We start from the raw sequence: 57,469 nt of genomic DNA on the forward strand, positions 1-57,469 counted from the left end.
GCGCTCCGGGCCGGGCTGCGCGCGCGGTAGGGCACGATACGACTGTGCCCAACCGCGCCGGGCCACCGCCGCCACGATACCCCTGTGGCGGCGGCGTCCCGGCCCTGTCGGGCGCGCATCCCTCACGCGAACGGCAGGAAAACAGGGAACAGCCGGCGAATCCGAGGGACAGGGCGCCTCAGGCGCCAGGGAGAAGGCCAAGCAAGACCCGCCCCCGCGCATGGTGCCGCGGGGGCGGGTCCTCTCCTATGCTCGTCTGTGCTCGCCGGCTCCTGGTCCGCCGCTCAGTCGTCGCGCGGGGTGCGGGGGGCCAGCGTGTTGCGGATGCGCTGGAGCTCGGCCTTCAACTCGGCGATGCTGTCCTGCTGCGCCGCGATCCTCTGGCGCAGGCGGGCCGCCTCCGCAGCCGTGATGCCGGCCGCCGGTTGGGGGGTGGTGGCGGTGGCCGGCTCGCTCGGCCGCGTCTCCACGCGCGTCACCGTCTGGCACCCCAGGGGAGGGTTGCGCTGCTCGCAGGGAGTCAGCATCAGCCGCGTGAGCTGGAGCAGGCTCTCGGCCTCGCGGTGGTGGTAGCCGTAGAGCCGGTACTGGGGATCCTCGGAGATGTACGTCCGCAGGTGCTCGTCGGCCGCGCGCAGGTCCACTCCGCCGCGCGGCTCCAGGTTCAGCACGCCCAGGTAGAAGTGCGCCTCGTGCCCCTCGTGCGTGCGCGGGTGCTCCCGCGCCAGCCGTTGGAAGAACGCCTCCGCCACCCGGAACGAGTCGCGCGCCATGGCCTCGTGCGCCCACTCCCACAGCTCCCTCCGGCCGCCACTCCCCCCGGTCCCCATGGTGGCGCAGGCGGCGAACAGCAGAACGGCAGCGACTCCGGCCAGAACTTTCATCTGCAATCCGGTCAGGTGGTTCGCCCCGGCTGCACCGCCGCGTGCGCGGGCGGCCGCTCGGGAAGCACGACGCGGAACGTTGTCCCTTTGCCCACTTCGCTCGCAGCACCGATCGTGCCGCCATGGGCCTCCACGATCTCGCGCGCGATGGCCAGCCCCAGCCCCGAGCCCACCGAGCGCGGCTGCGCGTCGTTGTCCACCTGGTAGAACTTCTCGAAGATCTTCGGCAGCTTGCTCGGCGGGATCCCCACCCCCGTGTCGGCCACCTCCACCACCACCCCCGTCCCGTCGCGGGTGGCGTCCAGGCACACGCGCCCGCCGCTGGGGGTGAACTTGAACGCGTTGGAGAGCAGGTTGCCGAGCACCTCGTTCAGCCGGTCGGCGTCGCCCTCCAGGTTCACCGGGACGTCGTCGGCCACGTTCACCGTGAAGTCTACCTTGTTCTGGAACGCCAGGACGCGAAACCCGCCGGTCAGCTCCTCCAGGAAGTCGCGCACGTTGATGCGGCGCACCTCCAGCCGGCCGCCCCCCGCCTCGAAGCGGCTGATGTCGAGCAGGCGGTGCACCAGGCGGGTGAGGCGGTCCACCTGGTCGGAGATGGCCGCCAGGGTGCGGCGCTGCGTGTCGCTCACCGCGCCGTAGATCCCGTCGGCCAGGAGCGAGACGTACCCCTTGATCACGCTGAGCGGCGTCTTGATCTCGTGCGAGGCCACCGAAACGAACTCGGCCTTCAGCCGGTCCAGCTCGGCCAGCTGCGTGGTCATGGTGCGGAACGAGCGCGCCAGGTCGCCGATCTCGTCGGAGCGCTCGGTGGGGATGTGCACCTCGGGCTCGAAGTCGCCCTCCGCCACCAGCGCCATCCCCCGCCGGAGCTCCTCGATCGGCCGGAGCATCGCCCGCGTCATCAGGAACCCCACCAGCAGCGTGAGCGCCAGCGCCACGGCCAGCGCGACCAGCGCGAGCGAGGCGATCTGGCTCGCCACCTCCTGCGCCTGCTGCACCCGCGCCTCCCCCTCGCGCTGGAGGGCGTCGGAGATCGGCTCGATCGCGTCGTCCATCGTCGCGAAGGCGTTCCGCACCACGTTCTGGCGGAAGGTCCCGGCCGCATCCGTCTCGCCCCGCCCGATCAGCTCCTGCTCTTGGCGGACGGCTCCCGCCAGCCCCCGCCACTGCCGGCGCGCGGACGCCACGGCGCGGCGGTACTCGGGAGAGGGCTCCGTGCGCGCCGCCAGGCTGTCCAGCTCCACCCCGATCCGGCGCGCCGCGGCGTCGGCCTGGCCGCGCCAGAATACCGCGGTGTCGCCGGTCGCGATCACCACGAAGTTGTCCTGCGCCGAGCGCAGCTCCTCGAGGTCGGTGCGGAGCTCGCCGAGGGTGGAGGCGGCCCGGGTGTCGCGCAGGCGCAGCTCCTGCGCGATCCTCTGCAGCCGGAACAGCCCCGACAGGCCGATCGCCGCCGGGATCACCAGGATCGCCGTGATCAGCAGCAGCGTGAGGACGATGCGCTTGCGCAGGCTCACGCGCGCCCCCCGGCCGCGGCCCGCTTCCGACCTGACAGGCGAAGAAAGACCTTCATCCGTTTCGAGAACCTTCGATGTCCGGGGTTGCCCGCGGCAGCCGCCGCGGAAGGGGACGAAGGACGCCTTGCGGGGCGTTCTCGTCACTCCGCTCGGGCACGCAAGACGCGTGTCACCCCCCGCCCTCCGGCGGGGGGCCCGGCGCGCCCCCGCGCTCGACCCGCTTGACCTCGTCCCACAGCCGGTCCAGCTCCTGCAGCGTCGCCTCTCCCAGCACCACGCCGCGCTCGGCCGCCAGGCGCTCCAGGGCGCCGAAGCGGCGCGAGAACTTCTGGTTCGCGCGCGACAGCGCCGACGTGGGGTGCGCGCCCGCCAGCCGGGCCAGGTTCACCACCGCGAAGAGGAGGTCGCCCAGCTCCTCCTCCAGCTCCTCGTGGCGCCCCTCCTCCAGCTCGCGCCCCACTTCCTCCGTCTCCTCGCGCACCTTCTCCCACGCCCCGCGCGCCTCCGCCCAGTCGAACCCCACCCCCGCCACCCGCTCCTGGATGCGGTAGGCGCGCAGCAGCGGGTCCATCCCCGCCGCCAGGCCGTCCAGCACGCCCCCGCGGGGGCGCCGTGCGCGCTCGCGCGCCTTGACCTCCTCCCACGACTCGGGCTCGCCGTCGCCCCACAGGTGAGGGTGGCGTCGGCGCATCTTTTGCTCCAGCACCGCGACCACGTCGCCCCGCCCGAACCGGCCGGCCTCCTCCGCGATCACCACCTGGAACGCCAGGTTCAGCAGCAGGTCGCCCAGCTCGTCGCAGAGCGTCTCGGGGTCGCCGGAGGCGATCGCCTCGGCCACCTCGTGGGCCTCCTCGAGCAGGTGCGGCTGGAGCGAGAGGGAGGTCTGCGCCCGGTCCCAGGGGCAGCGCGCGCGGAGGAACTCGACCAGCGCCAGGGCGCGGTCCAGCACCCCGCCGGAGGGGGAAACAGATGACGGGAAGTCGGGTTGCGGGCCAGTCACAAGGCGGCTATACTACCGAGTTTGTGTCCGATCCGCAAACCGACCCGTCGCGCGCCTGGGTGGAGGTGGACCTCGCCGCCCTGCAGCGCAACCTGCTCCGCGTGCGGGCCGCCGCCCCCGGGGCGGGGCTCGTCCCCATGCTCAAGGCGAACGCCTACGGGCTGGGGACCGCCGCCGTGCTCGGCGCCGTCCGCGAGGCGCTGGCGCCCGACGGGCCGTGGGCGGTCGGCGTGGCGGCCGTGGCCGAGGGAGAGGCGCTCCGCGCGCTGGGGTGGGCGGGGCGCGTCGTCGTCTTCGCCCCCGCCCCCCCGGCCGAGTACCCCCGCGCCGCCCGCGCCGGCCTCGCCCTGGCCGTCTCCGAACTGGACGCGGCGGAGCGCTGGGCGGCGTGCGCGCGGGAGGCGGGGAAGCGGCTCGCCTTCCATGCCGAGATCGACACCGGGATGGGGCGCGCCGGCTTCCCCGCCGGGGCGGCCGCCGAGTGGGGGCCGCGCCTGGCCGCGCTCACCGGGGATCTTTTGGCCTGGGAAGGGTGTTTCACGCACTTCCATTCGGCCGACGAGCCCGACCTGGGGCCCACGGACGAGCAGGTGCGCCGCTTCCGGGCGGCGCTCGCGCTCCTGCCGCCCGAGCCGGAGGGAGCCCCGCGGCGGCTCCTCCACTGCGCCAACAGCGCGGCGGCGCTCAGGCGCGGGGGGTACGGGATGGACCTGGTGCGCCCGGGGATCTTCCTCTACGGCGGCGCCGCGGGGCCGGGCGTCGTTCCCGAGCCCGTGGCCGCGCTCCGCGCCCGGGTGGGGCTGGTGCGCCGGGTGCCGCCGGGGCACACGGTGGGGTACGGCGCCACCTACGCCGCCCGCCGGGCGGAAGTCTGGGCCACCCTGGCCGTCGGCTACGGCGACGGCCTCCCGCGCGCCCTCGCGCCGGCCGGGGGGGAAGCCCTCCTGAACGGCAGGAGGGCGCCGCTGGTGGGTCGCATCTCCATGGACATGACCGTGGCGGACGTGACCGACGTCCCCGGCGTCCGCGCGGGCGACATCGCCACCCTCTTCGGCCGCGACGGGGCCGGGGAGATCGGCGTGGACGAGGTGGCGGCCCGCGTGGGTACCATCTCGTACGAGATCCTGACGGGCCTGACCGGCCGCCTGCCGCGCGTGTACGCGGGCGGCTCCAACCCATGAACCGATCACCGATGCTGCGCAGCCTCGCCCGCCCCCGGGCCTTCTTCCCCCTCGCGTTCCTGGCGGCGGCCCTGGCGGCCGCGGCGTGCCAGGACGAGTCGCCCACGCTCTCCGACCCCGGGGAGTTCCCCGGCGGCGTGCCGGTCACCCTGGAGGTGATCGTCCCCGCCGCCGAGTTCCTGGACGTGCTGGGCGTGCACACCGGCTTCGCCTCGCGCAACGACTTCGCCTTCCAGCTCGCGGCCAACCAGTACGGCGGCAGCCTGAACGCGCGCACCCTCCTGCGCTTCGCCCTCCCCGACAGCATCACCTTCTCGCAGGACGGCACCACCCGCGTCCGCCCGTTCGCGATCCGCTCGGCGCGGCTGGTGATCCTGGCCGACTCGGCGGCCTCGGCGCCGGCGTCGGGGAGCACGCTGCAGCTCTACGAGCTGGCCCAGTCGTTCCACCTGCCCACGGTGAGCTGGACGCTGGCCGCCGACACCGCGCCCGCGCCGGTCCCCTGGACCGAGCCCGGCGGCACGCGGGGGCCGCTTCTGGACCAGTTCGCGTACGTCCCCGGCGCCCTGGGCGACTCGGTGACCTTCCAGATCGACTCGGTGGAGGCGGCCCGCGTGCGCGCCGACGGGCACCCCGGCGTCCTGGTGGCCGCGGGCACCCCGGGCACGCGCGTGCAGTTCACCACCGCCGCGCTCGTCGTGCGCGCGCGCCCCGACAGCGCGGCGCGAGACACCACGATCGAGCTGACGGTCGACCAGCTGCAGGTGCAGCGCACCTTCGTCTTCACCCCCGACCCGCCGCAGCCGGCGGGGACGCTGCAGGCGGGCGGCATCTTCGCGGCGCGCAGCGTGTTCACGGTGGACCTGGACCGCACGGTGCCGGGGTGCCCGCCGCCCCAGACGTGCGCGGCGCTCCCCCTGCGCGACGTGCTGCTCAACCGCGTGTCGCTCCTCTTCCGGCCGCTCCCCACCCCCGGCGGGTTCGAGCCGCTGGAGGCGGTGCCGCTCACCCTGTGGACGGTGCCCGACCCCGAGCTGGGGCGGCGGGCGCCGCTGGGCTTCCTGGCGCTGGACCCCGTGGAGGGGCTGGGGCAGCTGCGCGCCTTCGCGCCCGGCGACACCCTGGTGGAGCTGCCGATCACCACCTACAGCGCGGCGGCCGTGCGCAACGACAGCCTCACCACCACCTTCGCGCTCCTGGGCGAGGCGGTCCCGTCGTCCAGCTCGCCGGCCCCGCCGCGCACCTTCGGGCCGGCGCTCTTCGAGGCCGCGCCGCGGCTGCGCATCGTGTACACGCTGCCGACCCGTCCGAGGCTGCCATGAGCCGCGTCTCCTTCCGCGCCGCCGGCCCCGCGCTGGCGGCGGCGCTCGTGCTCTCCGCCCTTCCCGCCGCCGCGCAGTCGGTGCTCTCCAGCCGCGGGCTGGGCTACCCGGTGGAGGCGCTGGACGCCCGCGCCCGCGGGATGGGCGGCGTCACGGTGGGGCTCGCCGAGCCGCACTTCTCGCTGATCAACCCCGCGGCCCCCGTGGGGCTGCCGGCGCCGGGGGTGTCGGTCACCTTCCAGCCCGACCGCTACGAGGCCAGCGGGCCGGGGGCCGAGACCAGCGGCACCACGGTGCGCTTCCCCCACCTGCAGGTGGCCTTCCCCGTGGGCGCCCGGCTGACCGGCTCGGTGGGGTACGGCGCCTTCCTGGACCAGCACTGGCGGGTGGAGGTGGCCGACTCGCTCGACCTGCCCAGCGGGCGGGTGGGGGTGAACGACCTCTTCATCTCGGCGGGCGCGCTGGCCCGCTTCCGCGCGAGCGTCGGGTGGCGCGCCAGCGACCGGCTGGCCCTGGGGCTGGCCGCCGACGTGGTCACCGGCGCGGTGCGCGACAGCGCGGTGCGCCGGGTGGGCGAGGGGCTCCTCGAGGCCCGGAGCGGCGTCACCTACCGCTACGGCGGGATCGGGGCCTCGGCCGGGGTGCGCTGGCGGCCGCTGGAGGCGCTCACCCTGGCCGGCTCCGTCACCGGCGGCGGCGAGATCACCGCCGAGAGCCAGGACACCACCGGCGAGGCGCTGGAGAAGAGCTACCCGCGCCCGCTGGAGGTGGATGCCGGCGCCAGCGCCCGCGTGTCGCAGAACACCGTGGTGGCCCTCTCGGGGCGCTGGGTGGGGTGGTCGGCGGCCGAGGACGAGCTGGCCGGCTCGGGCGGCGCCCAGGACGCGATGTCGGCCTCGCTGGGGGTGGAGTACGAGGGCTTCTCGCTGCTGGGGCGCACGGCGCCGCTGCGGCTGGGGGCGCGCTACGCCCGACTCCCCTTCCGCTGGGGGAGCGCGGCCGAGGGGAACGAGTTCCCGGTGGAGCGGGCGGTCTCGGCGGGGGCCGGGTTCCGGCTGGCTGGCGGGCTGGCGCGCCTCGACGCGGCCGCGGAGCGCGGCTCGCGCGGGGGCGGCTCGGCGGGGTTCGAGGAGCCGTTCTGGCGCTTCTCGTTCTCGCTCTCGGTCCTGGGGCGGTGACCGCGCAGGGCGACGCTCCGCTCCTGCTCGTCGTCGACGACGACGCCGTCAACGTCGAGCTGCTCTGCGACCTCCTGGAGGCGCTGGGCTACCGCGTCCTGGGGGCGCACGGCGGCGAGGCCGCCCTGCACGCCGTCCGCGAGCGCCGGCCCGACCTGGTGCTGCTGGACGTGATGATGCCGGGGATGAACGGCTACGAGGTGTGCCGGCGGCTCAAGGCGGACCCCGCCACGGCCGCCGTCCCCGTCGTCTTCGTCACCGCCCTCTCCGACACCGACGACAAGGTCAAGGCCATCGAGGCCGGCGGCGACGACTTCCTCACCAAGCCGTTCAACCGCCCGGTGCTGGTGGCGCGCATCCGCTCGCTCCTGAAGCTCAAGACCGCCAGCGACGCCCTGGAGCGCTCGTACCGCAAGCTGCAGGAGCTGGAGCGGCTCAAGGACGACCTCACCCGCATGGTGGTGCACGACCTGAAGAGCCCGCTGGCCTCGGTGCTGGGGACGCTGGAGCTGGCGGTGGACGGCGACCTGGGCCCGCTCTCGGCCGAGCAGCGCCGCTTCCTCTGCGACGCCCGCGACCGCGGGGAAGACGCGCTCCGCATCATCGACAACCTGCTGGACCTCACCCGGCTGGAGGAGAGCCGCGTGCAGCTGGAGCCGCGCGACCTGGACGTCTCGCGGCTCCTGGCCGAGGTGGCCGGCGCCTGGACGGTGCGCGCCGAGCAGCTCGGCTCGCGCGTGGTGGCCGAGGGGCCGGCGGGGGTGGCGGCGCGCGCCGACGAGGGGCTCCTGCGCCGCGTGCTGGCCAACTTGGTGGGCAACGCGCTGCGCCACGCGGGGCGCGGGGTGACGGTGCGGCTCTCGGCGGTCCCCTCGGAGGGCGCCTCGGTGCAGTTCACCGTGGCCGACGACGGGGTGGGGATCGCGCCGGAGCACCACGAGGCGATCTTCCGCAAGTGGGAGAGCCTGAAGGTCCCCGGCGTGGGCGAGGACTCGTCGGGGCTGGGGCTCACCTTCTGCAAGCTGGCCGTGGAGGCGCACGGCGGCCGCATCTGGGTGCAGAGCCGCCCCGGCGAGGGGTCGGCGTTCCACTTCCTGGTTCCCGCGCGGGTGCCGGAGCCGGCGGGGGTGTGACGGCGAGTGCGAAGTGCGAAGTGTGAAAGTACGGAAGTACGGAAGTACGACGGACTTGGGACTCGGGGACTCAGGATCGCGCGCGGGCCCGTAAAGTACCCTCTCCCGGGGTTGGGAGAGGGTGGCGACGCGGTAGCGGCGCCGGGTGAGGGCCTACCCCCCGCGCGCGCTCGTGCGTATCATCTACGCAGCAACCGGTATCCGCTGATCCGGCGCGGCGCACCGGCCCGTTCCTTGCCGGTCGCGAGAAGTGCCCGGAGGGATCAGAAACTTTTGCGGGAAGCGGGTTTATCAAGCGGCCGCGCTCCGCACCGTGGTCTGTGCGCGGAGCCCCAGCTGATGAGAAATTCGGAGGCCGAATGAGACTGAAGCGTACCGTGGTGGCGCCCGCGCTGGTGGCCGGCGTCGCCCTGGTGTCGGGCGGCTGGCTCCTGCAGCGGGGCGTCGGCGGCCAGGAGAGCGTCTTCCAGCGCGCGCGGATCTTCGACGAGGTGCTGCACTTCGTCGAGAGCCGCTACGTCGACGAGCACTCCGAGAGCGACCTGTACCAGAAGGCGATCGAGGGGATGCTGCAGGAGCTGGGCGACCCGCACACCGTCTTCATGACGGCCGACGAGTACGCGCAGCTGCACCTGCAGACCTCGGGCGAGTACGGCGGGCTGGGGATCCAGATCTCCAGCCACGAGGGGTACATCACCGCGGTGGGCGTCCTCCCCGGCACCCCGGCCGAGAAGGCGGGGATCCGCGTGGGCGACCAGCTGCTGGAGATCGACGGCAAGGACGCCAAGGGGTGGACCGACGACTTCGCGGTGAAGGTGCTGCGCGGGCCGAAGGGGACGCCGGTGCAGCTCAAGGTGCGCCGCGTGGGCGTCGACCAGCCGATGCAGTTCACCATCGTGCGCGACGAGATCCACGTGCAGTCCGTCCCCTACGCCTACATGGTGGCGCCGGGGATCGGCTACCTGAGCCTGAGCGTCTTCGCCGAGAGCTCCACCGACGAGATGCGCGCGGCGATCGAGCGGCTGAAGGGGCAGGGGGCGCGCAAGCTGATCCTGGACCTGCGCACCAACCCGGGCGGGCTGCTGGACCAGGGCGTGTCGGTGTCGGACCTGTTCCTGCGCCCCGGGCAGTCGATCGTGGAGACGCGCTCGCGCAACCCGGGCGAGAGCGAGACGTACCGCGCCACCACGCAGGAGACCTACGGCGACCTGCCGCTGGTGGTGCTGGTGGACGCCTACAGCGCCAGCGCCGCCGAGATCGTGGCGGGGGCGCTGCAGGACCACGACCGCGCGCTGGTGGTGGGCGCCACCACCTTCGGCAAGGGGTCGGTGCAGTCGCTCTTCCGGCTCTCGGGGGGCAACTTCCTGAAGATGACCACGGGGAAGTGGTACACGCCCGTGGGCCGCTCCATCCAGAAGCCGTTCCGCGAGAACGGCGCCGCGGCGGACGACGGCGGGGAGGGGACCATCACCCCGCAGGGGCAGGCGGTGCCCGAGGACAGCACGCGCCGGCAGCCGTACCGCACCGACGGCGGGCGCACGGTGTTCGGCGGCGGCGGGATCGTCCCCGACGTGACCGTGAAGCCCGACACGGCCAGCGCGGCGGAGAAGGCGTTCTACGCGGCGGTCTCGAAGCAGGCCAGCAAGTTCAACGACGTGATGCTGCGCTACGCGGTGGAGTACGAGCGCAGGACGCCGAACCTGAGCCGCGACTTCCAGGTCACGCCCGAGATGCGGCGCGAGCTGTTCAACCGGCTGCGCGCGGCGGGGCTGGAGATCACCTTCGAGCAGATGGAGGGCGCCCGGCGCCTGATCGACGCCCGGCTGGTGGACGAGATCGCCCGGTCGAAGTTCGGGCCGTCGGTGGCGGCCATGCGCAACGACGTGAACGACCGCGCGCTGCAGGAGGCCGTGCGCCTGCTCCAGCGCTCCACCGACCAGGCGTCGCTCTTCCGCGCCGCCCAGCAGCAGGTGGCGACGCAGCCGCGCTGATGCCGGCGGCCGGGTCGTGACGGCGGACGGAGGAGGGGTGCCGGGAGGCGCCCTTCCTCCGTTTTGCGTTTTCAGTACGAGAGTACGAAAGTACGGAACTGCGGAGGTCTGGCGCGGCGGCTGACGTACTCCCGTACTCGTGTATTTTCCGTACTTCCGTACTCTCGTACTTCCGTACTTGAGCGATAGATGACCGAAGCGGACTGCGTGGTGGAGGTGGCGCGCGGGGGCGTGCCGGAGTCGCGGCACCGCGTGCACGTGGCGGTGGTGGACGCCGAGGGGCGGCTGCGCGCCTGCGCGGGCGACCCCGACCTGGTGAGCTTCTTCCGCTCCTCCGCCAAGCCGATCCAGGCGCTGCCGCTGGTGGAGGACGGCGCCTTCGAGCGCTACGGGCTCTCGCTGGGCGAGCTGGCGCTCTGCTGCGGCTCGCACTCGGGGAGCGCGGAGCACACGCGCACGGCCGAGGCGATCCTGGCCAAGGCGGGGGTCGCGGCCGACGCGCTGGCGTGCGGGCCGCACCCGCCCTTCGACGACGAGGCGCGGCGCGCGCTGCAGGAGGCGGGGCTCGAGCCCGGGCGGCTGCACAACAACTGCTCGGGGAAGCACGCGGGGATGATCATGCTGGCCCGCGCCCACGGCTGGGACCCGGCCGAGTACCAGCGCCCCGAGCACCCGGTGCAGGGCCGCATCCTGGCCGAGGTCTCGCGCTGGACGCGGGTGCCGCTGGAGGCGATCGCGCTGGGGAACGACGGGTGCGGGGTGGTGTGCTTCGCGCTCCCGCTCCGGCACATGGCGCTGGCTTTCGCCGGCCTCGCCGCGGCGGTGCGGCAGGGCGAGCGCGCGCCGGCCACCGTGGTGGAGGCGATGACGTCGTTCCCCGAGATGGTGGCGGGGACGGGCCGCGTCTGCACCGACCTGATGCGGCAGGCGGGGGGGCGGCTCTTCGCCAAGGTGGGGGCCGAGGGGATGTACTGCGTGGGCGTCCCCGGCGCGGAGCTGGGGATCGCGCTCAAGGTGGAGGACGGGGCGGCGCGAGCGGTGGCGCCGGCGATCCTGGCGGTGCTGCGCGAGCTGGACCTGATCTCGGAGGACGACTTCGGGGCGCTGCACCACCACGTCTTCCCCGACGTGCTCAACACGCGCGGCGAGGTGGTGGGGCAGATCCGCCCGCGGGTGCGCCTGCGGGTGCCCGATGCCTGAGGCGCGCCGCGCGCTCCTGCGTCTCGCCGCCGCACTGGGCACGCGCGACGAGCCGTCGATTCGCGCGGCGATGGAGGAGGCGGCTCGGGCGGTGGAGCCCGGCGCGGTGGACGAGGTGATCCTCCAGTCGCACCTGTTCGTCGGCTTTCCCGACGCGCTGAACGCGCTGGGGCTCTGGCGGGAGGTGAGCGGGACGCCGGCCCCCGCCTCGCCCGGGGAGGACCCGGCGGGGTGGGAGGCGCGCGGCGAGCGGGTGTGCGCGGCGGTCTACGGGGCGAACTACGCCCGGTTGCGCGAGAACGTGCGCGCGCTGCACCCCGACGTGGACGGGTGGATGGTGGCGGGCGGCTACGGCCGGGTGATCGGCCGCCCGGGGCTGGACCTGGCCACGCGCGAGCTGTGCATCGCTGCATTGCTGGCGGTCTGGAACGTGCCTCGCCAGCTGCACTCGCACCTGCGCGGGGCGCTGAACGCGGGCGCGTCGGCGGCCGAGGTGGACGAGGCGGTGGAGGCCGCCTGCGGCTACATGGGCGAGGCGGCGGCGGGGCGGGTGCGGGCGCTCTGGGGCGAGATCCGCGCGAAGGCGGGCCCTCACCCGCCGCCTTAGAGCGGCAACCCTCTCCCAACTTCGGGAGAGGGTGGACCTTACGAGGCAGTGTGGGAGTGAGGGTCGGTTGCTGGCTGTCCCCTGTAACCTGTCCCCTGTTCCCTGAAGTTTGCATGAGGGATGCGCGCCCGGAGGGCCGGGACGCGGGCGCCACGGGGGTTGGTGGCGACCGCGGCCCGGCGCGGTTGGGCACAGTCGTATCGTGCCCTACCGCGCGCGCAGCCCGGCCCCGCGCCAGCGGGGACATGCCCAAGCCCTGCTGTTGCCGTTGTTTCGATAAACGAAGACCGGGAGCGGACGTGTTCCTCGACCAGGCGACCATCCAGGTGAAGGCGGGCGACGGGGGGCCCGGGGCGTCGAGCTTCCGGCGTGAGAAGTTCGTGCCCCGCGGCGGGCCCGACGGGGGCGACGGGGGGAACGGGGCCGACGTGGTGCTGGTCGGCGACCCGCAGCTCTCCACGCTGATGGACTTCCGCTACCAGCAGCACTACCGCGCCGAGAACGGGGGGAAGGGCTCCGGCTCCACCTCCACCGGCCGGAGCGGCGAGCCCCTCGTCCTTCGCGTCCCCCTCGGCACCGTGGTGCGCGACGAGGAGTCGGGCGAGGTGATCGGCGAGGTGCTGGAGCGGGGCCAGGAGCTCGTCGTCGCGCGCGGCGGGCGCGGCGGGTGGGGGAACGCGCGCTTCGCCACCGCCACCAACCAGGCGCCCCGCCGCGCCGACCCCGGCCAGCCGGGCGAGGAGCGCCGCATCGCGCTGGAGCTCAAGCTGATCGCCGACGTGGGACTGGTGGGCGAGCCGAACGCGGGGAAGAGCACCTTCCTGGCGGCGGTCTCGGCGGCGACGCCCAAGGTGGCCGACTACCCGTTCACCACGCTGGCGCCCAACCTGGGCGTGGTGGGGCTCTCGGACAGCCGCTCGTTCGTGGTGGCCGACATCCCCGGGATCATCGAGGGGGCGCACGAGGGGAAGGGGCTGGGGCTGCAGTTCCTCCGCCACATCGAGCGCACCCGCACGCTGGCGGTGATGATCCCGGCGGACGCGCTGGAGGTGCAGGCGGAGTACGCGAAGCTGCGCGCGGAGCTGGAGGCGTACTCGGCGGAGCTGGCGGCCAAGCCGCACTGCGTGGTGTTCACCAAGGCCGACCTGCTCCCGCCGGACTGGCCGGAGCCGCGCGTGGACGCGCCGGAGGCCTGGGGGCAGTTCACCATCTCGTCGGTCTCGCGGCGGGGGCTGGACCCGCTGCTGGAAGGGCTTTGGGCGCACGCGACGCGCGAGGCGGAGCGCGAGCAGCCCGAGGAAGCGCCGCAGCCTTGGACGCCCTGACGATGCCGCTCGCCGCTTCCGCGCTGGAGCCGCTCCTGCGCCTGGCCGTGGTCCCCGGGATCGGCCCGGCGCGCCTCTCGGCCCTCCTCGCCCGCTTCGGCTCGGCGGAGCGCGTGCTCTCGGCCTCGCCGGACGAGGTGGCGGCGCTCCCCGGCTTCGGGCCGGAGTTCGTGCGTCGCGTGCTCTCCGCCGGCTCGGACGAGGGGCGGGAGCGCGCCCGGGTGGCGCTGGAGTCGCTCGGCCGCGTCGGCGCCGGCGCCGTCACGCCGGACGACCTGGCGTATCCCGAGGCGTTCCGCTCGCTCCCCGATCCTCCCTACCTGCTCTTCGCCGCCGGCGACCTGGACCTGCTGGGCGCGCCGGGGATCGGCGTGGTCGGCACGCGCGACCCGACGGACTACGGGGCGCGCGCGGCGGCCGCGCTGGCGGGCGACCTGGCGCGCGCGGGCTACGCGATCGTCAGCGGGATGGCGAAGGGGATCGACGCGGCGGCGCACGCGGCGGCGCTGGACGCGGGCGGCGCCACTCTGGGCGTGCTCGGCCACGGGATCGACCGCGTGTACCCGCCCGAGAACCGGCGCCTGTTCGAGCGGGTGCGCGAGCGCGGGCTGCTGGTGACGGAGCTGGCGCCGGGCGAGGACCCTGCCGCGGGGAACTTCCCCCGCCGCAACCGGCTGATCGCGGCGCTCAGCCTGGGCGTGCTGGTCGTCGAGATGGGCGAGAAGAGCGGCGCGCAGCACACGGTGACCTACGCGCTGGAGCAGGGGAAGGAGGTCTTCGCCGTCCCCGGCCCGATCGGCTCGCCGCAGAGCGCGGGGACCAACCAGCTGCTGAAGGAGGGCGCGCGCCTGGTCACCTCCGCGCACGACATCCTGGAGGAGCTGCAGGGGGTCGGCCTCCCGCGCCCGCTGGCGCCGGTCCAGCACGCTGGCCTCCCCGAGTCTCCCGACGTGCCTCCGCCCCCGCCGCCGGAGCTGGCGCCCGAGGAGGCGGCGGTCTTCGCCGCGCTCGGCCGCGACCCCCGCCACGTGGACGATCTCGCGGCCGAGACGAACCTGGCCCCCAGCAACGTGCTCGCGGCGCTCCTCGGCCTGGAGCTGAAGGAGCTGGCGGAGTCGCTGCCGGGGAAGCAGTTCCGCAGGAGGTAGTCGGCCGGTTCACCGCGAGTTAAGGACAGCGATGGAGAAGAATCGCGAATTGAGGCGCCTGCTCCAGGCGGTATTCCGAGACGAAGCCGCCGCACGGACCTGGCTTCATTCGAGCGTGCCGATGCTGGGCGGGCAAACCCCCGCTTCGCTCGTGAAAGCGGGTCAGGCTGACGAGGTGATTGCGGTTCTCGCCGGTCTCGCGTCGGGAGCCCATATCTGAGCCATCCCGAAGCCGATCACCAGCGCCTTCTCATCGCCAGGTTAGGTGGTTGTGCGCTTGCCCTTCTGAACATCTCCCTCCGAAACCGACGCCCCTGGGACCTCGTAAACTCTTCCGCCCGTTGAGGAAGCGCTTCGAATCCCGGGTCCGGGGCACTCCCGGGCCGGCACCCGTCACCCTCTTCGGCGGACCTCCTCCATGCGCATCCCGATCCGCATCCCCCGTCTTCCGCTGCTCCTCACCGCGCTGGCCGTCGGCCTGGCGGGGTGCCAGGACTTCGTGGACCTGACGAGCCTCTCGGCGGCGCTCAACAAGGAGTTCGACAGCACCCAGCTGGAGGTGCACCTCAACGACCGCACGCACATGGCGGTCGTGGTGGAGGACTCGCCGCTCGGCAGGCAGGCGGACTCGAAGCGCAGGGCCACCGCGCGCAAGCTCGCCGGGTTCGTGCGCGACCACTACGCGAAGTACGACGTGCTGGAGGACGTGAGCGTCGTCTTCGCCACCAGCGACGCGAGCCTGGCGACGGGCTACCGGGAAGACGCCGTCTACACCTTCACGCCCGCCGAGCTGGGGCCGGGCCCGAAGCGGTAACTCTCGATGACGCCGGTGATGACTCGACGCTTCGTCCCCGGCCGGACGCTTCTCCTGGCCGCGCTCCCGCCGGCCGGACGCGGGAAGGAGACACGGGAGTGAGCTCCACGATCTGGCGGAGCCGGGCAACGGGTTAGAGGAGACCCCCTCACCGGGGGGCCTGCCGCACCCGCTCGAAGCGGACCCGCCGCGCCCGGTCGGTGGTGAGCTCGAGCGCCCGCACCTCGCCGCGCGGACCCCGGATGAAGGTCAGGCTCACGCCGCGCTCCCCGAAGCTGTCCCGGAAGCGGGGAGGATAGGTGACGCTGAACTCTTCGGGGCCCAGCCCTTCGATCCGCCAGTGGAGCTGCCCGTCCAGGACGCCGATCCGGTAGGTCGCCTGGAGCTCCTCGCTGTAGTAGAGGCCGCCGTACTCGGCCAGCCCCGCGGGAAGGCCGCGAGCGGTGTCCACGGGCAGGTAGCGGCTGGGCCGCGCGCCGGGGACGAGAACGTGCATTTCGGGGCGGCCGCCGCCCCGCGCCGGAACGAAGCGGACCTCGACGCCGCTCTCCGGACCGAGCAGGAAGCGGTCCGGGGCGAGCGGGACGAGGCGGGTGGAGTCGCCGGGGCGCCGCGCGTAGAACAGGGTGTCGGCGTGCCTGAGGATCCGCCGCACCAGGTCGTTGGACACGCCGTGGTAGACGCCCGTGTAGCTCGCCAGCCGGGCGGGGTCCACGCGCACCGCCACGGCGGGCGCTCTCGCCGGCGCGGCAGCGGCGATTTCGCCGGCCAGCAGGGTGTCGGCCACGGCGTACGCCTCCGCGATCGGGTCCGCGGCGCGGCCGCTGCACAGCGCCGCCACGGTGAGGCCCTGGTCGGGGAACCGGAGCAGCTCGGCCAGGTAGCCCGGGTCCGCCCCGTTGTGCTCCTCGGTGCGCAGCCCGCGGTGCGCCGCCAGCTGGAGCCCCCCTCCGTAGCCCGCCGTGGAGCCGTCCGCGAGCCGCGCCGGGGTGCGCATCTGCGCGAGCACGCCGGGACCGCCCACCTCGCCCGTGTAGAAGTTGCGGTCCCACGCCGCCAGGTCTTCCACCGTGCTGAGCAGCCCGGTCGACCCCGCCACGTCGTTGGCGGGCGCCGTCACCAGCGTTCCGCCCCGCCCGCGCGCGTAGCCGTAGGCGCGGCGCGGGACCACCTCGTGCCGGGTCTCCACGAACCGGGTGTTCCTCATCCCCAGGGGGCCGAAGATCCTCGCCTGCGCGAAGGCCGGAAGCGACATCCCGCTCGCGCGCTTCACGACGATGCCGAGGAGGAGGTAGCCCGTGTTGTTGTAGAGGTGCTCCGTGCCGGGCTCGAAGTTCAGGGCCCGCTGGCGCGAGAGGAACTGGAGCACGTCGTGCTGGGTGACCACGTCGTCGGTGCGCTCGCCGGAGAAGCCCCGCAGGTCCCAGTAGTCCCGCAGCCCGCTGGTGTGGTGCAGGAGATGGCGGAGCGTGACCCTGTGGCCGAAGTCCGGCACCTCGGGGACGAAGCGGCGCACGTCGTCGTCGAGGGAGAGCTTCCCCTCCTGCGCAAGCAGGAGCACGGCGAAGGCAGTGAACTGCTTCGTGATGGACAGGAGCGGGAACCGGGTCTCGGCGGTGACCGGCGCGCGGTGCTCGAGGTTCGCGCTCCCGTAGGCGCGCTGCGTGACCAGCCGTCCCCGGCGGATCACGGCGGCCTGGCACCCCGGGGAGTCCGCCGCGGCAGCGGCCGCGAAGCGGGTGTCGAGGAGCGAGTCGATGCGGGCCGCGGCGAGGTCCTGCGCCTCCGCGCCGCCGGGGTGCGGCAGGGTGAGCAGGAGCCCGCCGAGCAGGAGCAGAACAGGCCTGGTCATGGATCTCGCACTCCGGGTGGAGGTGGAGCGCCTCCGTGTCCTACTCTTGTAGGAGACAGGGGCGCGGCATTTCCCCGGCGCGCGCGGGTGCAGCCTGCTACCGCGCGCGCGTCGAGGCCGCGGCCAGCCCGGCCGGCAAGGGGGGGAGGAGGCCCGGCGGCGCCGCGGTTCCCCACGGCTCCCGCCCGGCGATCTCCGCCCGGATCACGGACACGGCCACCGCGCCGGCCGCGGCGTTGATGCGGCCCTCCCCCGGGAGCCGCACGACGTAGTGCTCTCCGGGTCCGATGTCGGAGGTGTCGTGCACGACCGCCGTGGCGCGTCCCGCGACGACGAACGCGAGGGCGAAGGCGGAGACGGTCTCTCGCGAGCGGTTGCGGAGGCGAACGACGGGGCGCCCGATCTGGTCCGCCCCTGCCGCGGCCGCGCTCGCCTCGACCACCTCGAGGGGGGTGCCCGGCAGGTTGACGAAGCGCAGCGGCTGGCGGGCCGGCCCTGCCTCCGGCGGGGTCCGCGGCGACGCGGGAGAAGCAAGCGCGGGCGCGGCCGCCGCGGCGCGGGGAAGGGCACGCGGCGCGGCGGCCCGGCTGCGCGGACCCGGAGGAGCCGGGCCCGGACGAGGGCCGGCCGGTGCGGACGGAGGCAGTGCCGCGGCGGTCCCCGCCCAGAGCAGGAGCGCGGCGGGACCGAGCACGGCGAGCCTCCAGCCCGTCCGCTCGGCGGGAACGAAGAGCCGCCGGATGCGCCGCTCCAGGTCGGCGGCGGCGTACGACGAGCAGGCGGCCGCGCGCACGGAAGGAGGGGCGCGGCGGGCGACCCGCAGCAGCGTCTCGGCGTAGCGCGCCGCCTCCCGCTCGCCCCCCGGGCCCGCGCCGGCACGGTCGGCCGCGACCTCCCGCTCGATCCGGGCGAGCCCGGCCAGGTACCACACGTGCGGCCACGGCCACAGGACGGCGCAGGCCAGGCGCACGACCGCGTTGACGAGCGGATCGCGCCAGCGTACGTGCTCCAGCTCGTGGCGCAACACGGCGGCGGCCGCATCTGGAGGAAGCCAGTCGGGGAGGACGACGCGCGGGCGGAGGAGACCGACCGCGAGCGGCCCGTCGTGCGGGCTGAGGAACACCGGGGTACGACGAAGGCCGGCTGGAAGCGCCTCCGGCGCGACGGAGGCGAGGCGCCACCCGCGGCGCCGCTGCCGGAACCAGCGGTGGGCCAGCGCCTCGCGACCGAGCAGGACGAGCGCGCCCGCGGCCCACAGGGCCAGGATCCAGGGTGCGACCCGGGGCGACGCCGCGGCCCGGAGGATCGCCTCCCAGCCGGGCACGGCGCCGATCGCCGGAGGAGCGGCGGGGGCGCCCCCGGTCGCGGGCGCGGGAGCGGCTTCGAGCCGGAGCCGGACGGGCACCACCACCACGCCCCGCGCCGCCCGCGAGGCGGCTCCGGAGCTCCCGGCCGCGGCTCGCAGCAGGGGAGCGGCGATGGTGAGCGCCAGCGCGCCGAGCACGAACACGTAGCGCGCCCGGGGTGCCGCGCGCGGCGCCGCCCGGAGCACGAGGGCGACCAGGAGCGCGACCAGGACGCCGCCGGCCAGTCCCGAGAGGAGCACCCCCACGAGGGCGGGGGCCGCGCTCATCTCCCCCTCCGCGCGCGCTCGGCGGCGATGAGGGCCTGCAGCCGGTCGAGCTCCTCCACCGACAGCTCCGACTCCAGGAGATGGGTCGCCAGCCGTTCGACGCTGCCCTTGAAGAAGCGGTCCGCGAGGCGCTCGAGCAGCGACCCGACCACCTTCGGCTCGGGAGCCAGGGCGTGGTAGACGTGCGCGCGGTCGGCGACCGAGCGCCCGACCATCCCCTTGGCTTCCAGCCGGTTCAGCATCGTCTGCACCGACGTGTAGGCCAAGCGGGTGCCCCCGGCGGCGAGGCTCTGCTGCACCTCGGCCACCGTCGCCTCCCCGCGCCGCCAGAGCACCTGCATCAGGTCGAGCTCGCGGTCGCCGAGCGCGGCAGGATCAGACGTCACGTTTCCTCCTACTGGAGTAGGACATGCCACATAGTGCTCGCTCGCGGTCGGGTTTGTCAATACCGGCGATGCGGAAGGGCCGGCGGTCCGGGGAGGAGTCTCGCACGGGGTCGGGAGGCGTCACGAAAGACCGCGAGCCGCGCGGCGGAGCGGGAACCGTCTCCACTCTGCGGTGTCGTGTACGCGTCGATGCGCGAACGAGCTGGAGGACGAGCGGCGTGATCCATCCAGGGCAGGACGGCGGGCGGGCGAACGGGGCGGGGCCGGACGAGCGGCCCCGCTCTCTGTACGTGCACGTGCCGTTCTGCGTGCGGCGCTGCTCGTACTGCGACTTCGCCGTGCAGGCCACCCGCGAGGCGCCCACGGACGAGTGGCTGGACGCGGTCGCGGCGGAGATGCGGCTCCTCGCCGGGGAGCGCGGCTGGGCGCTGCCGCTCGCGCTCGACACCGTGTACCTGGGCGGCGGCACGCCGTCGATGCTGGCGCCCGGAGCGATGGCCGAGCTGCGCCGGCGCCTGGAGCCGTACGCGGTGTGGAACGCGTCCGCCGAGTGGACGTGCGAGGCCAACCCGGAGAGCTTCACGCCCGAGGTGGCGCGCGCCTGGGCGGCGGCGGGGGTGAACCGCGTCTCGCTGGGCGCGCAGACCTTCCACGAGCCGGCGCTCAGGTGGATGGGCCGCCTGCACGGCGTGGACGGCCCCGCGCGGGCGGTGGAGGCGGCGCGCGCGGCGGGGATCGGCAACGTGAGCGTGGACCTGATCTTCGGGCTCCCCGCGCGGCTGGGGCGCGACTGGGGGGCGGACCTCCACCACGCGCTGCTGCTGGAGCCCGAGCACGTCTCGCTCTACGGCCTCACCGCCGAGGCGGGGGCGCCGCTGGGGCGCTGGGTGCAGGAGGGCCGCGAGACGCTGGCCGACGAGGACCGCTACGCCGACGAGTTCCTGCTGGCCCACGAGCGGCTCACGGCGGCCGGGTTCGAGCACTACGAGGTTTCCAACTTCGGCCTCCCCGGCCGGCGCTCGCGCCACAACTTCGTCTACTGGACGGGGCTGCCGTACGCGGCGCTGGGGCCCGGCGCGCACGCCTTCCATCCCCCGCTGCGGCGCTGGAACACGCGCAGCTGGGACGCCTACCAGGGCGCCCTGCGCGCCGGCCGCCTGCCGACGGGCGGCGAGGAGCGGGTGGACGAGGAGACGGCGGCGCTGGAGCACGCCTGGCTGGGGCTGCGCACCGACCTGGGCCACCGGATGACGTCGGACGCGGAAAGGCGTCTATCGGAGGTCTGGGTGCGCCAGGGGTGGGCGCGCGCCGAGGGCGACACGGTCCGGCTGACGGCGGAGGGGTGGCTCCTCCTCGACCGGCTGGCGGTGGAGATGGCCGCGGCGCGCGAGGGGGAGCCGGCCCTGCACGGATGACAGCCAGGCTGCCCGGAAGACCCGTCCCCGCCGCCACCTTCGGCCAGGGCGGCGCACCCCGCGGCCCCGGAACTTGCGGGTGGGCGCCGGCGGCGGAGACGGAGTCCCCGGAGCCGGGGGTGGGGTCCGGAAGGGGCGGAGGGGCGGGGAGTCCGTCCGGGCGGCGGCGCCAAGTGTCGAAGCGGCAACGGGGAAAGCACGTTTCCGGCATTGACGCGGGAGTCCGGCGGCGGCAAATTCCACGAGTTTATGCCCGATCTTTCGCCACCCGCGAGACCATGGCCGAGGCACCCCTCAACGAGCGCGAGCACGCCATCCTCGAGGCGGTGATCCGCACGTACGTCGAGACCGCCGAGCCCGCCGGGAGCCGCACCGTGGCCCGGCGCTTCCGGCTGGGCATCTCGCCGGCCACCGTGCGCAACACCATGAGCGACCTGGAGGAGAAGGGGTACCTCTACCACCCCCACACCTCGGCCGGGCGCGTGCCCACGGACCTGGCGTACCGCCTGTACGTGGACTCGCTGATGCGCAAGGAGGAGCTGACGCCCGCCGAGCGCACCGCCATCCGCCGCGAGCTGGAGCAGCGCGGCGAGGGCGCGGCGGTGGAGCACCTGCTGCGCCGCGCGGCGCAGACGCTGGGGCTGCTCACGCAGGAGCTGGGGCTGGCGATCGGGCCGCGGCTGGACGAGGCCGCCCTGGAGCGGCTGGACCTGGCCCCGGTGGGCGAGGCGCGGGTGCTGCTGGTGATGACGCTCCGGGCGGCGGGGGTGCGCACGATCTACGTGGACGTGACGGGGGCGATCCCCCCCAGCACGCTGGCGGCGGTGGCGCGCATCCTGAACGAGCGGCTGGGGGGGCTCACGCTGCGCGAGATCCGCCAGACGATCCCCGAGCGCCTGCGCGACTCGGCCTCGCCCGACGAGCCGGGGGCGGCGGAGCTGCTGAACGTCTTCGTCCAGTCGGCCGAGGAGCTGTTCGTGCCCCCCGCGGCGCCGGAGGAGGAGCTGCACCTGGGGCGCGCCTCGGTGCTGGCCGAGCAGCCCGAGTTCGCCAGCGGCGAGCGGCTGCGCTCGCTGATCGAGCTGACCGAGCGGCGCGACCTGCTCAAGCGCGCGCTGGACCGGCGCCCGGGGCGCGAGGGGCTGAACGTGACCATCGGGGTGGAGCACGGCGACCCGGCGCTCTCCGACTTCACGCTGGTGACCTCGGAGTACCGCTCGGGCTCGCTCAAGGGGGTGATCGGGGTGATCGGCCCCACGCGCATGCCGTACGAGCGGGTGATCTCGCTGGTGGAGAGCACGTCGCACCTGATCTCGGAGTTCCTGGCCTGAGGGGTGGGGCGGCGAGGTCCGGGCGGTCGAAGCCGCCCGCTGGAGCCACGGGAAGCCTCGCAGCCCCCGCGAGGCTTCGACCGCGACGGCACGACCGCGTGAGGGATGCGCGCCCGGAGGGCCGGGACGGCGCCGCCACACGGGGTTTCGTGGCGGCGGTGGCCCGGCGCCGTTGGGCACGGTCGTATCGTGCCCTACGGCGCGCGCAGCCCGGCCCCCGCCAGGGGGACACGCCCGAACGAGCAGTTGATCGGTTGAAGTTCGCGGTTCGTGGGGTTCATCCACGGCGACGAAGGACATGAGAGACTACTACGAGATCCTGGGCGTGGGGCGCGACGCCGACGCCGAGAGCGTGAAGAAGGCGTACCGCAAGCTCGCCCTCCAGTACCACCCCGACCGCAACGGCGGCGACAAGGAGGCCGAGGAGCGCTTCAAGGAGGCCACCGAGGCCTACGAGGTGCTCCGCGACCCCGACAAGCGCGCGGCGTACGACCGCTTCGGCCACGCGGGGGTCAAGCGCGGCATGGGGGCGGGCGCGGGCGGGTTCGGCGGCGGCTTCGGGTTCGAGGACGCGCTGAACATCTTCATGCGCGACTTCGGCGGCTTCGGCGGGTTCGAGGACCTGTTCGGGGGCGGGGCGCGCCGGCGCGGCGGAGTGCAGCGCGGCAAGGACCTGCAGGTGCGGCTGCGCATCACGCTGGCGGAAGTGGCCGCCGGGGTGCGCAAGACGCTCAAGGTGCGCGCGCTGGACCCCTGCTCCACCTGCAAGGGCACCGGCTCGGCCGACGCGGCGGGCCCCGTCAACTGCGAGCAGTGCCAGGGCACCGGGCAGATCCGCCGGGTGCAGCGCAGCGTGTTCGGGCAGTTCGTGAGCGCCACCGTCTGCCCGGCGTGCGGCGGCGAGGGGAAGGTGATCAAGAGCCCCTGCAAGGCCTGCCACGGCGACGGGCGGGAGCGCGGCGAGCGGGTGCTGGAGGTGGAGATCCCCGCCGGGGTGAGCTCCGACAACTACCTGACGCTGCGCGGCCAGGGCAACGCCGGCCCGCGCGGCGGCCCCCGCGGCGACGTGATCGTGGTGATCGAGGTGGAGGAGGACGCGCGCTTCGTGCGCGACGGCTCGGACCTGATCTACGAATTGCCGGTCTCCTTCAGCCAGGCGGCGCTGGGGCAGGAGGTGGAGATCCCCACCGTGCACGGCGAGGAGAAGGTGCGCATCCCCCCCGGGGTGCAGAGCGGCGACGTGTTGACGCTGCGCGGCAAGGGGCTGCCGCACCTGGGCGGCGGCGGCCGCGGCGACCAGCACGTGCGGGTGCACGTGTGGACGCCCACGGAGCTCAGCCCGGAGCAGGCGGAGCTGTTCCGCAAGCTCTCGGAGATCGAGGGGCCCGCGCCCGGCGGCGGCAAGCAGCGCACGGGGTTCTGGGACCGCGTGAAGGGCGCGTTCGCGGCGTGATCGACCCGGCGCGGTGGCTGGTGCTGACGGTGGAGGCCCCTTCTCCCGAGTTCGCGGGGCTCGTGGCGGAGGGGCTTCTCGCGCTGGGGGGCGCCGCGGTCGAGGAGCGCGGGGCGTCGCTCGTCACCTACCTCCTCCCGCCGGACGACCCGGAGGCGCTCGCCCGCGAGGCGCGCGAGCGGCTGGCGGAGTGGCTCCCGGACGGGGCGCGGGTCGCGGTCTCCTGGCGCTGGCAGGAGGACGAGGACTGGGCGGCGGAGTGGAAGCGCGGCCTGGGTCCGCGGCAGGTGACCGACCGCCTCGTCGTCAAGCCGACCTGGACGGAGTGGGAGGCGGCGCCGGGGCAGGTGGTGGTGGACGTGGACCCGCAGATGGCGTTCGGCACGGGCGAGCACGCCACCACGCGCGGCTGCCTGCGCCTGCTGGACGCCGTGGTCCGCGCGGGCGACCGGGTGCTGGACGTGGGCTCGGGCTCGGCGATCCTCTCCATCGCCGCCGCGCGGCTGAGGGCGCGCGAGGCGGTCGCCGTGGAGTACGACCCCGACGCCAACCTCAACGCCCGCGAGAACCTGGAGCGCAACGGCGTGGCGGACCGCGTCCGCATCGTCGAGGCGCTGGCGGACGAGGCGCTGCTGGAGGGGCTGGGCCGCTTCGACCTGGTGCTCGCCAACATCCTGAGCGGGGTGATCCGCCCGCTGCTGCCCGCCTTCCGCCGCGCGCTGGGCGGCTCGCCCGCCGGGCGGCTGGTCGTCTCCGGCATCCTCCAGCCCGAGTCTCCCGACGTGGTGTGCGACGCGGAGGCGGCCGGCTTCCGCGTGGAGCGGGTGGACGAGGAGGAGGAGTGGTGGAGCGCGCTGCTGCGGCCGGTGGGGAGTGCGTGAGTGCGTGAGTGCGTGAGTGGCCGGCGCGGGAATCTCCGCGCCGGCCTTTTTGATTCTGGGGGACTTCGAATCGGGCGCGAACGATGCAGGCCTTTTTCGGACGGACCCTCGAACCCGGGAGGTGACCATGGCCACTGTTCGCGACCCCGTCTGCGGGAGGGAGGTGGATACGGCGACCGCGCTCAAGCTGGAGCACGGCAGCCACACGCACTACTTCTGCTCGGAGGCGTGCCTGCGGCAGTTCCAGGCCGACCCGGCGAAGTACGGCGACCACCACGCGCAGGACGACTACGGCTACGAGAAACACGAGCCGCCGCACACCACCACGGGGCGGATGACCGCGCCCAAGTTCGGCTCGGCCGGGAGCGGCGGGCTGGAGTACGAGCCCGGCCCCGAGCGGCACGGCCCCGGCGATGGGCACAAGCACTAGCCGCGTCCGTTCCGCCCGCGCGCCGGGGCTTGTGCGCGCGGGCGGCCCTCCGCACTTTCCGCCGTCTCACCAGGCATCCACCCGAGCCGCGGGGACGGCATGGACAGCTGCATCTTCTGCAAGATCGTCGCGGGCGAGATCCCCTCGCACCGCGTGCTGGAGACCGCCGACTTCATCGCCATTGAAGACAAATACCCTGCCGCGAAGGTGCACGTGCTGCTCATCCCTCGCAAGCACGTGGAATCCGTGGCGCACCTGGCCGACGACGACGCGGAGCTGGCGGGGAGGCTGCTGCTGGGCGCGCGCGACGTGGCCCGGCAGGAGGGGGTGGACAAGACCGGCTACCGCGTGGTGATCAACACGGGGCCGGATGGCAACCAATCGGTGCCCCACCTGCACGTGCACGTCATGGGCGGCGAGCCGCTCACCGGCCACGGGACGGCGTAGGCGGCCGGGGCGCTACGGCGGACGGACGAGGGGCCCCGGATGCGTCCGGGGCCCCTCGTCGTGTCGGGCTGCAATCGTGGCGGATGCCGCCTACAGCAGGTCGATCAGCTCGTCGCGGGTGATCTGCACGTCGGAGAGGATCTTGTTCAGCAGGCCGGGGCCGAGGGTGTCGCCCGCGTGGACGGGGACCACCGTAGCCCGGCCGTCCTCGTGCTGGACGAAGTGATGGCTCCCCTTCACGCGCAGAACCTCGAACCCGATTCTCTTCAGCGCCGCGAGCAACTCCTTTCCGGTGATGCGCGGCAGCCGCGTCATGCCGTTACCGAGACGCGGCGGATGCCGACGAACCCGGTTTCCGAGGGGCGGCCGCCCGAGACCTCCAGACACAGCTCCACCGCCTCGCGCACGCGCTCCATGAGCTGCTCGACCGAGCGCGCCTGCGTGTGACACCCCTGCAGCGCCGGCACCGAGCCCACGTACCACCCCTCGGCGTCGCGCTCGACGATCACGTCGAAGTCGTAGCTCACCCCCGCCTCCTCCCGTGGTTGTTCGGGCTCCTCGCCGTACGGCGCCCTCAGCTCGCGCACCACGCCCGGCCGCCGCATCCCCTCGGTGGGCCCGCGCGACACGGCGCGGAAGACGTCGTCCCAGGTGCAGTTCTCGGGCAGGCTGCCGATCAGGCGCAGCGCCTGGTCCTTGATGCTCACGTGCGGTCCTCCGCTCCGAAGACGAGCCGAAAGTACACAGAGTGGACCCCTGTGTCAAGACGTTAGTGCGCGAAGTGCGCGCCGTGGCGCGAGGGGTGCGAAAACGCCGGCCCCATGGGCGGGGCCGGCGTGGAGTGCACCGGGTCACGTCAGACGCCCGCCAGCTCGGCCTGCGGCTCCCAGGCCACGATGCGGCCCGCCATCGCCGAGGCGGCGACGGTGTAGGGGGAGGCCAGGTAGAGCTGGCCGGGGCCGCTGCGGCCGGGGAAGTTGCGGTTGATGGCGCTGATGGTGACGTCCGTGGGCTTGCGGCTGACGCCCGGACCCGCGTTGATGCAGGCGCCGCAGCTCGGCTCGATGAAGGTGGCGCCCACCGCGTCGAACACGCGGTCGTACCCCTGCTCCTGGCAGTAGCGGTAGACCTCCTGCGAGCCGCACTGGATGTAGAACTGCACGTGGTCGGGCTTGCGCTCGCCGCGCTCGGCGTGCTCGCGCAGCACGCGCGCGTACATGTCCATGTCCTCCTTCTTCCCCGCCGTGCAGCTCCCCGCGTAGGCGATGTCGATGCGGACCTCGTCGTCCAGCTCGTCCACGTGCATCCCGTTGCCGGGGTCGCCGGGGAGCGCGATCATCGGGCGCAGGGTGGAGGCGTCGATCTCGATCACCTTCACGTACTCGGCGCCCTCGTCGGAGAAGAGCCCGTCGCAGAGCGCCTCGGCCTCCTCGCGCGGCATCCCGCGCTGCTCCACCAGGTAGTCGACCGTCTTGGCGTCGGGCGCCACGATCCCGGTGAAGGCGCCCACCTCGGCGGCCATGTTGGTCATGGTGGCGCGCTCGTCGACCGAGAGCGCCTCCACGGCGGGGCCGGCGTACTCGATGATCTGCCCGATGGCGTGGCCGTCCTTGATGTACGGGTGGCGCAGGATCTCGAGCATGAAGTCCTTGGCCGAGACGTTGGCGGGCTTCTCGCCGCGGACCACCACCCTGAACGACCTGGGCACCTCCACCCGCACGTCCCTGGTGATCCACGAGTTGAAGATGGCCGTGGTGCCCACGCCGAACGCCACGCACCCCACGGCGCCGGCGTGCGGGGTGTGCGAGTCGCTGCCGATGATCACGTGGCCGGGCAGGGCGTAGCTCTCCAGGATCTTGGAGTGGCAGATGGCCTCGGAGCCGTGCTTGCCGTGCCCCAGCTCGCCGTAGAGGCGCACCCCCTGCTTCTCGGCGAACTGGCGCTGCTTGACCTCCAGCTGGTTGGCCACGTCGAGCAGGCCGAGCTGCACCCGCTCGGGCGACATGGCGTCCTTGAGGAAGGTGAGGTGGTCGCGGAAGAAGAGGATCGACTCGGGCTCCAGCACCTTCTCGTCGGGGCCGACCAGCTGCTCGAAGAAGATGGCCGACATGGGGGTGACGTACTCGTGGCTGAAGCGGATGTCGGTCTTCACGAACCCCGCGTCGCCGGGCTGCACCCACGGCACGCCCACCGCGTCCTTCGACAGGTCGGTGACCCAGTGGCGGGCGAAGATCTTCTCGGCGAGGGTCATCGGCCGCGCCCCGCCGGGGTGGCGGCGGCCGGCGGGGGCGCCCAGTGCGTCGGCGCGGACGTTCGACGTCGAAGTGGCGACGAACTGCGCGGCGGCGCCGCCCGCGCCGGTGTCGGGGCCGGGCTGGTCGTACTCGCCGCTGCCGCGCAGCATGCGCACGTCCTGCGCGTCCAGGTCGTCCGTGGTCTCGCCCGCGCCGTGGCAGGAGATCGGCGGGGTCTGCACCAGCCCCTGCAGGCGGGCGACGTTGTAGTTGAAGAGCCCGCCGTGCTCGATGATGCCGCGGGTGATCTCGTCGGCGCCCTCGGTGAACTCGGAGAGGGGGATGGTCCCGCCGCGGCGGATGCGCTCGACCAGCTCGAAGTTCGTCGACGTGAGCACGCCCAGGTTCTGGCAGTTCTCGCGGTAGATGCGCTCGATGTTCTCGGCGATCACCAGCCGGATCCCCGCCATCATCTCGGCGTACGGGCTCTGCTCGCGGGAGGAGCCCTTGCCGCGGCGCTTCCCCGAGACGGAGGCCACGAAGCCGCCCTGCTTCACGCTCCCCTGCTTGATGGGGAACTCGCTCCCGGCCTTCAGGCCCAGGTAGGGGAATTCGCCCAGCGTCTCGTCGTAGTAGTAGCAGATGTACGCGGGGGTGATCTCGTCGGTGGAGATGTTGTCGCGCAGCCGGCCGCGGACCTCGTCCGTCAGCTCGAGGTCCTCGCCGTCGAGCTGGCGGCGGACGAGCTCGGGGTCGTCCACCAGGAACAGGATGCGGCCCTCCAGGCGGACCTCGGGCGGGAGCTTCTCGACCTTGCGCGTCAGCAGCGAGCGGATCATCGGCGTATGCGAGCGATAAGAGGAGCGCGCGGGCGGGCCGCGCGCGTCGGCGTTCCGGGATTCGGGAGACGCAAAAATGGGGCGGGCGCGCGCTCCGGGCAACCCGTGCCCGCGCATGGGGATAGCGCGGGCGCGGGGCCGCGCGGGCGAATGCGCGGTGTGATACCACTTCTTTGAAAATCCGTTCAGACCTTGAGTACGAATCATCTTACGGAGAGCAGCAGCGCAAGCAGGGAACGATGCGCTTCGCCCGGCGCTCGGTTCGGCGTCTCTCCGCCACGTTGTCGTCGCCGAGATGCGCGGTTAGCTTTCCGGAGCCTCCCGACGCTCCTCTTTCCGCGCTTTCCGCCACGATGCCACGCTTCCGCGCGTTCGTCTTCTTCACCGTGCCGATCACGGGCGCCGTGCTCCTCGCGGGTGCCGCGGCGGGCGCGCGGCCGGCGGCGGCGCTCTCGCTCCAGGCCGGCGAGACGCTGACGTTCGCGACGGGGGACCAGGTGAGCGTGGCGAGCTGGCCGATGGGGGCGAGCGGCGTGGAGGTGTGCGCGGCGATCACGCAGCGCATCCGCCCGGGGAAGACGCTCTACGTGCAAAGCGACCAGGGCTCGGGGATGCCGACGATCCAGCGCTTCCCGATCTCGGGGGTGACCCCCTACTGCACCCGCCTCACGCAGACGGCGGGCGACTCGGTGACGGTGACGTTCACCAAGCAGGTGCGCGACCGGGTGGGGCGCATCGCGCGGCTCACCGTTGGCTCGCACCGGATGGCGGTGGACCCGCTCTGGCGGCGGCGCGTCACCTTCCGCTGGTTGCGCGAGGGCGCCGACACCGTCCCCGCCGCGCCGACGGTGGAGGAGGTGTTCGGGACGGGGCGGAGGCCGTAAGGGCGGAGGCGCGAGCCCTTCTCGTCTCATCCGGAAAACTGCAAGCCTCACGCAGAGTCAGCAGAGTCAGCAGAGAAATTCTCCACTGACTCTGCTGGCTTCGTGTGAGGTTTTCCTGTTGTAGTTGCGTGAGGGATGCGCGCCCGGAGGGCCGGGACGCCGCCGCCACAGGGGGTATCGTGGCGGCGGTGGCCCGGCGCCGTTGGCCTGCGTTGTTTGCAGGCCTACGGCGCGCGCAGCCCGGCCCGGAGCGCAGCGGAGGGACACGCCCACACCCGCAGTTGCAGTTCCTCCGCTCGACCTCACCGCGTCGGGGTCGGGGCGGCGGGGGAGCGCACCTCGGGGCGGATGTGGCGCTCGAACCACTCGACGATGCGCAGCATGTGGTCCACGCGGTGGGCTGGCTCGCCGGAGCGGGTGAGCTCGTGGCCTTCGCGCGGGTAGCGCACGAACTCGACGTCGCGGCCCAGCGTCTTGAGCGCGCGGTAGAACGCCTCGGCGCCCGCGATGGTGGTGCGGTAGTCGGCCTCGCCGTGCAGCATCAGCAGCGGGGTGCGCACGTTGGCCACCCAGGTGAGCGGCGACTGCTCGCGGGCGATCTCGGCCTGCTCCCACGGCCGGCCCCCGAACTCGCCCTCGAAGAGCCGCCAGGTGTTCGACGCGCCCCACCAGATCGACAGGTCGTAGACGCCGCGCTGCGCCACAGCGGCCCGGAAGCGCTCGGGCGCCTCCTTGGCGATCAGCCACGCCACCATGTAGCCGGCGTAGCTGCCGCCGGTGACGGCCTGCCGGGCGGGGTCGGCCAGGCCGCGCGCCAGCACGCTGTCGGCGCCGATCAGGATGTCGCGCGCGGGCGGGGTGCCCCAGTTGCGGTGGATGCTCTGCAGCCCTTCCTCGCCGTAGCCGCCGGAGCCGCGCGGGTTGCTGAAGAAGACGGTGTAGCCGGCGCCGGCCAGCGACTGGTACTCGAGCCACATGCTGGCCTCGCCCGGGCCCCACATGGCGTGCGGGCCGCCGTGGATCTCCACCGCCAGCGGCGGCCGGTCGCCCGCGCGGTAGCCGATCGGGCGCAGGATCCACCCCTGCACGCGGCGGCCGTCGAAGGAGGGGTACCACATCTCCTCGTAGTCGGCCACGTACACGCGCGCCAGGAGCGAGTCGTTCAGCGTGGTGAGCCGCCGCTCGCCCCGCCCGTCTCCTCCCGCGGCGTAGACGTCGCTCGGGCGGCGGGGGTTCATCTCGGCCCAGGCGATCGTCCGGCCGGCCACGTCGAAGGCGAGCACGCCGCGCGGGCCGTCGACCACCTTCTGCGGGGCGCCGCCGTCCACGCGGACGCGGTAGAGGGGGACGGCGCCCTCGGACGAGACGGTGAAGTAGAGCCAGCCGTCTTCCGTGAACTCGAAGTCGTCCACCGAGCGGTCGAGCCCCGCGGTGACGCTCCGGCGGCCGCTGCCGTCGGCGCGCGCCAGCACCAGCTCGCGGTTGACGGCGGTGCGGAACCCGGTCTCCACGTGCTGCCGCGCGTAGGCGATCCACCGCCCGTCGGGCGACCAGCGCGGGGCGCTCTCGGAGTAGCCGGGCTCGGCGATCCGCCGCGCCGCGCCGCCGCCGGCGGGGACCACCACCAGGTCCGACTCCAGCTCTTCGTCGGGGTGGCGGCCGGCGCGGGGCTCGCCGGAGGAGAAGACGAGCGAGCGCCCGTCGGGCGACCACGAGGGGGCGGAGGAGTTCCACGGGTTCGCGGTCACGCGGACGGGCTTCGCGTCGGGCCGCGCGTCGACCACGTAGACCTGGCGCCAGCGCTCGCCCTCGATCGAGGTCTCGCCCATGAAGGCGAGCCGGGTGACGCGGCGGGGGTCGTCGTCCTCTTCCTCCAGACGGAGCTTGGTGCGGATGGCGGCCAGCGCGGCGGCGCGGTCGCGGTCGATGCGGCGGATGGCGGCGGCGTCGACCCTGGCCTTCGTGGTGTCGCGCGCGGTGTCGAGCTCGGTGGGCGGCAGCGCGGAGGTGAAGGCGACGCGGTCGCCCTGCGGCGACCAGACGGGGCCGGCGGCGCCGCTCCGGAGGTCGGTGAGCGGCCAGGCCTCGCCGCCGTCGGCCAGCGGGAGGATCCACACCTGCGGCCGGGCCCCCTCCCCGCGCGAGCTCACGAAGGCCAGGCGCGTCCCGTCGGGCGAGAAGGCGGGGGAGCCCACGGAGGGCGAGTTCGTCCACGTCAGCCGCCTCGGGGGCCCGCTGCCGTCGGTGCGGGCGATCCACAGGTCGCGGCGGTACCTGTTCGTCGCCGAGTCGGCCTGCGTGACCACGTAGACCACGCTCCGCCCGTCGGGCGAGAGCGCCACGTCGGAGGCGGCGCGCAGGTGGTAGAGGTCGAGCGGCGTGAGCGGCCGGCGCTCCTGCGCGGCCAGCGGCGACGCGGCGGCGGCGAGCGCCGCCAGGACGGCGAGGGCGATGCTGCGGGTGCGGTGCATGGAAGCCTCGGGGTCAGGACATTCTGGGGTGACCGCCCAAGGCTACGTCGCCGCGCCGCCCGCGGCAACCCGGCGCGGGTGGGGAAGACGCGCGAAAGGCGCGGACGACTTGAGTTCGCGCCAGATGTTGGTTAGATTCAGCCCCGTTCGGGGCCTTAGCTCAGCTGGGAGAGCGCCTGCTTTGCAAGCAGGAGGTCACCGGTTCGATCCCGGTAGGCTCCATTCACCCGCAGGCAGTGCAACACGGTATTCGAACGCAACGCGCCCGGACCGCGTGGTCTCGGGCGCGTCGATGCGTTCAGGATCGAAATCCGGGCTGCGGGGCCACCAGCCGTCATGTGTCGGCGGGGTGGTCTTCGTCCGGGCGGAGGCGTGTCATTGCCGCTCGAAGAACGGCGGCGGCTCGATGCCGAGGGCGCGCAGGTAGACGTAGCCCTGCCCGCGGTGGTGGATCTCGTTGTCGATCACGTAGAGCAGCAGGTCGTGGGCGACGCCCGGGTACTGCCCGAACGCGGTCATGGACTCCTGGAACCTGCCCGGCGGGATCTGCGTCCAGAGGGCGTCGATCTGCTCCGTGGCCTCGTCCCAGAGCCGCAGGATCTCCTCCTTCGGCCGGGCGTCACGGTTCCAGGAACTGCTCCACTCGCCCGTCGCCACGCCGCGCACCATCGGCGCGCCCATGCTGAGCATCTCCATCGCCAGTGCGCCGAACGGGCGCATTCCGCCGACCGAGAAGGTGAAGAGCTGGTCGTCGGGGAAGGCTTCGATCACGCGCCGGGTCAGCCGGCGGTGGCCCTGCCAGTGCGCGAGCAGCGCCGCGGGGGTGATGAAGGCGGACGGGACGGGTGCGGTGGTCGACACGGCGGGTCTCCTCGGCGGGTGGGGAGCGGAGGCCGATCCGGATGGCCCGGAGGCGGTCCGGAATTCTAGCCGCGCCGGCTCGTCCCGCAATGACGCCGCGGCGCGGCCGTGTCGCGGGCCGGCCTCATTTTGTCCTCCGTGTTCGTCCGTGCGTCACGGCCGTCGGCGCTGCCGCGTTCTATCGCACCCGCCGGGGTGCAGCCGCCTCCGGTCTGTCGGCGGCATCGGCGCGCCTACCTCCGCCACGCATAGCGCGAGAAGACGATGCTTCGTCCGTCGACCCCGCGGCGTCGCGCCCGCCAGTAGAGCCCGGCAACCCGCCGTCACCGCGAATCCCTCCTACACCAAGCGAAGATGCGTCGTACCCTTCTCGTCCTCGTGGTCCTGATCCTGTCCGCCCACCGGGCACCCGCGCAGCAGCACATCCCCGGCGGCGCCGCGCGGGACCTGGGCGGCGAGCGCAACGCCTATCGAGCCCGGGTGCGGGCCGAGCTCACCCAGCTGATGACGCAGTGGGCCGATGCGTGGAACGCGGACGACGCGGCGGGACTCAGCCGTCTCGTCGCGCGCAATGCCACGCTCGCGGTCGAGGGTCTTCCACTGATCCGTGGACCGCAGGCCCTCTCGGATTCGCTTCCGGCCGTGCTCGCCCGCGAGGAAGAGATGCAGTGGCGGATCACGGACTTCGAGACCAGCGGCGACCTGGCGTACGCGATCTGTGATCTCGCGTGGGGGCCCGGAGGCGCGGGCGGGGAGGGAGCCTTGCGCGGCCGCATGTCGTTCGTCGCCACCCGGGTGTCCAACAGCGAGTGGCGCGTCCGCAGCGTCACGATCTCGCGGGCTCCGGCCCCGCCTGCCCCGGACGCGCTGTGAGCGTGGCCGCCGCGCGGAGGCTCCGGCCCGACCGAGACGTCGCCCGTGGATGAGCGGCCTGGTGGACTCGGCGCGCACCGGGAGAGCACCGTCGCCGCGCCCGCACGGCCTGGGAACGACACGGGCCCGCGTTCCTGCTTCCCGCGGCCTGGCTCCCGTTCCGCCGGACTTCGGCGCGAGGCCTCCCGTCGACCTCCGCCACCCGGCCGTGGTCCCGGTTCCACCTGCTCTCCTGGAGGTCGCATGAGCGCGCGGACCCTCGTGCTGCTGCTGGGCGCCACCCTCGCCGCGTGCTCGGGCGCCGAGCCGATCACCGAGCCGTCGGGAACGGAGGTCCCGCGCGAGGCGACGGCGTGGCTGCAGGCGAACGCCATCCCGTTCACCGCCTCGCGGGCGGGCGGCCCCTACCAGGACCTGCTCCCGCTGAAGCCGATCGTGGGCGGCGCCCGCATCGTGGCGCTCGGCGAGGCCACGCACGGCACGCGCGAGTTCTTCGAGATGAAGCACCGCCTGCTGGAGTTCCTGGTGCGGGAGATGGGGTTCACCACGTTCGCCATCGAGTCGGAGTGGGCCGAGGCGACCCGGATCGACGAGTACGTCCGCACCGGCAGCGGCAACGCGCACGCGCGGCTCACCGGGCTCTACTTCTGGACCTGGCGGACGCAGGAGGTGCTCGACCTGATCGAGTGGATGCGCGCCTGGAACGCGAACCCCGCCAACGCCCGCAAGGTGGGCTTCGTGGGGGTCGACGCCCAGTTCCCCACCCTGGCGATGGACACCGTGGTGGCCTTCCTGCGGCGGGCGGACCCCGCGGGCGCCGCGCTGGCCACGGACCGCTTCTCCTGCCTGCGCCCCTACTCGAACGACGCGCGGGGGGGCTCGCGGGCCAGCTACTCGAGCGTTCCCAACGTGCTGAGGGAGGATTGCCGCGCGCAGGTGGCGCAGGTGCACGAGTACCTGGCCGCGAACCGCGCCAGGCTGGAGGCGGCCGCCTCGCCGGCGGAGTTCTCGTTCACGCTCCAGGCGGCGCGGCTGGCCGTGCAGGGCGAGGACGTGCTCTCGCAGCGCGACGGCTCGGCGCGCGACCGCTACATGGCCGAGAACGCCGCGTGGTGGCTGGACCGCGAGGGAGCGGGAGCGAAGATGGTGATCTGGGCCCACAACGCGCACGTCAGCACCGCGCCGGGGTGGATGGGCAGCCACCTGCGCGCCCGGTTCGGGCAGGAGATGCGGGTGATGGGCTTCAGCTTCTACCAGGGGTCGTTCACCGCCGTGAACCTCGACGGGGGCCCGTTCGGCACCTACAGCTTCGGGGCGGCGCCCGACGGGAGCTACGAGCACTACTTCCACAGCGCCGGGCTGCCCCGGTTCATCCTCGACCTGCGGGTCTCGTTCGGATCGCCCGCCACCCGCTGGCTCGCCGGCCCGCGCGCGGTGCGCGAGATCGGGTGCTGCCACCGGCCCAGCATCCCCGGGTGGGGGATCCGGCTGGTGTCGCTGCCGTCGCTCTACGACGCGATCATCCACTTCGAGACCACCACCGCCTCGCAGCTGCTCCCGCCGCGGTGGGAGTAGCGAGCCTCGCGGCCGCGCCCAGGCCTCGGGGCGGATTGGATTCACGCGGAGACACAGAGACGCAGAGACGCAGAGAAACCCTCGGGTCTTCTCTGTGTCTCTGCGTCTCTGCGTGAGACCTTTTCCGGAACTGCCGCGAGCCGTCGGCCGCCGCCGGCAACCAACCGTTTGCTTGCCAGGGTGCCGCCGCGACCCGCAGATTCCCCGCGTCCGCGGAGGGTGGACTCCCCTCCGCGCGCGGCTGAGCCCGGCGTTGGACGCGCGCGCCTTCACCATCGGGCGCGACGTCTTCTTCCGCGCGGACGAGTACCGCCCCGATTCCGCCGGTGGGCGGGCCCTCCTCGCGCACGAGCGGGCGCACGTCGTTCAGCAGCGCGCCTCGTCACCCTCCGGGCCGGCGGCAGTGGGGCCCGCGGACGACGCGCGCGAGCGGGAGGCGGACCGCGTGGCCCGCCGTGTGGCGGAGGTGGACGACCGGGCTGTGGATTCGCACGCAGGACCTGGACGCCGGCGCACCGGCCCGCGCCGCAGCACGGGCGCGTTTCGCTACACGAGAGGCCGACCGCAAGAAGTCGCACGCGGAGGACGATGCGGGGCTGCAGGTCCGGGCCGCGGCTGCGCCGGCGACGCGGCACTCGCTCACCCGAACCCCCGTCAGGAGGCATTATGCCGACCGAGATCGAGACTTTCCGGCTCGACATCGAGTTCGCAGGGATGTGCCTGTTGGTGCGCGACCCCGGCCACCAGCAGATGCACGTGCTCCTGCCCCCGGTAACCGGACATCGGGCACGTCTCTTTTACGCGCCGGAGCACGGTTCCGCCCCGCCGTGCGAAGGGGACACGTGCTGGCCGTGCGAACCACTGGACGGCCTCGCGCTCGACCTCACCGGGCTCAAGAGTGGTGCCTCGAGTGGGCAGCCGGTGGATTTCCAGGTCGTCGACCTCTCGACGACCCTCGGGGACAAGAGGGTGCCCCGGAGGCACCTCGACGATCCTCCGCCGACCGACCCCGTGCTCTGCCGGGTGACGCTGGACGACGGGGGCCGGGATTCGCTGAAGCCGGGGATCAGGTGGAAGTTCGGCTCGAACCGCCGCCCAATGGCGATCTCGCTCACGTGGAGGGTCTTCGGTGTCGAGTCGCCACTCAGGCTGACCCTCGGAAGCAAGACCCTGGAGCTTCGCCCCCACCACCAGCAGATGAATCTGGCGATCTTCAACGCGCCTCCCGACGAGTTCCCGGATTCGACGACACCGTTTCCGGGCCCCACCGACCCGGCGCACCACTTCATCAAGTACTATGACTTCTTCGACGGGGTCGATCCCGACAAGAAGCATGTCCCGGAGGAGCCGGACAGGGAAATCTCCAGGCCCCTCATCGACCTGCACAAAGGGAGGCGGTTCACCTGCATGCTGGCCCAGGCCGAGTCTGCGCCTGAGTGATTCGCGCAAGCGGTGGTCGCCTACCCTGCGGAGCCGGCTTCGAGCCACGCCCGGTACCCGGCGGAATTGCGTTTCGGAGGAACGTCGGGGAGGCGCGAGACCTGTCCGCGCGGCGGGAGCCGGAGTGATCCACGGAGGCAATGGAGTTTTCTCACCTGGCTCCATCGCCCTCTCACGTCCCCCTTTCGGGCGCGTCGCTGCGTTGAGGCCGGGATTGCACCCGGGTCCGGCGACCCTGCGACCCCGCTGTTCGTCGGCGCGGATCCTCGCGGGAAGCCATCGAGCCGTTCTCGGCGGCGATTTCCGACGAAATTCCGGCCCGAAGCAGGTCATTGTCCCGGCTGCCGGTGCGGATTAGCTTGCGGCCGGGACGCCGTGCGTTCCCGTCCGTTCCGCGAGGCTTCTCCCCGCCCGCCCCACCCGCCGGTCCAGGCTCGTCCACCCGTTGACGCGGAGCTCGGCGATGCGTGTGAACGCCCGTGACTTCATCCATCCGGAAGACGCCGCCGCCCAGGAGCAGCTCCGCGCCATCCCGATGTTCGACCAGTTCGTCAAGACGTTCCTCAAGGTCTTCCAGGAGCAGCTCTTCCTCAACCAGTACCTCTCGCAGGCGGTGCGCCTGGGGCCCAACCAGCTCCCCCGCATCCACCGCCACCTGGTGGAGTGCTGCCAGGTGCTGGACGTGGAGGTGCCGGAGATGTACCTGCACGCCACCGGCGACGTGAACGCCTTCTCGCTGGGCGACACGCGCCGCTTCGTGGTGGTGACGGCGGACCTGGTGGACGCGTGCGACGAGGAGGAGCTGCGCGCCGTGATCGCCCACGAGGTGGGGCACCTGGTCTGCCGGCACACGCTGTACAAGACCATGGCCTGGGTGCTCTTCAACGGCGGGGCGTCGATCCTGGGCCCGCTCTCCATCGCGGTGAAGCCGATCGAGATCGCGCTGGCGTACTGGTCGCGGCGCTCGGAGTTCTCGGCCGACCGGGCCGCGGCGGTGGTGCTGGGCGGCCCGCAGCAGGTGGTGGAGACCATGATCCGCCTGGCCGGCGGCCCCAAGTCCATCACCGCGGACGTGAACGTCGAGGAGTACCTCCGGCAGGCCGAGGACTTCGACAAGCTGGCCGAGAACGCGTGGAGCAGGGTGCTCCAGCTGATGAGCGTGATGGAGGCCACCCACCCGTTCAGCGCGCTCCGGGCGCGGGAGATCGTGCGCTGGTGCGAGGGCGAGCAGTACCGGCGCCTCACGGAGGCGCTGCGCTCGATCGGCCCGGGCGCGGCGTGCCCGGCGTGCGGGGCGTCGGTGGCGGGCGACTGGAAGTTCTGCCGGGCCTGCGGCGGCGCGCTGCTCGAGCCCCAGGCCGCGGCCCCGGCCGAAGCCGCGGCCGCCGCGCCGGGCGACGGGGCCGCGGGCGCGGCATCCGCCGAAGGCGCCGCGGAGCCCGCCTGCCCGTCGTGCGCCGCGCAGGTGGGGAGCGACTGGAAGTTCTGCCGGAGCTGCGGCGCCGTGCTGCTCGCGGTCCCGGTCGCGACCCCGGCCGAAGGCGTGGTGGAGGAGTCCGCCGCCGCGGAAGGTCCCGCCGCGGAGCAGCCGTAGCCGGGCGGCGGGCGGAGGGGATCACCAGGTCGTATCGAATGAGGAACCGGAGGCATCCATGGGCACCTTCCAGTCGAGCCGCTTCTTCCCCATCTCTCCCCCGGACCTGAAGCCGGTGGGCGGCGACGTGCTGCGCGAGTTCCGCGGGCGCGGCTTCGAGGTGAAGGGGGAGCAGGGGCTTACGGGCGGCTGGTTCATCAGCATCCACAAGGGCGGGACGTTCAAGGCCGTGGTGGGGATGAAGACGGCGCTGAACATCAAGATCGAGCCCGTGGACGGCGGCACGCAGGTCGACGCGGGGATCGGCATCTTCGGCCAGCAGGCGATCCCGACGCTGATCACCAGCCTGGTGTTCTGGCCGGTGCTGATCACGCAGATTGCCGGGATGGTGCAGAGCGCCAAGCTCGACGACGAGGCGATCCAGATCGTCGAGGCGGCGCTGATCCGCCACTCCGGAGGCGCGCAGGCCGCGGCCGCTCCCCTGTACGCCACGCCGACACCGGCGCCGCCAGTCGTGGCCGTCCCCCAGGCCGCCGCGCCCGGCGCCCCGGGGCCCGCGGTCGAGACTCCCCGGGCAGGCGCGCCCGCTCCGCAGCCCGCCGCAGCCGAGCAGCCGCGGGAGGCGGGGGGCGGCTTCTGCTCGGAGTGCGGCACCCGGCTGCCGGCGGGGGCGAAGTTCTGCAACGAGTGCGGCACCCGGGTGACGGTGCCGGCCTGACGCCGGCGCTCCATCGTCCCGTCCACACGAATCCGGAGGCTCCCGATGCACGAGGCCAGCCGGCGGATCATCGCGCAGATCCTCTCACCCTCCGGCCCCGTGCCTGGCGCCGGGGCGGCCCCGGGGCCCGAGGCGCGCCCGTTCACCATCGCGCAGATCATCGATCCCAGGGGCCCGAGCGAGCTCGCCGCCGAGGTGGTCGTACGCGTGGACACCGTCTCCATCCTCCCGCCCGCGCCCGAGCCGGTGTGAGGAGTTGGCTGCTCCGTCCGTTCCACTGATCGGGTAAAGCGAAAGGCCCCCGCGGCGAGCTCCGTCGGGGGCCTCTTTGCTTCGCTGATCCGCCGTGGCTGCCCCGATCGGCCCGCATCGCGACGAGCTGACGCCGAGCGGGCTTCGTGCGTGTGCTCCGCTGATCGCGCGGTATCGTGCACTTCGTGCCGTGGCGTGGCTCGTGCGTCGTCCCGCCCGATGCGAGCGGCTCGCCTGCCGCCGAGCCGGCCCTCCGCGACTCACCCCCCGCAGACAGGAGGTCCCCATGCGCAAGCTCACGCTGTCGCTCGACGCCCTGCACGTCGATTCGTTCGACACCGGCACCGTTCCGGGGCCGGGCGGCACGGTTCGCGGCCACGACTCGCGCATCACCGAGTTCTGCAACACGCGCAGCTGCCTGCCGTGCCAGATCGTGGTCCTCGCCGACGACCCGGAGAAGCCGGCCGAGTAGGTCCGGGCGTCGGAATCATCGGGAGATGAAAAGCGCGTGGACGCCGCCGGTCGCGTCCACGCGCACTGCTTTTCTTCCGCTCACCCGCTTCGTCTGAATCGGCCTACTCCACGTCCTCGCGCTCGACGCCTTCCAGCTCCAGCACCCAGTCGGGGCCGTAGGCGAGGGAGGGGGTCTGGAAGCCGGGAGGGGCCTGGCCGGCTAGCACCTTCCGCACGATCTCCACGCTGGTCATGGCGGTGAGGGTGTAGCCCTCGGGGGTGCGCATGCGCGAGACGGCGCGGCGCGCTTCCGCGTCCTCCACCTCGCCCCAGAGCAGGCTCCCGCCGCTCGCGCGCTCGGCCTCGGTGGGCCCCGGCTTCCCCTTGCGGATGCGGCCCTTGAGGAAGCGCTGCACCGGGCCCGAGCCCAGCAGCCACCCCAGGCGCCGGCTGGCCACCATCAGCCGCCGCTGGGACGCCGGCACCCGCGTGTACACCTCGATGTCGGGGATGCCGGTGCTGTGGTACGCCGTCGACACGTCGCCCCAGGGGATGGTGGTGACGCTCACCGGGCCGCGCCCGAAGTCGACCGTGCGCGCCTTCCACGCCGCCGGCACGGGGGTGATGCGCCCGCCCCGGCGCACGGCCCCGCCGCGCTGCACGTTCTCCACCATGGTGGTCGCCGTGCCGCGCGAGAGCCCGCCGCCCAGCGCCCGGAAGGCCAGGCGGAGGCGGACGGCCGAGGGGAGGCGCCGCTTGAGGTGCGCCGCCAGGCAGTCCGACGGCACCACGTCGAACCCCGCGCCGGGAAGGAGCATCACCCCCGCGGCCCGCGCCCGCTCGCCGAGCGCGGCCATGGCCTCGAAGACGGCGATCTCGCCCGTGATGTCCAGGTAGTGCGTGCCCGTGCGCAGGCAGGCCTCGGCCATCGGCGCGGCGGTGTGCGCGAAGGGGCCGGCGGAGTGGAGCACCACCGGCACCTCGCCGAGCGCCGCGTCCAGCGCCGCCCGGTCGTCGAGCGCGAAGGCCCGGTGCTGGAGTCCCAGCTCGGCGGCGTGCGCGGCCACCTGATCGCGGTCGCGCCCCGCCAGCAGCGGCCGCAGCCCCGCGTCCACGGCGCGCCGGGCGATCAGGCGGCCCGTGTAGCCGTAGGAGCCGTAGAGGAGGAAGTCGGCGCCCCCGCGCGCTTCCGGGCCGGCGGGTGCGGCCGGGGCGGGGTCTCTGGCGTCGGACACGGGCGCTCCTTGCGATGGGCTCAGGGGCCGCGGAAGCGGGCGAGGGCGGCGGCGGGATCGGCGGCGTCGACGCGGCTCCAGCCGGACTCGGCCAGGGGCGGCGCGGCGCGCCAGTAGCGGCGCACCGCCTCGGGCGCCCGCGTCCACGCCGCGAGCCGCCCGGGGACGCGGGAGGCCGGGACGATCTCGGAGCGGCTGTAGCTGCTGGAGTGCCCGTCGCTGCACGCGTAGCACGCCCCGGCGGTGAACTGGTAGGCCACCTCCAGCTCGCCGGCGGGCGTCCAGCGGGCCTCCACCTCGGTGAGGTCCACCGCGTCGGCGGGGCTGTCGCGCATCTCCTCCGCCCGGTTCAGCCGCGCGCGGGCCGCCTCGCCCTCGCGCGCCAGCGCCGCGGCGGCCTCGGCGCTGTCCAGGAGCGCCACCCGCGCGCCGCTCGCCAGGTCGTAGACGGCGGCTTCGACGCCCAGGGAGCCGTGCGCGCCACACGCGAAGACGTCGGTGCGCGTCTCCACGAACAGGTACGGGCCGGCGCCCGCGAGCGGTGTGGCCCACTGCTCCGGCGGCGCGATCTCCAGGCTGTCGGCGTTGGGCGCGTCCAGCACCCGCACGCGCCGCCCGCCGAGGAGGTCGACCAGGTCCACGGTGGCCACCTCGGCCCGGGCGGGGCACTGCGCGCCCTCGGCGTACTCCTTCTCGCGCAGGCACTCGCAGTCGAGCCCCGTCGTCATCTGCTTCCCTTCCGTCCACCTCCACACCCCGCCGCCCCCGGCCACGAAGACGCCCGGCCGCCGCGCCACCACCCGCCCCTCGCCGTCGATCCAGGCGGTCTCGGCCGCGTGCGCGCTGTCGGCGGACCAGACGAGGTACGCCTCGGAAGACGCGCGGGCGGCGTCGCCGGGAGACTGGAACGCGGAGGCGGCGCCGGGCGCCGCGCCGTCGGAAGCCTGCTCGGAGGTGCAGGCGGCGCAGGCCAGCAGGAGCGCCGGGGCGAGGCGACGGAGCATGCAGGTGCGACGGGTGGAGGAGGACCGGAAGGCGGCGACGCGGGCAATGTAGGCGCGACGCCGCGCGGGCTCAATGTCTCGCGCAGGATCGGCAGAGGCAGCAGAGGAACCCCTGAAGTCCTCTGCTACCTCTGCTTCCTCTGCGTGAGGCTTTGTTGTTTCGCACTTCGCACTTCGCACCTTATGGCCCCCGCCGGATCGGCGTCGCCTCCTCCAGGTTCGCCTCCACCTCGGCGCGGGTGCGCCAGACGGGGCGCATCTCCCGGGCGGCGATCAGGCGGAGCTGGTCGCCGGCGTGCTTCGAGCCCGGCTGCGAGGCGTTGCCGTAGCTCAGCACGGCGCGGGCGCGGGGGCCGGCCGGGGTGAACTCGACCGCGGCCACGTAGGTGTCGCCGGCGGCGGCGCGGAAGGGGCCCTGCTGCGTCTGCGCGTAGCCGATCACGTGGAAGACGCCCAGCGGGTCGCCGGGGGCGCCGTTGCCGGGGATGCCCTCGGCCAGGACGTTGGCCTCGCCCCAGGGCACGTCCAGCGCGCCGAAGCGGGCCTGCACCATCCCCGCCACGCGCTCCAGCGCGGCGACGGCCGCCCTGGGGTCGGCCAGGCCGTCGGGCGTGGCGACGGGCCGGTAGGCGCTCCAGGGGACGGCGAACCCGCGTGGGTCGTCGGGGATCTGGTTGAACGAAGTGAGCGCCCAGATGGCGAAGAGCACCCCGCCGCGGCTGCCGGCGTCGGCCGTGCGGTCCCAGCGCTCCAGCACGTCGGCGGCCTGCGCCGCCAGCGGCCGGCCCGAGGAGCGCGCGGCGGGGATCAGGTCGTCGAGGAGGCGGTCGGCCAGCTCCATCCGGTTGGAGTGGCGCATCGCCAGCAGCTCGTCGAAGGTGATGCTCGAGTCGGCCAGCAGCATCCTGAGGCCCCGCTGCTCGCGGAAGTTGACGAACCGCGGCGCCAGCCACGCCGGGAAGCGCCCCGGGTCCAGCGGCGACGGGACGGTGGCGAACCAGGGCGGGCTGTTGGAGTTCTGCACGAAGCCGCTGGGAGGATCGACGATGCGGGGCAGGCGGTCGTAGGGAAGGATGTGCCGCCAGAGCAGCGCCGAGGTGTCGCCGCGGACGGCCTTCTGCCAGAAGGCGAAGTCGCCGGAGGGGCGCACGGGGACGCGGCCGTTGAAGAGGTAGAGCACGTGCCCGTCGCGGTCGGCGTAGACCACGTTGAACATCGACAGCTGCAGCCGCCGCAGCGCCTCCTCGAACTCGGCCAGCGAGCGGGCGCGGCCCATGTCCCACCACTGCCGCAGCACGCCGCCCTGCCCCAGCTCGGGGGTGGCCACCGCCAGCGCCGTGCCGTCGTCCATCCGCACCACGGGGCCGTGCTCCGAGCGGCGGATCACGAGCGGCTCCTCGCGCACGGTGCCGTCGGGCTGGCGCACCTTGAGCGACTGCCGCTCGGTCTCGAAGGCGCGCACACGGCCGTCGAAGCGGTAGCCATCCCCGGAGAGGGTGAGGCGGTAGACGTCGAACGCGTCGATGGTGTTGACGGTGTGCGACCACCCCAGCCGGTCGTTGAAGCCGATGGCGATCACGGGGATCCCGATCAGCGTGGCGCCGGTGACGTCGACCCCCGGCGCGGAGAGCTGCGCCTCGTAGAAGCGCATCAGGTCCAGCGTCCACGGCAGGTGCGGGTTGGCCAGCAGCATGGCGTGCCCGCTCGCCGAGCGGCGCGGCGAGATCGCCCACGCGTTCGACCCGGGGGCGGCGCGGGGCGGGCTCCCGTCGAACCCCATCACCATCGGCTCTCCGCCGGTGACGGAGAGGAAGGTCAGCAGCACGCGGTGGCTGTGCGCCAGCAGGTCGGCCGCGGTGACGGGGAGCACGGCCTCGACCGAGTCGGCGATGCGCTCGGGGTGCGCCCGCGCGTAGGCGTTCGCTCCCGCGGCGAAGGCCTCCAGGTAGCGCCGGAACTCGGCCGGCTGCTCGGCCAGCTCGGCGCGCGCCGCGTCGGGGATCTTCATCGTCCGCACGAAGCGGTCGGACTCCAGCCAGCGCGCGCCCCAGTACTCGGCGGCCCGGCCGCGCGCCTGGCCGTAGAGGCGCAGCACCGCGTCGCCGTGGCTGTGCATCTGCGCCCAGCCGAAGCCCCACCCCAGGTCCTCCACGCTGCTCGCGAAGACGTGCGGGACGCCCCAGGTGTCCCAGAGGACGCGGGATTCCTCCCGTCCCTGCGCGGAGGCGGAGGTCGTGCAGACGAAGGCGAGCGCGGCGGCCGCGGCGGTGAGGAGGCGTCGCATGAGACCGGGTCGGATCAGGTCGGTGAAGGACAGGCCCACAAGACAAAGAGCCCGCCGTCTCCGGTTCTCCGGAGACGGCGGGACGCAATCTAGGCGGCCGCTCGCGCTTCCTGCAAACGCCTGGATCGACGCCGCGGTGGGAGACGACCGGCCGCTACGGCGCCCGGAAGCGCGCCAGGGCGGCGGCGCGGTCGGGGGCGTCCACGCGGCTCCAGCCGGAGCGGGCGCCGGGCGGGGCGCTCTGCCAGTAGCGGCGCACCGCCTCGGGCGCGGTGGTCCACTCGGCCAGGCGCTTCGGGAGGACCTTCGCGGGGATCACGGCGGAGCGGGTGTAGCTGCCGGCGAGCCCGTCGCCGCAGGCGTAGCAGGCGCCGGTGGTGAACTGGTACGCCACCTCCAGCTTCCCGGCCGGCGTCCAGCGCGCCTCCACCTCGGTGAGGTCCACCACCTCCACGGGGCGCGGGTCCTCCAGGTCGGCGTCCTCCTCGATCATCCGGCGGATGGCGTCGGCGCCCTCGCGCGCGGTGGCTGCTTCGGCCTCCACGCTGTCCATCATCTCCACCCGGGCGCCGAGGAGCAGGTCGTACACCTCCGCGTCGACGCCGTGGAAGCCGTGGGCGCCGCACGAATAGGTATAGGAGTCGCTCTCGGTGAACAGGAAGGGGCCCACGCCCGCCAGCGGCGCCGAGGACTGCTCCGGCGGCTCGATGCCCAGGGTGTCGGCGCCCGACATGGTGTCCAGCACCCGCACGCGCCGCCCGCCCAGCAGGTCCACCAGGTCCACCACGGCCACGTCGGCCTCCCTGGTGCAGCGCCGGTAGCTCGCCTGCTCGTCGTCCGTGAACTCCGTCTCGCGCAGGCAGTCGCAGTCGATCCCCTTCGTGCGCTCCTTCTCCTCGCGCCACGCCCACAGCCCGCCGCCCGCGGCCACCAGCACGCCCGGGCGGCGCGCCACCTCCCGGCCCTCGCCGTCGATCCAGACGGTGGTGGCGGGGGCACCGGCCGAGTCGGCGGACCAGACCAGGTAGGCCTCGCCGGTCGCGGAAGCGGCGGCCGCGTCGGAGGGCTGGAAAGCGGACGCGGCGCCGGGCGCGGCGCGCTCCGGCGGCTGCTCGGAGACGCAGGCGGCCGAAGCCAGGAGCAGGGCGGGGAAGAGGCGGCGGATCATGGGTCGCGCGGGTGGTAGGGAGGGGGAGGAGCGGCGGCGGACGGGCTGGAGGGACAAATGTAGCCGGAAGCGCGCGCCGCTTCAATGCTTACGTCCCCGGCGAAACAAAAGTCTTGCCTCGGGTGCGTTCGCTCCGCATCTTCCGTCCATGTGCTGAAATTTCAACACTTCGTCCCCGGACCTCCCATGCGACTCGTCTCCCGGCTCCTCCCGGCCGCCGCGGCCCTCCTGCTGGTCCCCCTCGCGATCCGTCCCGCGCCGGCGCAGGACGTCGACTCGCTCTGGACGCGCGAGCACTACGTCAAGCGCGAGGTGCGCATCCCCATGCGCGACGGGGTGCACCTGTTCACGGCCGTCTACCTGCCGAAGGACTCGTCCACGCGCCACCCGATCGTCCTCCGGCGCACGCCGTACCGGGTGCCGCCCTACGGCGAGGAGCGCTTCGTCACGCCGGGCGGGGCGCTGCTGCAGTTCATGCGCACCAACTGGATCGTGGTGTTCCAGGACGTGCGCGGGCGGGGGATGTCGGAGGGGACGTGGGAGAACGTGCGGCCGCAGCTCACGGGGACGCCGGGCCCGCGCGACATCGACGAGAGCACCGACACCTGGGACACCGTCGACTGGCTGGTGAAGAACCTCCCCGGCAACAACGGGCGGGTGGGGATGTACGGCGTCTCCTACCCCGGCTTCTACACGGCGCTGGGCGGGGTGAACCACCACCCGGCGCTCCGCGCGATCTCGCCGCAGGCGCCGGTGGCGGACTGGTTCCTCGGCGACGACTTCCACCACAACGGGGCGCTGTACCTGGCGCACGCCTTCCACTACTTCTCGGGCTTCGGCCGGCCGCGCCCGGCGCCCAGCCCGAATCCCCGGCCGGGAATCGACATCGGGACGCCCGACGGCTACCGCTTCTTCCTGGAGCTGGGGCCGCTGCCGAACGTGAAGGCGCGCTTCTTCGGCGACTCCATCGACTTCTGGGACCGCATGACCGAGCACCCCAGCTACGACGACTGGTGGAAGGCGCGCAGCATCCTCCCCCACCTGCGCCGGATGCCGCCGGCGGTGCTCACCGTGGGCGGGTGGTTCGACGCGGAGGACCTGTACGGCCCGCTCAAGGTCTACGAGCACACCGAGCGGCAGAACCCGGGGATCGCCAACCACCTGCTGATGGGCCCCTGGTGGCACGGCGGGTGGGGCGCGGAGGTGGAGGCGATCGGAGCGGTGCGCTTCGGGGCGACCACGCCGTTCTACGAGGACAGCATGATGGTCCCCTTCTTCCGCCACCACCTGGACGGCGGGCCCGACCCGCGCCTGGCCGAGGCCACGGTGTTCGAGACGGGGACCAACGTCTGGCGGCGCTACGACGCCTGGCCGCCGTCGGGCCGCCGGCCGCGCGCGCTCTACCTCCACGCGGGCGGGCGGCTGGGCTGGGACGCGCCTCGCGCCGCGGCGGGCGCGGCCGCCTACGACGAGTACGTGAGCGACCCGGCCCACCCGGTCCCCTACACCGGCACCATCGCGCCGGGGATGACCATCGAGCACATGGTCGACGACCAGCGCTTCGCGGCGACCCGGCCCGACGTGCTGGTCTACCGGACGCCCGTGCTGACCGAGGACGTGACCGTGGCCGGGCCGATCACGGTGACGCTGCACGTCTCCACCTCGGGGACCGACTCGGACTGGGTGGTGAAGCTGATCGACGTCTACCCCGACAGCACGTCGGACCCGGACCCGAACCCGACGGGCGTGCGGCTGGGCGGCTACCAGCAGCTCGTGCGCGGCGAGCCGTTCCGGGGCCGCTTCCGCAACTCCTTCGAGCGCCCGGAGCCGTTCGTCCCGGGGCGCCCGGCGAAGGTGGAGTTCGTGATGCCGGACGTGAACCACGCCTTCCGGCGCGGGCACCGCATCATGGTGCAGGTGCAGAGCTCGTGGTTCCCCTTGGTGGACCGCAACCCGCAGACGTTCGTGGACATCTACCACGCCCGCGAGTCCGACTTCCGCAAGGCCACGCAGCGGGTCTACCACTCCGCGGCCATGCCGTCGCGGGTGACGCTGGGGGTGATGAACTGAGAGTGCGAGGTGCGGGGGGCCCTCACCCGGCGCCGCTACCGCGTCGCCACCCTCACCCAACTTCGGGAGAGGGTACTCGACGGATCTGGTGCGGTAAGGCAGGTCCCGCGCTTTGTTCTCCCTCCCACCGCGCAGCGGGGGGAGGGCCGGGAGGGGGGCTCCCCGCCGCTGCACCGAAGCCGGTCGAAGCGCGCCGAGCAGTGGTGTTCCAATCAGACCCTGAGCGATAATCTCCTGGGGCTCGTGGGCGACCACGGGCCTCGGGTGCGTTTGGTGAACGGCGGATCACGGGAGAGCGATGACGGGGGAAGAGCGCTGGAGCCTGCGCGGGCGGGCGGCGGTGGTGACGGGGGGGACGGAGGGGATCGGGCGCGCCGTGGCGGAGGAGATGCTGCGGCTGGGCGCCTCGGTGCTGGCCGTCGCGCGGAACGCGGAGCGGCTGGACGAGCGGGTGGAGGCGTGGCGGGCGGAGGGGCTGGACGCCTTCGGGCTCCCCCTGGACCTGGCGGAGCCCGGGGCGGGCGCGGTGCTGGCGGAGCACGCGGAGGGGCGCTTCGGGCGGCTGGACGCGCTGGTGAACAACGTGGGGACCAACATCCGCAAGCGGACGGTGGAGTACACGCCCGAGGAGTACGACCTGCTGCTGCGGACCAACCTCACCTCGGCGTTCGGGCTGTGCCGCGCGGCGTACCCGCTGCTGAAGCGCTCAGCGGACGCCAGCGTCGTCAACGTGGCCTCCGTGGCGGCGCTCACCAGCGTGGGAACGGGGGCGCCGTACGCCATGACCAAGGCGGCGCTGGTGCAGCTGACGCGCTACCTGGCCGTGGAGTGGGCGCCCGATCGCGTCCGCGTGAACGCCGTGGCCCCGTGGTACATCCGCACCCCGCTGGCCGCGCCGGTGCTGGCCGACGAGGCGCGCCTGGCGAAGATCCTGGCGCGCACGCCGATGCAGCGCGTCGGCGAGCCCGAGGAGGTGTCGGCGCTGGTGGCGTTCCTCTGCATGCCCGGCGCGTCGTACGTCACCGGGCAGTGCATCGCCGTGGACGGCGGCTTCACCTCCTACGGGCTGTGACGCTCCCGCCGCTGCCGGATCAGCCCGCCGGCCGCGGCTTGAGCTCCCAGAGCACGTTGACGATCACCCAGCGGCCGTTGTAGCGGGCCAGGTGCAGGTAGTCCACCCAGCCGCTCATCATCACGCGGGCGCTGGCCGCGTTCTCGAAGACGTCGAGGATGCGCACGTCCGCCTGGCGCTCGCCGGCGGGGGTGTCGCTGCCGCCGCCGCTCCTGGTGCCCAGCACCAGCGTCATGGCGCCCATCTGGTCCAGCCGGCTGCGCCCCTGGTCGTTGGTCCTCACGATGCGCTTGGCCAGCTCGGGGTGCACCGCCCGCTCCATGCGCGCGGCGTCGGCCGCGTACCACCCTTCGGCGTAGTCGAGCGCCGCCTGCCGGATCGCCGCCGAGTCGGCCGCCGTCTGGGCCGCCGCGCACACCGGCGCCGCCAACACCATCACGGCGGCGAAGAGAATCTTCCTCACGGGTGTCTCCTGGTTCGAGTGGGTCTGCAACCGGAGACGAAGCTACGCGTCGGCGAGGGAGCGTCCAACCGCGGGGGGACGATTTCGCCGGGAGTGAGGACGGCTGCGCGCGGCCGGGGGATGGGGATCGGAAGATTTCAATCGACATCAGTGGCCGTGAACGTAGCTGCGGCCGCAGGCGACGCGGCGCCCGACCGGGCCGCGCCCCCGACGCGCCGGGTCGACGAGCTTCGCCTGCCTGTCCGGCGCGCGGGCGGCGGCGGAGCGTCGGCCCCCCCCGACGTCGCCGCCGGGTCCGCGGCCGGGCCGGCGGCGCAGCCCGCCTACCGGCCTGCCGCACCGTAGAGCGCCTCGAGCTCCGCCATCCGGCCCTCGATGACACGCCGGGCGCCCTGCACCAGCGCCGGGTCCCTCAGGTCCATGCCGACGTATTCGCGCAGGAGCGCCGACGGCGGCGCGCCGTATCCGCGCCCGAGGAGCGAAAGGTACCGCGGGACGAAGCGCTCCGGGTCCCTGGTGTACGCGTCGAAGTACGCGAGGGCGAGCAACATCGAGTACAGGTAGTTGACGCGGTACAACGGCCACGTGAAGTACTGTCTCGAGTTGACCCACTCCATCGTCTGCTCCCCCCCGGGGTGGAACCAGGTGGAGTAGCGCGATCCGACCGCCTGCATGAGCGCCTCGATCTCGCGAGCGCTCGTGAGGCGCCCGGCCGGGATGCTGTCGTACAGGGCGTCCTCCACGTCGGCTTCGCGGGCCGTCTTGAAGATCCCCGTGGCCTGGTCCAGGAAGCGCTGGAGGTAGTACGTGCGATGCGCGCGGTCGGTCGCGGTGCGGTAGAGGTAGTCGAGCAGCAGCAGCTCGTTGAATCCCGCGAACGATTCCGTGAAGTAGCTGGGACCCCAGGCATAGAACGCCGGCACGCGGTTGCGCGTCATCAGCATGTTCTGGACGGCGTGGCCCCCCTCGTGGACGAGGATGACGACGTCGTCCACGTATCCGTCGTAGCGCCCCTGGAAGAACATGCTCGGATAGCCCACCAGGCCCGTCGAGAAGCCGGGCCGCTGGGCCCGGCCCGGCCGCGGCACCAGGTCGAGGCGCCCGTTGGCCGGGTCGAGCAGCGCGTCGAGCTCGGCGGCGTAGGTGGGTCCCAGGGGCGCCAGCGCGCGGCGCGCCACCTCCCGCGCTTCGGCGAAGGTGAACCGGGGCACCGGCATGCCGGGCTCCGGGATGAGCAGGTCCCAGGTGTGCGCCGTATCGACCCCGGCGACCACCTTCGCGTGCTCCGCGCGCAGCCTCTCGTACCGCCGGTTCGTCTCGGCGATGCTCGCGACCTGCGCCAGGGTCGCCCGCACGTCGCCGGGTGACAGACCGCGCTCCCCGTAGGAATCCTCGCGATAGTCCGCGAAGCCCCGCAGCCGGGACAGCGCGTTGTAGGACTGCACGGTGGAGCGGAGCACGAGGGCGTACGTCTCCTGGTGCCGCGCGAGGCCGGCCTTGCCGAGGCGGAATCCCGCCTCGCGGACGGCGCGGTCCGGGTGCTGGGCGATGGTCAGCCACTGCGTGCCCACGGAGAGCGGCCCGGTGGGGGTGGAGACCGTGCCGAAGTCGGTCTCGCTCGACAGGCGCGCGAAGAGCGGCGCCTGCCAGCCGACCAGTGCCGGCGCCACCTGGCTCTCGGCAAGGCGCCGGTCGACCTCCGCGTTCCGGCGGGTGTCGCGGGCCAGCCGGCGCGCGGCCTCGGCGCGCAGGAACTCCCAGCGCCGGAGCGACGGGTGCGCGGCGGCGAGGCGCCGGAACGCCGGGTCGCCGACCGACATGAGCCGGTCGCCGACCGCGCGCAGGGCGATCCCCAGCGTGTCCGACAGCACCCGCGCCGCGTTGCCGTCGGTCGGCAGGCCGAGGTTCTCGCGCAGGGCGGCGTAGGCGGCGTGCTTGTTCGCCGAGCCCATGAGCGAGTCCGCGTCGGCCAGGAGCCGGTCGAGCGCCGCCGCGTCCCACGGGCCGCCCTCCGCCGCGCGGCGCGCGAGGGCTGCGAGGGCCGACGCCAGCCGGCGCCGATCCGCCTCTTCCGCTTCGGGAGACGGGTAGAAGTTGCGCGCGAGATCGAACTGGTAGCGCGCCGGGTCGTCTCCCCCGAGCGGATCGAAGGCGGGCTGCGACTGGGCCGCTGCGACGGAGGCGCACAGGAGCGCGAGCGGGACGCCCCAGCGGGGCGCGCGCCTTCCGCCGCGCGCCCCGCGACCGGCGATCCACGATGGCTGCTTCACCATTCGGGAAACCCTCCGAGGAATGCCAGGCCGTCCGTCGACACCGATGTGGGCACCTTCAACGCACCGGCGCACTTCGCACTCTCAGTCCAGCAGCGCCCGGAACCCCTCCCCGTGCACGGCCGCCGTATTCATCGACGCCGCGCGGCAGGCTAGGGGCGGCTCGGCGCGCCGCCTTCCTGCGGCACGCTGAGCGTGATGTTGCGAAACTCGATCGGATTCTCCTCGCCCTGCAGCATGATCGGTCCCGGGGCGGCTTCGTCGCCGTCGATCGCGCTCCCGGTGATCCCCGGGACGATCTGGTCGGAGATGACCGTCCTGCCGTTGACCACCACCGTGATGCGGCGCCCCACCATCGTGATGTCGATCGACTGCCAGACGCCGACGCCGAGCCCCGCGTTCTCGCTCGGCACCAGGAACTTGTGCACGGCGCCCGTGGTGTTCCTGGCGGGCATCCGGGTGTCCTGTGTCGTCCGCAGGATCACCCAGTAGCGGCCGCGCGGAAAGATCCCGCTGGCGCCCGGACCCGGGTGCCGGAACTCGGCGTGCAGCTTGAAATCCTGGAATCGCTGCACGGTCATGAGGTTCGCCCCCTCGTTCGCGGTGTTGACGAGGATGCCGTCGCGCACGACCCAGAAGCTCGGGAGCGAGCGGGCGGTCGGCGCGATCGTCCACCCGGACAGGTCCTTCCCGTTGAACAGTGCGACCGGCTCCGTCCACGCCTTCGGCGCGTCGCGAAGCAGGCCCGGTGCGCGCCTGCCCACGAATGCCCGCATGACTCCCGCGGGGTACACGAGCGTGCCGATGAGCGAGTCGCCGGCTGGACGCACCTCGAAGCGGAGATCGCGCGAAGGCACCTCCCACGACGCCGGGATCAGCTCCCACTCCATGGGAATGCTGAAGCGAGCGACCCCCTCCGTCCGGCTCCAGTCGATCCTCCCGATCGGCCGCGCGCCTCCGATCAGGCCGACGTACCGTCCCACGAGGCCCTCGAACCCCGACCGCTCGATCTCGAGCCACGACGACGAGACGTCGTTGGGTCCCGTGGGGCCCAGCAGCTGGAGGTTCCATCTCCCGAAGGCAGAGTCGGCGAGGAGGGCCTCGACGCCAGCCAGGTCGGGACGCGGAGCCGCCGCGACGGAGGCGCCGGCGCCGGCCTCCCGTGCCATGAACTGGTCGCGACCGATGACGGTCGACAGCGCGAGGGCCGAGTCGCCGCTCGTGGCGAAGACCACGTGTGCGCCGAAGGTCTCGCGCATGGATGGATCGCGCCACTGCACGTAGAACGCGTCGTTGCCGTGAGACTCGAGATCCGCGAGCCGACCCTGGCCCATCTGGAGGGTCAGCGCCGATCCGGCGACCCGGACGTGGACGGGGCCGAACAGCGGGTGGTCGTAGCGCCCCGCGTACGCGGCGAGCGGGAGACGCGGCGGCGCGCTCGCGCGCATCGCCCGCATGGCACGCTCGTTGACCTCGCGCAGGCTGTCGGCGTTCGGTCTGCGCGCGAACGCTTCGCCCGCCCAATCGCGCGGCTCGTAGCCGAGGTAGGTGTCGGCGATGCGGTTCACGAGGGCGAACGGAACCTGCGTCGCGCCCGCCGACGACGTGTTCACGAGCACCACGACGCCCAGCCGATCCTCGGGAAAGAGCGCCATGTACGCGGCCTGGCCGCTGGCCGCGCCGCCGTGCCAGAGTATGCGGTGGCCGCGGTAGTCCGAGATCTGCCAGCCCATCCCGAAGGCGAACACGGTGTCCTGCATCAGCCGCGCGGTGCGAAAGGCCGGCGAGGTCCGCAGGTTCACCTGGACCCGGTGCATCTCGCGCATCGTGGAATCGCTCACGTAGCGCGTGCCGTCGAGCACTCCGTCGTTCAGGTGCAGGCGCATCCAGCGCGTCAGGTCGGCCGCGCCGGACTGGACGGCGTCGGCCGGCGCGGTGGCGCCGCGCCGCGAATCGCGCGGCATCTCCTGCTGCCGGCCCGCGAGCGTCGCGTGGGGCGCGGCGATGTTCGACATCGTCGCCGCCTGCTCGTACGTCCAGGTCGTGCGCGGCAACTGCAGCCGCCGGACGACGAGATCGCGCAGGACCGACTCGAACGGCATTCGCGCGGCTGCCGCGGCGGCCTCACCCGCGACCGTATAGCCGATCGCCGAGGGCACGGCCGTCTGCCGGAAGGGCGCGACGACCCGCAGGTGCCGCATGCGGCGCAGCAGGTCGTCTCGATCGGCCGCCGCGAGCACGGCCATGACGGGCGCGGGGTCCAGGCCGGTGCGATGCGACAGGAAGTCCCGCACCGTCGCCTGGCGGGTGAGGGAGTCCGTGGGCAGCACCAGCGTCGGCAGATGGCGGCGAACGGGATCGTCCCACCGGAGGGCGCCGCGGTCCACGAGCATCGCCGCCGCCGTCGCCGTGAACGAGCTCGTGAGCCCCGCGATGTCGAAGACGGTGCGCTCGTCGACCGGGTCCGGGCTTCCGAGCCGGCGTACGCCGTAGCCTTTCGCTACCAGCGTCGAGTCGTTGCGCACGACCGCGATCGCGAGCCCCGGGATCCGCCATTGCTCGAGCACGTCGGCGACGTAGCGGTCGAGCTCCGCCGGAAATGGAGCGGCCGGCGGCCGGCGCTCCTGTGCGTCGAGGCTCGGCGCCACCGCCGCCGCCAATGCCAGCGCGACGCCCCATCGGGGTGCGCGCCTTCCGCCGCGTGCCGCGCGATCAGCGATCCACGATAGCTGCTTCACCATTCGGAAACCTCCGAAGAATGCCAGGCTATCCCTCAACACCGAGATCGGCGCCTGCAACGCACTGACGCACTTCCTTCGCGCTTCGCACCTCGCACTCTCAGTTCATCAACGCCCGGAACGCCTTCCCGTGAGCACGGCTGGACGTCAGGCGGGCCTCACGGTTGGTCTCCTGGTTCGATGTGGCTGCAACCAGGCACAAGGCTAGGCGGCGGCGAGGAAGCGCCCAATCGCGCGGGGACGAACCCGCCGGGATGGAGGACGGCTGTGCAGGATCGGAGGATGGGGATCGGCAGGCCAGATCGAAGAACAACAACTGCATGTCTCACGCAGAGGAAGCAGAGTCAGCAGAGTCAACAGAGGGATTGTAGTTCTCTGCTGACTCTGCTGACTCTGCGTGAGTCCAGGTTGTTCATCAGATACGCGATACGCACCTTCTATGCACTAACGCACTAACGCACTCCACTTCGCACTTCGCACCCCGCACTTCGCACCCCGCACTTCGCACTCCAGTTCAGTCCATCAACGCCCGGAACGACTCCCCGTGCGCCCGGCTGGACGTCAGGCGCGCGCCGTCGCGCAGGATCAGCACGTACTCGCCGCGGAACCACGGCTCCACGCGCTCCACCGCGTCCAGGTTCACGATCGCCGAGCGGCTCACCCGCACGAAGCGCTCGGGGTCGAGCCGCGCCTCCACCTCCTTGAGCGGCTCGCGGATCAGGTGGGCGGCGCCGCCCTTCGCGTGCAGCCGCACGTAGTTGCGCTCGGCCTCGATCCACTCCACCTGCTCGGCCGGGAGGAAGAAGGCCGCGCCCTGGTCGCGCACCACGAAGCGGCTGGCGTAGCGGCGGCGCCGCTCCAGCCCCTCCAGCAGCGCCACCACCCGCTCGTCGGCCCGCCCCGGCGCGCGCAGGCGGACCCGCTCGGCCGCGCGCTCCAGCGCCGTCGCCAGCCGCTCGGGGTCCACCGGCTTCAGCAGGTAGTCGAGCGCGTTCACCTCGAAGGCGCGGATGGCGTAGGCGTCGTACGCGGTCACGAACACCACCGCCGGCATCTCCGCCGGGCCCACCTCCTCCAGCACGCCGAAGCCGTCCAGCTCGGGCATCTGCACGTCCAGGAACACCAGGTCGGGCCGCAGCTCGCGGATGGCGCGCACCGCCTGGCGCCCGTCGGCGCACTCGCCCACCACCGCCACGTCGGAGCGGCCGGCCAGCAGCATCGCCACGCGCTCGCGCCCGTGCGGCTCGTCGTCCACCACCAGCGCGCGGATCAACGCGCCTCCTCGGGCTGGGGCGCGGCGGCCCACTCCGTGGTGTGGAACGGGAGCAGCACGGTGACCACCGCCCCGCGGCCGGGCGCGTTCGCCAGCGTCAGCTCGTGCTCGGGACCGTAGAGCTGCGCCAGCCGGAGCCGTGTGTTGCGCAGCCCCACCCCCTCGCGCGGCGCGCCGTCGTCGAGCCCCGGGCCGTCGTCGCGCACCTCCAGCAGCAGCGCGTCGTCGTCGCGGCGGGCGCGGATCGCCAGCTCGCCCGCGTCGGAGAGGCGCCCGATCCCGTGGCGCAGCGCGTTCTCCACCAGCGGCTGCAGCAGCAGGTTGGGGACGAGCGCCGCGCGCGCCTCCCGGTCGGCCTCCACCGACACGCGCAGGCGCTCTCCCAGGCGGATCTGCATGATGTCCAGGTAGCGCGCCACGTAGCCGAGCTCCTCCTCCAGCGTCACCTCCTGCGGGGCCGCGCGGTCCAGCGTGTGGCGGAGCAGCTCGCTGAGCCGCAGCACCATGCGGTCGGCCGCCGCCACGTCGCGGTGCATGAGCGTGGAGAGCGCGCTCAGGGCGTTGAAGAGGAAGTGCGGGTGGAGCTGCGCCTTGAGCGCGTCGAGCTGCACGCGCGACAGGCGCGCCTCCAGCTGGCTGGCGCGCAGCTGCCGCTCGTGCAGCTCCCGGTAGTAGCGGATCCCGTGCGCCAGCGCCGCCACGATCCAGTAGGTGAGCAGGAGCGGGAAGAACTCGGCGTACACGAAGTCCAGCAGCGTGCCCCTCTCCACCCAGCCGAGCGCGCGCGCCAGGGGCAGGAAGAGCGCCAGCTTGAGCGGCACGAAGAGCGCGCTCGCCAGCGCGTGCACCGGTAGCGCCCGCCGCCAGCCGCCGCGCTCCAGCGGGAAGCGGCCCGCCAGCCACACGATGGCCGGGGTGAAGACGGCGCACGTGTACCAGTCGAGCAGCGTGTAGCCCAGCACGCGCTCCCAGTCCACCGCGCCATCGCCGAAGCGCATGCGGCTGACCGCGTGCTGGCTGGCCGAGAGCAGCGCCAGCACCGTCCACACCGCGAAGCCGCCCGCCCACAGCCACCCGCGGGGGAAGCCGTGCAGCGGGAGCGTCCGCGCGGGCGCGGCGGCCGTCCGGTGAGCGATGGTGGACATTCCGTCAGGTGGCAGGTTGGCTTATGGGGTCGAATGCTTCCGCTGGCTCCAAGATATCACCCTCCTCCCGCTGCCCTACCCCACCCGGGACGGTACCGCCTTCCGTCCGGACCACCCTCCCCCGTCGCGGGACGATTCCGCTCCACCGCGCGACGACGCGACTTCAGCTGATGGGGAGAAATCGCACCGTCTTCTTCAGCCCCGCCTTGATGAACATTTCCCGGTACCTGGCCGGCGAAAGAGGCGGCCGCGTCAGTCCCCGTCGATGGCTGTCGAGCACCGCCAGAGCATCGTCGCGGTTCGCGGAGATCAGGCCGCCGACGAATGCGTCGGGATGGATCGGCGTGATCCCGAACGGGGCGAGGGTATCGAGCGGGAAGTGCCGCAGATTGAAGGTCACGATACGCTGCGCGCCGGCTGCGATCGCCGCGGCGGCGACGTGCCGGTCTTTCGGATCGATGCCGGCTACCGACTTCTCGTGGCGCCGGTAGCCGAGAACGCGTGCGTCGGGGAACGCCTCCTCCATCGCTCTCCCGGTCCGGTGGATCCGATCCGGTGGGAAGTCCGGGATGTTCACGAGAAGGTTCCGCATCCACTCCTGCTGGATTTCGTCGGTCCAGCGCGGCAAAAAGAGCTCGGCGTCCGCCAGCCGCAGCAGCACGTCGCGCAGGAATTGGCCGTAGAGCACGTTCGCGTCGAGGACGGCGACGAGCGGCTCCCGGGAGCTCACGTCTCCTGCTGCGGCATGGTGGCCTCGTACAGGTCCTGGGTGAGCTCCGTGATCTCGTCCAGCAACTCCTGGCGGCGCTCCCGCTCGCGCTGGAAGGCGAGCACGTCGGCCAGGCGGATGCGGCGGTGCTTGTTGGCCCGGCGGCCGGGGAGGATGCCCGCGTCCACCAGGTTCGCCACGTGGGTGCGGGAGAAGCCGAGCATCCGCGCCGCGACGCCGGTGGACACCTCTTCGGCCGTGGTCACCACCGCCACGGTGTGCCCCTCGGCCAGCTCGCGCAGGATGGTGGCGACCATGCGCGCGAGCGGCGACGACACCTTCACCGGCTTCTGGCCGGGCGCCGAGAACGTGAGCCCCTCCTCGGACGACGCCTGCTCGAGCGCGGCGGCGCTCCGCGCCGCGGCGGCCGTGCTCACCTTCGCCGCGGCCAGGTCGAGCACGTCGACCACGGTCACCTGGTCCTTCAGCGTCATTGTCATCGTCGCCTCTCCGCGCGGCGGTTCCCGTCGAGCGAAGAGTATAGCCGGTCCTCCTTCAAAACGCAACAAACACAACTGCGCGAGACGGCGGGAGCCACAGCACGCCGGCGCGATCGCGTGGGAACCAGGGTACGAAACGAGAGCACCGACCCGGTACGGTCGGGTCGGTGCGCCGTGGAGGCCTGCTGAGCTCGTCGCGCCGCGGATCAGGCC

50 protein-coding genes and 1 tRNA gene (1 of these 51 cut by a window edge) are annotated in these 57,469 nt (G+C 73.3%); 28 read left to right on the forward strand and 23 right to left on the reverse strand.

The genetic code is table 11. The features are described 5' to 3' along the window. Positions 1–284: 284 nt before the first annotated feature. The 3 genes from VF746_07180 to mazG all read right to left on the reverse strand — a co-directional run bounded on the left by VF746_07180 (position 285) and on the right by mazG (position 3,353). Positions 285–884, reverse strand: coding sequence for a hypothetical protein (locus VF746_07180; protein ID HEX8692183.1), 600 nt, complete (start codon positions 882–884; stop codon positions 285–287). An 11-nt stretch (positions 885–895) separates the two neighbouring features. Beyond that, positions 896–2,404, reverse strand: coding sequence for an ATP-binding protein (locus VF746_07185; protein HEX8692184.1), 1,509 nt, complete (start codon positions 2,402–2,404; stop codon positions 896–898). A gap of 169 nt (positions 2,405–2,573) precedes the next feature. Then, a complete protein-coding gene (mazG, locus tag VF746_07190) occupies positions 2,574–3,353 on the reverse strand; it encodes a nucleoside triphosphate pyrophosphohydrolase (GenBank protein ID HEX8692185.1) in 780 nt (259 codons plus the stop codon). 74 nt (positions 3,354–3,427) lie between these two features. Between mazG and alr the strand changes: the two genes are divergently transcribed. The 11 genes from alr to VF746_07245 all read left to right on the forward strand — a co-directional run bounded on the left by alr (position 3,428) and on the right by VF746_07245 (position 15,303). Next, a complete protein-coding gene (alr, locus tag VF746_07195; GenBank protein ID HEX8692186.1) occupies positions 3,428–4,585 on the forward strand; it encodes an alanine racemase in 1,158 nt (385 codons plus the stop codon). An 11-nt stretch (positions 4,586–4,596) separates the two neighbouring features. Further along, positions 4,597–5,907: a hypothetical protein gene (locus tag VF746_07200; GenBank protein HEX8692187.1), complete on the forward strand. Its 1,311-nt coding sequence runs from the start codon at positions 4,597–4,599 to the stop codon at positions 5,905–5,907. Next, positions 5,904–7,085 (forward strand): hypothetical protein, encoded by a 1,182-nt coding sequence (locus VF746_07205; protein HEX8692188.1) that lies wholly within the window; start codon positions 5,904–5,906, stop codon positions 7,083–7,085. The genes VF746_07200 and VF746_07205 overlap by 4 nt, the downstream gene beginning before the upstream one ends. Next, complete coding sequence (locus VF746_07210; GenBank protein HEX8692189.1) at positions 7,082–8,218, forward strand: response regulator; 1,137 nt, start codon at positions 7,082–7,084, stop codon at positions 8,216–8,218. Before VF746_07205 ends, VF746_07210 begins: the two co-directional genes overlap by 4 nt. A gap of 359 nt (positions 8,219–8,577) precedes the next feature. Continuing rightward, positions 8,578–10,209, forward strand: coding sequence for a S41 family peptidase (locus tag VF746_07215; protein HEX8692190.1), 1,632 nt, complete (start codon positions 8,578–8,580; stop codon positions 10,207–10,209). A gap of 189 nt (positions 10,210–10,398) precedes the next feature. Then, positions 10,399–11,409, forward strand: coding sequence for an asparaginase (locus VF746_07220; GenBank protein HEX8692191.1), 1,011 nt, complete (start codon positions 10,399–10,401; stop codon positions 11,407–11,409). Further along, a complete protein-coding gene (locus tag VF746_07225) occupies positions 11,402–12,016 on the forward strand; it encodes a carboxymuconolactone decarboxylase family protein (protein ID HEX8692192.1) in 615 nt (204 codons plus the stop codon). The genes VF746_07220 and VF746_07225 overlap by 8 nt, the downstream gene beginning before the upstream one ends. A gap of 299 nt (positions 12,017–12,315) precedes the next feature. Beyond that, a complete protein-coding gene (gene obgE, locus VF746_07230; protein HEX8692193.1) occupies positions 12,316–13,341 on the forward strand; it encodes a GTPase ObgE in 1,026 nt (341 codons plus the stop codon). Beyond that, the gene (gene dprA, locus VF746_07235) at positions 13,329–14,489 is read left to right on the forward strand and encodes a DNA-processing protein DprA (protein ID HEX8692194.1); all 1,161 of its coding nucleotides are present in this window, start codon (positions 13,329–13,331) and stop codon (positions 14,487–14,489) included. Before obgE ends, dprA begins: the two co-directional genes overlap by 13 nt. Before the next feature lie 31 nt (positions 14,490–14,520). Next, positions 14,521–14,709, forward strand: a complete 189-nt coding sequence (locus tag VF746_07240; GenBank protein ID HEX8692195.1) for an MbcA/ParS/Xre antitoxin family protein — start codon at positions 14,521–14,523, stop codon at positions 14,707–14,709. Between the two features lie 198 nt (positions 14,710–14,907). Continuing rightward, complete coding sequence (locus VF746_07245) at positions 14,908–15,303, forward strand: hypothetical protein (protein HEX8692196.1); 396 nt, start codon at positions 14,908–14,910, stop codon at positions 15,301–15,303. Between the two features lie 148 nt (positions 15,304–15,451). On the opposite strand, the gene VF746_07250 is transcribed toward VF746_07245, so the two are convergent. From VF746_07250 to VF746_07260, 3 genes are all read right to left on the reverse strand, one after another. Next, positions 15,452–17,155 (reverse strand): serine hydrolase domain-containing protein, encoded by a 1,704-nt coding sequence (locus VF746_07250; protein ID HEX8692197.1) that lies wholly within the window; start codon positions 17,153–17,155, stop codon positions 15,452–15,454. A 97-nt stretch (positions 17,156–17,252) separates the two neighbouring features. After that, positions 17,253–18,788 carry a M56 family metallopeptidase gene (locus tag VF746_07255; GenBank protein ID HEX8692198.1) on the reverse strand — a complete coding sequence of 512 codons (1,536 nt, stop codon included), beginning with the start codon at positions 18,786–18,788 and terminating at the stop codon, positions 17,253–17,255. Continuing rightward, positions 18,785–19,174: a BlaI/MecI/CopY family transcriptional regulator gene (locus VF746_07260; GenBank protein ID HEX8692199.1), complete on the reverse strand. Its 390-nt coding sequence runs from the start codon at positions 19,172–19,174 to the stop codon at positions 18,785–18,787. The genes VF746_07255 and VF746_07260 overlap by 4 nt, the downstream gene beginning before the upstream one ends. Positions 19,175–19,392: 218 nt before the next feature. On the opposite strand from VF746_07260, the gene hemW reads away from it, so the two are divergent. The 6 genes from hemW to VF746_07290 all read left to right on the forward strand — a co-directional run bounded on the left by hemW (position 19,393) and on the right by VF746_07290 (position 25,131). Beyond that, entirely contained in the window at positions 19,393–20,589 is a 1,197-nt protein-coding gene (gene hemW, locus VF746_07265) for a radical SAM family heme chaperone HemW (protein ID HEX8692200.1), read from the forward strand. A gap of 278 nt (positions 20,590–20,867) precedes the next feature. Continuing rightward, positions 20,868–21,920, forward strand: a complete 1,053-nt coding sequence (gene hrcA, locus VF746_07270) for a heat-inducible transcriptional repressor HrcA (GenBank protein ID HEX8692201.1) — start codon at positions 20,868–20,870, stop codon at positions 21,918–21,920. Between the two features lie 298 nt (positions 21,921–22,218). Further along, positions 22,219–23,373 (forward strand): molecular chaperone DnaJ, encoded by a 1,155-nt coding sequence (gene dnaJ / locus VF746_07275; GenBank protein HEX8692202.1) that lies wholly within the window; start codon positions 22,219–22,221, stop codon positions 23,371–23,373. Next, a complete protein-coding gene (locus VF746_07280) occupies positions 23,370–24,254 on the forward strand; it encodes a 50S ribosomal protein L11 methyltransferase (GenBank protein ID HEX8692203.1) in 885 nt (294 codons plus the stop codon). Before dnaJ ends, VF746_07280 begins: the two co-directional genes overlap by 4 nt. A gap of 127 nt (positions 24,255–24,381) precedes the next feature. Then, positions 24,382–24,684: a YHS domain-containing protein gene (locus VF746_07285; GenBank protein ID HEX8692204.1), complete on the forward strand. Its 303-nt coding sequence runs from the start codon at positions 24,382–24,384 to the stop codon at positions 24,682–24,684. Positions 24,685–24,783: 99 nt separating this feature from the next. Beyond that, complete coding sequence (locus VF746_07290) at positions 24,784–25,131, forward strand: histidine triad nucleotide-binding protein (protein ID HEX8692205.1); 348 nt, start codon at positions 24,784–24,786, stop codon at positions 25,129–25,131. A 90-nt stretch (positions 25,132–25,221) separates the two neighbouring features. Here VF746_07290 and VF746_07295 read toward each other — a convergent pair whose 3' ends face one another. From VF746_07295 to VF746_07305, 3 genes are all read right to left on the reverse strand, one after another. Continuing rightward, positions 25,222–25,446, reverse strand: a complete 225-nt coding sequence (locus VF746_07295) for a type II toxin-antitoxin system HicA family toxin (GenBank protein HEX8692206.1) — start codon at positions 25,444–25,446, stop codon at positions 25,222–25,224. Continuing rightward, positions 25,443–25,838: a type II toxin-antitoxin system HicB family antitoxin gene (locus VF746_07300; protein HEX8692207.1), complete on the reverse strand. Its 396-nt coding sequence runs from the start codon at positions 25,836–25,838 to the stop codon at positions 25,443–25,445. The genes VF746_07295 and VF746_07300 overlap by 4 nt, the downstream gene beginning before the upstream one ends. 149 nt (positions 25,839–25,987) lie before the next feature. Further along, positions 25,988–28,204: an aconitase family protein gene (locus VF746_07305; GenBank protein HEX8692208.1), complete on the reverse strand. Its 2,217-nt coding sequence runs from the start codon at positions 28,202–28,204 to the stop codon at positions 25,988–25,990. Between the two features lie 353 nt (positions 28,205–28,557). On the opposite strand from VF746_07305, the gene VF746_07310 reads away from it, so the two are divergent. Further along, positions 28,558–29,088 carry a hypothetical protein gene (locus VF746_07310; protein ID HEX8692209.1) on the forward strand — a complete coding sequence of 177 codons (531 nt, stop codon included), beginning with the start codon at positions 28,558–28,560 and terminating at the stop codon, positions 29,086–29,088. Between the two features lie 302 nt (positions 29,089–29,390). Here VF746_07310 and VF746_07315 read toward each other — a convergent pair whose 3' ends face one another. Beyond that, entirely contained in the window at positions 29,391–31,559 is a 2,169-nt protein-coding gene (locus VF746_07315) for a S9 family peptidase (GenBank protein HEX8692210.1), read from the reverse strand. 149 nt (positions 31,560–31,708) lie between these two features. Between VF746_07315 and VF746_07320 the strand changes: the two genes are divergently transcribed. Beyond that, positions 31,709–31,781, forward strand: a tRNA-Ala gene (locus VF746_07320). Positions 31,782–31,934: 153 nt separating this feature from the next. On the opposite strand, the gene VF746_07325 is transcribed toward VF746_07320, so the two are convergent. Next, positions 31,935–32,420, reverse strand: a complete 486-nt coding sequence (locus VF746_07325) for a DinB family protein (protein ID HEX8692211.1) — start codon at positions 32,418–32,420, stop codon at positions 31,935–31,937. Between the two features lie 354 nt (positions 32,421–32,774). On the opposite strand from VF746_07325, the gene VF746_07330 reads away from it, so the two are divergent. The 7 genes from VF746_07330 to VF746_07360 all read left to right on the forward strand — a co-directional run bounded on the left by VF746_07330 (position 32,775) and on the right by VF746_07360 (position 39,344). Then, positions 32,775–33,293, forward strand: a complete 519-nt coding sequence (locus VF746_07330) for a DUF4440 domain-containing protein (GenBank protein HEX8692212.1) — start codon at positions 32,775–32,777, stop codon at positions 33,291–33,293. A gap of 243 nt (positions 33,294–33,536) precedes the next feature. Continuing rightward, a complete protein-coding gene (locus tag VF746_07335) occupies positions 33,537–34,868 on the forward strand; it encodes an erythromycin esterase family protein (protein HEX8692213.1) in 1,332 nt (443 codons plus the stop codon). A gap of 666 nt (positions 34,869–35,534) precedes the next feature. After that, entirely contained in the window at positions 35,535–36,308 is a 774-nt protein-coding gene (locus VF746_07340; GenBank protein ID HEX8692214.1) for a hypothetical protein, read from the forward strand. Between the two features lie 463 nt (positions 36,309–36,771). After that, positions 36,772–37,902 carry a M48 family metallopeptidase gene (locus tag VF746_07345; GenBank protein HEX8692215.1) on the forward strand — a complete coding sequence of 377 codons (1,131 nt, stop codon included), beginning with the start codon at positions 36,772–36,774 and terminating at the stop codon, positions 37,900–37,902. A gap of 58 nt (positions 37,903–37,960) precedes the next feature. Then, complete coding sequence (locus VF746_07350) at positions 37,961–38,620, forward strand: zinc ribbon domain-containing protein (GenBank protein ID HEX8692216.1); 660 nt, start codon at positions 37,961–37,963, stop codon at positions 38,618–38,620. 45 nt (positions 38,621–38,665) lie between these two features. Then, positions 38,666–38,872 (forward strand): hypothetical protein, encoded by a 207-nt coding sequence (locus VF746_07355; protein HEX8692217.1) that lies wholly within the window; start codon positions 38,666–38,668, stop codon positions 38,870–38,872. A gap of 286 nt (positions 38,873–39,158) precedes the next feature. After that, a complete protein-coding gene (locus VF746_07360; protein HEX8692218.1) occupies positions 39,159–39,344 on the forward strand; it encodes a hypothetical protein in 186 nt (61 codons plus the stop codon). 103 nt (positions 39,345–39,447) lie between these two features. On the opposite strand, the gene VF746_07365 is transcribed toward VF746_07360, so the two are convergent. The 4 genes from VF746_07365 to VF746_07380 form a co-directional block, all read right to left on the reverse strand. Beyond that, positions 39,448–40,560, reverse strand: a complete 1,113-nt coding sequence (locus VF746_07365; GenBank protein HEX8692219.1) for a saccharopine dehydrogenase NADP-binding domain-containing protein — start codon at positions 40,558–40,560, stop codon at positions 39,448–39,450. A 20-nt stretch (positions 40,561–40,580) separates the two neighbouring features. After that, positions 40,581–41,564: a hypothetical protein gene (locus VF746_07370; GenBank protein HEX8692220.1), complete on the reverse strand. Its 984-nt coding sequence runs from the start codon at positions 41,562–41,564 to the stop codon at positions 40,581–40,583. 181 nt (positions 41,565–41,745) lie between these two features. Further along, entirely contained in the window at positions 41,746–43,848 is a 2,103-nt protein-coding gene (locus tag VF746_07375; protein ID HEX8692221.1) for an acylase, read from the reverse strand. Between the two features lie 154 nt (positions 43,849–44,002). Beyond that, entirely contained in the window at positions 44,003–45,016 is a 1,014-nt protein-coding gene (locus tag VF746_07380; GenBank protein HEX8692222.1) for a hypothetical protein, read from the reverse strand. A 186-nt stretch (positions 45,017–45,202) separates the two neighbouring features. On the opposite strand from VF746_07380, the gene VF746_07385 reads away from it, so the two are divergent. Then, complete coding sequence (locus VF746_07385) at positions 45,203–47,086, forward strand: CocE/NonD family hydrolase (protein ID HEX8692223.1); 1,884 nt, start codon at positions 45,203–45,205, stop codon at positions 47,084–47,086. Positions 47,087–47,384: 298 nt separating this feature from the next. Next, on the forward strand, positions 47,385–48,158 hold the full coding sequence (locus tag VF746_07390) for an SDR family oxidoreductase (protein HEX8692224.1): 774 nt from the start codon (positions 47,385–47,387) through the stop codon (positions 48,156–48,158). Between the two features lie 19 nt (positions 48,159–48,177). On the opposite strand, the gene VF746_07395 is transcribed toward VF746_07390, so the two are convergent. The 8 genes from VF746_07395 to VF746_07430 form a co-directional block, all read right to left on the reverse strand. Beyond that, positions 48,178–48,621, reverse strand: coding sequence for a nuclear transport factor 2 family protein (locus tag VF746_07395; GenBank protein HEX8692225.1), 444 nt, complete (start codon positions 48,619–48,621; stop codon positions 48,178–48,180). A gap of 323 nt (positions 48,622–48,944) precedes the next feature. After that, entirely contained in the window at positions 48,945–50,894 is a 1,950-nt protein-coding gene (locus VF746_07400; protein ID HEX8692226.1) for a M3 family metallopeptidase, read from the reverse strand. 149 nt (positions 50,895–51,043) lie between these two features. Next, positions 51,044–53,632 (reverse strand): serine hydrolase, encoded by a 2,589-nt coding sequence (locus VF746_07405; protein ID HEX8692227.1) that lies wholly within the window; start codon positions 53,630–53,632, stop codon positions 51,044–51,046. Positions 53,633–54,143: 511 nt separating this feature from the next. After that, complete coding sequence (locus tag VF746_07410; GenBank protein HEX8692228.1) at positions 54,144–54,902, reverse strand: LytTR family DNA-binding domain-containing protein; 759 nt, start codon at positions 54,900–54,902, stop codon at positions 54,144–54,146. Next, positions 54,899–56,047, reverse strand: a complete 1,149-nt coding sequence (locus VF746_07415; protein HEX8692229.1) for a histidine kinase — start codon at positions 56,045–56,047, stop codon at positions 54,899–54,901. Before VF746_07415 ends, VF746_07410 begins: the two co-directional genes overlap by 4 nt. A 163-nt stretch (positions 56,048–56,210) precedes the next feature. Further along, the gene (locus tag VF746_07420; protein ID HEX8692230.1) at positions 56,211–56,777 is read right to left on the reverse strand and encodes a PIN domain-containing protein; all 567 of its coding nucleotides are present in this window, start codon (positions 56,775–56,777) and stop codon (positions 56,211–56,213) included. Then, positions 56,774–57,256: a helix-turn-helix domain-containing protein gene (locus VF746_07425; protein ID HEX8692231.1), complete on the reverse strand. Its 483-nt coding sequence runs from the start codon at positions 57,254–57,256 to the stop codon at positions 56,774–56,776. The genes VF746_07420 and VF746_07425 overlap by 4 nt, the downstream gene beginning before the upstream one ends. Before the next feature lie 206 nt (positions 57,257–57,462). After that, positions 57,463–57,469: the 3' end of an ATP-binding protein gene (locus tag VF746_07430; GenBank protein ID HEX8692232.1), read on the reverse strand. It continues 1,634 nt past the right edge of the window; only the last 7 of its 1,641 coding nucleotides appear in the window; the start codon falls outside the window, past its right edge; the stop codon is at positions 57,463–57,465.

The sequence above is a fragment of the Longimicrobium sp. genome (genome assembly GCA_036389795.1).
Taxonomy (GTDB): domain Bacteria; phylum Gemmatimonadota; class Gemmatimonadetes; order Longimicrobiales; family Longimicrobiaceae; genus Longimicrobium.

Excerpts from the sequence above, each read along its gene's own strand:
- VF746_07180 (HEX8692183.1), bottom strand. The coding sequence starts at position 884 with ATGAAAGTTCTGGCCGGAGTCGCTGCCGTTCTGCTGTTCGCCGCCTGC.
- VF746_07200 (HEX8692187.1), top strand. The coding sequence starts at position 4,597 with ATGCTGCGCAGCCTCGCCCGCCCCCGGGCCTTCTTCCCCCTCGCGTTC.
- VF746_07205 (HEX8692188.1), top strand. The coding sequence starts at position 5,904 with ATGAGCCGCGTCTCCTTCCGCGCCGCCGGCCCCGCGCTGGCGGCGGCG.
- VF746_07215 (HEX8692190.1), top strand. The coding sequence starts at position 8,578 with ATGAGACTGAAGCGTACCGTGGTGGCGCCCGCGCTGGTGGCCGGCGTC.
- VF746_07220 (HEX8692191.1), top strand. The coding sequence starts at position 10,399 with ATGACCGAAGCGGACTGCGTGGTGGAGGTGGCGCGCGGGGGCGTGCCG.
- VF746_07225 (HEX8692192.1), top strand. The coding sequence starts at position 11,402 with ATGCCTGAGGCGCGCCGCGCGCTCCTGCGTCTCGCCGCCGCACTGGGC.
- VF746_07240 (HEX8692195.1), top strand. The coding sequence starts at position 14,521 with ATGGAGAAGAATCGCGAATTGAGGCGCCTGCTCCAGGCGGTATTCCGA.
- VF746_07245 (HEX8692196.1), top strand. The coding sequence starts at position 14,908 with ATGCGCATCCCGATCCGCATCCCCCGTCTTCCGCTGCTCCTCACCGCG.
- VF746_07250 (HEX8692197.1), bottom strand. The coding sequence starts at position 17,155 with ATGACCAGGCCTGTTCTGCTCCTGCTCGGCGGGCTCCTGCTCACCCTG.
- VF746_07255 (HEX8692198.1), bottom strand. The coding sequence starts at position 18,788 with ATGAGCGCGGCCCCCGCCCTCGTGGGGGTGCTCCTCTCGGGACTGGCC.
- hrcA (HEX8692201.1), top strand. The coding sequence starts at position 20,868 with ATGGCCGAGGCACCCCTCAACGAGCGCGAGCACGCCATCCTCGAGGCG.
- dnaJ (HEX8692202.1), top strand. The coding sequence starts at position 22,219 with ATGAGAGACTACTACGAGATCCTGGGCGTGGGGCGCGACGCCGACGCC.
- VF746_07285 (HEX8692204.1), top strand. The coding sequence starts at position 24,382 with ATGGCCACTGTTCGCGACCCCGTCTGCGGGAGGGAGGTGGATACGGCG.
- VF746_07290 (HEX8692205.1), top strand. The coding sequence starts at position 24,784 with ATGGACAGCTGCATCTTCTGCAAGATCGTCGCGGGCGAGATCCCCTCG.
- VF746_07295 (HEX8692206.1), bottom strand. The coding sequence starts at position 25,446 with ATGACGCGGCTGCCGCGCATCACCGGAAAGGAGTTGCTCGCGGCGCTG.
- VF746_07305 (HEX8692208.1), bottom strand. The coding sequence starts at position 28,204 with ATGATCCGCTCGCTGCTGACGCGCAAGGTCGAGAAGCTCCCGCCCGAG.
- VF746_07310 (HEX8692209.1), top strand. The coding sequence starts at position 28,558 with ATGCCACGCTTCCGCGCGTTCGTCTTCTTCACCGTGCCGATCACGGGC.
- VF746_07315 (HEX8692210.1), bottom strand. The coding sequence starts at position 31,559 with ATGCACCGCACCCGCAGCATCGCCCTCGCCGTCCTGGCGGCGCTCGCC.
- VF746_07330 (HEX8692212.1), top strand. The coding sequence starts at position 32,775 with ATGCGTCGTACCCTTCTCGTCCTCGTGGTCCTGATCCTGTCCGCCCAC.
- VF746_07335 (HEX8692213.1), top strand. The coding sequence starts at position 33,537 with ATGAGCGCGCGGACCCTCGTGCTGCTGCTGGGCGCCACCCTCGCCGCG.
- VF746_07340 (HEX8692214.1), top strand. The coding sequence starts at position 35,535 with ATGCCGACCGAGATCGAGACTTTCCGGCTCGACATCGAGTTCGCAGGG.
- VF746_07345 (HEX8692215.1), top strand. The coding sequence starts at position 36,772 with ATGCGTGTGAACGCCCGTGACTTCATCCATCCGGAAGACGCCGCCGCC.
- VF746_07350 (HEX8692216.1), top strand. The coding sequence starts at position 37,961 with ATGGGCACCTTCCAGTCGAGCCGCTTCTTCCCCATCTCTCCCCCGGAC.
- VF746_07355 (HEX8692217.1), top strand. The coding sequence starts at position 38,666 with ATGCACGAGGCCAGCCGGCGGATCATCGCGCAGATCCTCTCACCCTCC.
- VF746_07360 (HEX8692218.1), top strand. The coding sequence starts at position 39,159 with ATGCGCAAGCTCACGCTGTCGCTCGACGCCCTGCACGTCGATTCGTTC.
- VF746_07370 (HEX8692220.1), bottom strand. The coding sequence starts at position 41,564 with ATGCTCCGTCGCCTCGCCCCGGCGCTCCTGCTGGCCTGCGCCGCCTGC.
- VF746_07375 (HEX8692221.1), bottom strand. The coding sequence starts at position 43,848 with ATGCGACGCCTCCTCACCGCCGCGGCCGCCGCGCTCGCCTTCGTCTGC.
- VF746_07380 (HEX8692222.1), bottom strand. The coding sequence starts at position 45,016 with ATGATCCGCCGCCTCTTCCCCGCCCTGCTCCTGGCTTCGGCCGCCTGC.
- VF746_07385 (HEX8692223.1), top strand. The coding sequence starts at position 45,203 with ATGCGACTCGTCTCCCGGCTCCTCCCGGCCGCCGCGGCCCTCCTGCTG.
- VF746_07390 (HEX8692224.1), top strand. The coding sequence starts at position 47,385 with ATGACGGGGGAAGAGCGCTGGAGCCTGCGCGGGCGGGCGGCGGTGGTG.
- VF746_07400 (HEX8692226.1), bottom strand. The coding sequence starts at position 50,894 with ATGGTGAAGCAGCCATCGTGGATCGCCGGTCGCGGGGCGCGCGGCGGA.
- VF746_07405 (HEX8692227.1), bottom strand. The coding sequence starts at position 53,632 with ATGGTGAAGCAGCTATCGTGGATCGCTGATCGCGCGGCACGCGGCGGA.
- VF746_07415 (HEX8692229.1), bottom strand. The coding sequence starts at position 56,047 with ATGTCCACCATCGCTCACCGGACGGCCGCCGCGCCCGCGCGGACGCTC.
- VF746_07425 (HEX8692231.1), bottom strand. The coding sequence starts at position 57,256 with ATGACAATGACGCTGAAGGACCAGGTGACCGTGGTCGACGTGCTCGAC.